Annotated in this window: 51 protein-coding genes (1 of these 51 only partly in view); 16 read left to right on the forward strand and 35 right to left on the reverse strand. The window is 49.8% G+C overall.

The window, feature by feature from the left end:
- Positions 1-46: 46 nt before the first annotated feature.
- The 4 genes from recQ to citZ all read right to left on the reverse strand — a co-directional run bounded on the left by recQ (position 47) and on the right by citZ (position 6,040).
- Positions 47-2,272 carry a DNA helicase RecQ gene (gene recQ / locus AC506A_RS11060; RefSeq protein WP_495461069.1) on the reverse strand — a complete coding sequence of 742 codons (2,226 nt, stop codon included), beginning with the start codon at positions 2,270-2,272 and terminating at the stop codon, positions 47-49.
- A 94-nt stretch (positions 2,273-2,366) separates the two neighbouring features.
- A complete protein-coding gene (mdh, locus tag AC506A_RS11065) occupies positions 2,367-3,308 on the reverse strand; it encodes a malate dehydrogenase (protein WP_495461070.1) in 942 nt (313 codons plus the stop codon).
- Positions 3,309-3,438: 130 nt separating this feature from the next.
- On the reverse strand, positions 3,439-4,731 hold the full coding sequence (gene icd, locus AC506A_RS11070; protein ID WP_495461071.1) for an NADP-dependent isocitrate dehydrogenase: 1,293 nt from the start codon (positions 4,729-4,731) through the stop codon (positions 3,439-3,441).
- 196 nt (positions 4,732-4,927) lie between these two features.
- On the reverse strand, positions 4,928-6,040 hold the full coding sequence (gene citZ, locus AC506A_RS11075) for a citrate synthase (RefSeq protein ID WP_495461072.1): 1,113 nt from the start codon (positions 6,038-6,040) through the stop codon (positions 4,928-4,930).
- A 300-nt stretch (positions 6,041-6,340) separates the two neighbouring features.
- Here citZ and AC506A_RS11080 point away from each other — a divergent pair, with 300 nt between their 5' ends.
- Positions 6,341-7,870, forward strand: a complete 1,530-nt coding sequence (locus AC506A_RS11080; protein ID WP_495461073.1) for a Ppx/GppA phosphatase family protein — start codon at positions 6,341-6,343, stop codon at positions 7,868-7,870.
- On the opposite strand, the gene ppk1 is transcribed toward AC506A_RS11080, so the two are convergent.
- Positions 7,861-9,924, reverse strand: coding sequence for a polyphosphate kinase 1 (ppk1, locus tag AC506A_RS11085; protein ID WP_495461074.1), 2,064 nt, complete (start codon positions 9,922-9,924; stop codon positions 7,861-7,863). The two genes, AC506A_RS11080 and ppk1, sit on opposite strands and share 10 nt — an antisense overlap.
- 203 nt (positions 9,925-10,127) lie before the next feature.
- Between ppk1 and ytvI the strand changes: the two genes are divergently transcribed.
- A complete protein-coding gene (ytvI, locus tag AC506A_RS11090; RefSeq protein ID WP_495461075.1) occupies positions 10,128-11,249 on the forward strand; it encodes a sporulation integral membrane protein YtvI in 1,122 nt (373 codons plus the stop codon).
- Positions 11,250-11,897: 648 nt separating this feature from the next.
- Here ytvI and AC506A_RS11095 read toward each other — a convergent pair.
- The 8 genes from AC506A_RS11095 to AC506A_RS11130 form a co-directional block, all read right to left on the reverse strand.
- Complete coding sequence (locus tag AC506A_RS11095; RefSeq protein WP_495461076.1) at positions 11,898-12,290, reverse strand: FxsA family protein; 393 nt, start codon at positions 12,288-12,290, stop codon at positions 11,898-11,900.
- A 1-nt stretch (position 12,291) separates the two neighbouring features.
- Positions 12,292-12,807: an acyl-CoA thioesterase gene (locus tag AC506A_RS11100; protein ID WP_495461077.1), complete on the reverse strand. Its 516-nt coding sequence runs from the start codon at positions 12,805-12,807 to the stop codon at positions 12,292-12,294.
- Between the two features lie 146 nt (positions 12,808-12,953).
- A complete protein-coding gene (gene pyk / locus AC506A_RS11105; protein ID WP_495461078.1) occupies positions 12,954-14,708 on the reverse strand; it encodes a pyruvate kinase in 1,755 nt (584 codons plus the stop codon).
- 50 nt (positions 14,709-14,758) lie between these two features.
- Positions 14,759-15,763, reverse strand: coding sequence for an acetyl-CoA carboxylase carboxyltransferase subunit alpha (locus AC506A_RS11110; RefSeq protein ID WP_495461079.1), 1,005 nt, complete (start codon positions 15,761-15,763; stop codon positions 14,759-14,761).
- Complete coding sequence (gene accD / locus AC506A_RS11115) at positions 15,753-16,625, reverse strand: acetyl-CoA carboxylase, carboxyltransferase subunit beta (RefSeq protein WP_495461080.1); 873 nt, start codon at positions 16,623-16,625, stop codon at positions 15,753-15,755. Before accD ends, AC506A_RS11110 begins: the two co-directional genes overlap by 11 nt.
- Before the next feature lie 260 nt (positions 16,626-16,885).
- Positions 16,886-17,080, reverse strand: a complete 195-nt coding sequence (locus AC506A_RS11120) for a glutamate decarboxylase (RefSeq protein ID WP_090981787.1) — start codon at positions 17,078-17,080, stop codon at positions 16,886-16,888.
- A gap of 179 nt (positions 17,081-17,259) precedes the next feature.
- Positions 17,260-17,754: a phosphatidylglycerophosphatase A family protein gene (locus AC506A_RS11125; RefSeq protein ID WP_495461081.1), complete on the reverse strand. Its 495-nt coding sequence runs from the start codon at positions 17,752-17,754 to the stop codon at positions 17,260-17,262.
- A 250-nt stretch (positions 17,755-18,004) separates the two neighbouring features.
- On the reverse strand, positions 18,005-21,799 hold the full coding sequence (locus AC506A_RS11130; protein WP_495461082.1) for a DNA polymerase III subunit alpha: 3,795 nt from the start codon (positions 21,797-21,799) through the stop codon (positions 18,005-18,007).
- Positions 21,800-21,932: 133 nt separating this feature from the next.
- On the opposite strand from AC506A_RS11130, the gene AC506A_RS11135 reads away from it, so the two are divergent.
- The 3 genes from AC506A_RS11135 (at position 21,933) to AC506A_RS11145 (ending at position 23,170) form a co-directional block, all read left to right on the forward strand.
- The gene (locus AC506A_RS11135) at positions 21,933-22,259 is read left to right on the forward strand and encodes a YtrH family sporulation protein (protein WP_090981793.1); all 327 of its coding nucleotides are present in this window, start codon (positions 21,933-21,935) and stop codon (positions 22,257-22,259) included.
- A gap of 3 nt (positions 22,260-22,262) precedes the next feature.
- Positions 22,263-22,772 carry a sporulation membrane protein YtrI gene (locus AC506A_RS11140; RefSeq protein WP_495461083.1) on the forward strand — a complete coding sequence of 170 codons (510 nt, stop codon included), beginning with the start codon at positions 22,263-22,265 and terminating at the stop codon, positions 22,770-22,772.
- A 101-nt stretch (positions 22,773-22,873) separates the two neighbouring features.
- A complete protein-coding gene (locus tag AC506A_RS11145; RefSeq protein WP_495461084.1) occupies positions 22,874-23,170 on the forward strand; it encodes a YtpI family protein in 297 nt (98 codons plus the stop codon).
- On the opposite strand, the gene AC506A_RS11150 is transcribed toward AC506A_RS11145, so the two are convergent.
- On the reverse strand, positions 23,171-24,514 hold the full coding sequence (locus AC506A_RS11150; RefSeq protein WP_495461878.1) for a DRTGG domain-containing protein: 1,344 nt from the start codon (positions 24,512-24,514) through the stop codon (positions 23,171-23,173).
- A 255-nt stretch (positions 24,515-24,769) separates the two neighbouring features.
- Between AC506A_RS11150 and AC506A_RS11155 the strand changes: the two genes are divergently transcribed.
- From AC506A_RS11155 to AC506A_RS11180, 6 genes are read left to right on the forward strand one after another with little or no spacing between them, the layout of a single operon-like run.
- Positions 24,770-26,137 (forward strand): YheC/YheD family endospore coat-associated protein, encoded by a 1,368-nt coding sequence (locus tag AC506A_RS11155; RefSeq protein WP_495461085.1) that lies wholly within the window; start codon positions 24,770-24,772, stop codon positions 26,135-26,137.
- A gap of 19 nt (positions 26,138-26,156) precedes the next feature.
- Complete coding sequence (locus tag AC506A_RS11160; RefSeq protein ID WP_495461086.1) at positions 26,157-27,347, forward strand: YheC/YheD family endospore coat-associated protein; 1,191 nt, start codon at positions 26,157-26,159, stop codon at positions 27,345-27,347.
- Positions 27,344-28,720 carry a YheC/YheD family endospore coat-associated protein gene (locus AC506A_RS11165; RefSeq protein WP_495461087.1) on the forward strand — a complete coding sequence of 459 codons (1,377 nt, stop codon included), beginning with the start codon at positions 27,344-27,346 and terminating at the stop codon, positions 28,718-28,720. Before AC506A_RS11160 ends, AC506A_RS11165 begins: the two co-directional genes overlap by 4 nt.
- Positions 28,720-29,868 carry a YheC/YheD family endospore coat-associated protein gene (locus tag AC506A_RS11170; RefSeq protein ID WP_495461088.1) on the forward strand — a complete coding sequence of 383 codons (1,149 nt, stop codon included), beginning with the start codon at positions 28,720-28,722 and terminating at the stop codon, positions 29,866-29,868. Before AC506A_RS11165 ends, AC506A_RS11170 begins: the two co-directional genes overlap by 1 nt.
- Positions 29,869-29,884: 16 nt before the next feature.
- Positions 29,885-30,334 carry a GNAT family N-acetyltransferase gene (locus AC506A_RS11175; RefSeq protein WP_495461089.1) on the forward strand — a complete coding sequence of 150 codons (450 nt, stop codon included), beginning with the start codon at positions 29,885-29,887 and terminating at the stop codon, positions 30,332-30,334.
- A gap of 54 nt (positions 30,335-30,388) precedes the next feature.
- A complete protein-coding gene (locus AC506A_RS11180) occupies positions 30,389-31,519 on the forward strand; it encodes a YheC/YheD family endospore coat-associated protein (protein ID WP_495461090.1) in 1,131 nt (376 codons plus the stop codon).
- A gap of 407 nt (positions 31,520-31,926) precedes the next feature.
- Here the strand turns inward: AC506A_RS11180 and AC506A_RS11185 are convergent, their stop codons facing one another.
- The 12 genes from AC506A_RS11185 to moaA form a co-directional block, all read right to left on the reverse strand.
- The gene (locus AC506A_RS11185; protein ID WP_495461091.1) at positions 31,927-32,607 is read right to left on the reverse strand and encodes an HAD family hydrolase; all 681 of its coding nucleotides are present in this window, start codon (positions 32,605-32,607) and stop codon (positions 31,927-31,929) included.
- A gap of 69 nt (positions 32,608-32,676) precedes the next feature.
- On the reverse strand, positions 32,677-33,750 hold the full coding sequence (locus AC506A_RS11190) for a phosphodiester glycosidase family protein (protein WP_495461092.1): 1,074 nt from the start codon (positions 33,748-33,750) through the stop codon (positions 32,677-32,679).
- 308 nt (positions 33,751-34,058) lie between these two features.
- The gene (locus AC506A_RS11195) at positions 34,059-34,628 is read right to left on the reverse strand and encodes a manganese catalase family protein (protein ID WP_091220806.1); all 570 of its coding nucleotides are present in this window, start codon (positions 34,626-34,628) and stop codon (positions 34,059-34,061) included.
- Positions 34,629-34,668: 40 nt separating this feature from the next.
- Positions 34,669-34,932, reverse strand: coding sequence for a spore coat protein CotJB (locus AC506A_RS11200; RefSeq protein ID WP_495461093.1), 264 nt, complete (start codon positions 34,930-34,932; stop codon positions 34,669-34,671).
- Positions 34,925-35,149, reverse strand: a complete 225-nt coding sequence (locus AC506A_RS11205; protein WP_495461879.1) for a spore coat associated protein CotJA — start codon at positions 35,147-35,149, stop codon at positions 34,925-34,927. Before AC506A_RS11205 ends, AC506A_RS11200 begins: the two co-directional genes overlap by 8 nt.
- A 214-nt stretch (positions 35,150-35,363) precedes the next feature.
- A complete protein-coding gene (locus tag AC506A_RS11210) occupies positions 35,364-36,719 on the reverse strand; it encodes a hemolysin family protein (RefSeq protein WP_495461094.1) in 1,356 nt (451 codons plus the stop codon).
- A gap of 46 nt (positions 36,720-36,765) precedes the next feature.
- Positions 36,766-37,902, reverse strand: coding sequence for a radical SAM/CxCxxxxC motif protein YfkAB (yfkAB, locus tag AC506A_RS11215; RefSeq protein WP_495461095.1), 1,137 nt, complete (start codon positions 37,900-37,902; stop codon positions 36,766-36,768).
- A gap of 171 nt (positions 37,903-38,073) precedes the next feature.
- Positions 38,074-39,183: an HD-GYP domain-containing protein gene (locus AC506A_RS11220; RefSeq protein WP_495461096.1), complete on the reverse strand. Its 1,110-nt coding sequence runs from the start codon at positions 39,181-39,183 to the stop codon at positions 38,074-38,076.
- A 235-nt stretch (positions 39,184-39,418) separates the two neighbouring features.
- The gene (locus tag AC506A_RS11225; protein WP_495461097.1) at positions 39,419-40,264 is read right to left on the reverse strand and encodes an undecaprenyl-diphosphate phosphatase; all 846 of its coding nucleotides are present in this window, start codon (positions 40,262-40,264) and stop codon (positions 39,419-39,421) included.
- 56 nt (positions 40,265-40,320) lie between these two features.
- Positions 40,321-41,778 carry a bifunctional metallophosphatase/5'-nucleotidase gene (locus tag AC506A_RS11230; RefSeq protein WP_495461098.1) on the reverse strand — a complete coding sequence of 486 codons (1,458 nt, stop codon included), beginning with the start codon at positions 41,776-41,778 and terminating at the stop codon, positions 40,321-40,323.
- 22 nt (positions 41,779-41,800) lie between these two features.
- Positions 41,801-42,283, reverse strand: a complete 483-nt coding sequence (locus AC506A_RS11235; RefSeq protein WP_495461099.1) for a hypothetical protein — start codon at positions 42,281-42,283, stop codon at positions 41,801-41,803.
- A 31-nt stretch (positions 42,284-42,314) separates the two neighbouring features.
- Positions 42,315-43,316, reverse strand: coding sequence for a GTP 3',8-cyclase MoaA (gene moaA / locus AC506A_RS11240; protein ID WP_495461100.1), 1,002 nt, complete (start codon positions 43,314-43,316; stop codon positions 42,315-42,317).
- Positions 43,317-43,427: 111 nt separating this feature from the next.
- Between moaA and AC506A_RS11245 the strand changes: the two genes are divergently transcribed.
- Complete coding sequence (locus AC506A_RS11245; protein ID WP_495461101.1) at positions 43,428-44,165, forward strand: molybdenum cofactor biosynthesis protein; 738 nt, start codon at positions 43,428-43,430, stop codon at positions 44,163-44,165.
- A 151-nt stretch (positions 44,166-44,316) separates the two neighbouring features.
- The gene (locus AC506A_RS11250) at positions 44,317-45,369 is read left to right on the forward strand and encodes an HD-GYP domain-containing protein (RefSeq protein ID WP_495461102.1); all 1,053 of its coding nucleotides are present in this window, start codon (positions 44,317-44,319) and stop codon (positions 45,367-45,369) included.
- Positions 45,370-45,439: 70 nt separating this feature from the next.
- Here AC506A_RS11250 and sufB read toward each other — a convergent pair whose 3' ends face one another.
- The 6 genes from sufB to AC506A_RS11280 form a co-directional block, all read right to left on the reverse strand.
- Positions 45,440-46,837, reverse strand: a complete 1,398-nt coding sequence (gene sufB / locus AC506A_RS11255; RefSeq protein WP_495461103.1) for a Fe-S cluster assembly protein SufB — start codon at positions 46,835-46,837, stop codon at positions 45,440-45,442.
- 35 nt (positions 46,838-46,872) lie between these two features.
- Positions 46,873-47,298 carry a Fe-S cluster assembly sulfur transfer protein SufU gene (gene sufU, locus AC506A_RS11260; RefSeq protein WP_495461104.1) on the reverse strand — a complete coding sequence of 142 codons (426 nt, stop codon included), beginning with the start codon at positions 47,296-47,298 and terminating at the stop codon, positions 46,873-46,875.
- Positions 47,285-48,511, reverse strand: a complete 1,227-nt coding sequence (locus tag AC506A_RS11265) for a cysteine desulfurase (protein WP_495461105.1) — start codon at positions 48,509-48,511, stop codon at positions 47,285-47,287. Before AC506A_RS11265 ends, sufU begins: the two co-directional genes overlap by 14 nt.
- Positions 48,508-49,815, reverse strand: a complete 1,308-nt coding sequence (gene sufD, locus AC506A_RS11270) for a Fe-S cluster assembly protein SufD (protein ID WP_495461106.1) — start codon at positions 49,813-49,815, stop codon at positions 48,508-48,510. Before sufD ends, AC506A_RS11265 begins: the two co-directional genes overlap by 4 nt.
- Before the next feature lie 20 nt (positions 49,816-49,835).
- A complete protein-coding gene (sufC, locus tag AC506A_RS11275; RefSeq protein WP_495461107.1) occupies positions 49,836-50,615 on the reverse strand; it encodes a Fe-S cluster assembly ATPase SufC in 780 nt (259 codons plus the stop codon).
- 196 nt (positions 50,616-50,811) lie between these two features.
- Positions 50,812-51,411, reverse strand: a complete 600-nt coding sequence (locus AC506A_RS11280; RefSeq protein WP_495461108.1) for a DUF1802 family protein — start codon at positions 51,409-51,411, stop codon at positions 50,812-50,814.
- 157 nt (positions 51,412-51,568) lie between these two features.
- Here AC506A_RS11280 and mtnK point away from each other — a divergent pair, with 157 nt between their 5' ends.
- Entirely contained in the window at positions 51,569-52,792 is a 1,224-nt protein-coding gene (gene mtnK / locus AC506A_RS11285; RefSeq protein ID WP_495461109.1) for an S-methyl-5-thioribose kinase, read from the forward strand.
- 21 nt (positions 52,793-52,813) lie between these two features.
- Complete coding sequence (gene mtnA, locus AC506A_RS11290; RefSeq protein WP_495461110.1) at positions 52,814-53,878, forward strand: S-methyl-5-thioribose-1-phosphate isomerase; 1,065 nt, start codon at positions 52,814-52,816, stop codon at positions 53,876-53,878.
- Between the two features lie 82 nt (positions 53,879-53,960).
- Here the strand turns inward: mtnA and AC506A_RS11295 are convergent, their stop codons facing one another.
- On the reverse strand, positions 53,961-54,266 hold the full coding sequence (locus AC506A_RS11295) for a YunC family protein (protein ID WP_495461111.1): 306 nt from the start codon (positions 54,264-54,266) through the stop codon (positions 53,961-53,963).
- 208 nt (positions 54,267-54,474) lie between these two features.
- On the opposite strand from AC506A_RS11295, the gene AC506A_RS11300 reads away from it, so the two are divergent.
- On the forward strand, positions 54,475-54,990 hold the full coding sequence (locus AC506A_RS11300; RefSeq protein ID WP_495461112.1) for a hypothetical protein: 516 nt from the start codon (positions 54,475-54,477) through the stop codon (positions 54,988-54,990).
- A 36-nt stretch (positions 54,991-55,026) separates the two neighbouring features.
- Here the strand turns inward: AC506A_RS11300 and AC506A_RS11305 are convergent, their stop codons facing one another.
- Together AC506A_RS11305 and AC506A_RS11310 are read right to left on the reverse strand one after the other, a co-directional pair.
- Positions 55,027-56,931 carry a putative bifunctional diguanylate cyclase/phosphodiesterase gene (locus tag AC506A_RS11305; protein WP_495461113.1) on the reverse strand — a complete coding sequence of 635 codons (1,905 nt, stop codon included), beginning with the start codon at positions 56,929-56,931 and terminating at the stop codon, positions 55,027-55,029.
- A gap of 413 nt (positions 56,932-57,344) precedes the next feature.
- On the reverse strand, positions 57,345-57,671 hold the 3' portion of the coding sequence (locus tag AC506A_RS11310; RefSeq protein WP_495461114.1) for a DUF423 domain-containing protein. The gene runs 54 nt beyond the window's last position; the window shows 327 of its 381 coding nt (coding positions 55-381); its start codon lies off the right edge, out of view — the gene reads right to left on this strand; its stop codon occupies positions 57,345-57,347.

A 57,671-nucleotide genomic window follows, 5' to 3' on the forward strand; every position in this document is an offset into this window, starting at 1 on the left:
CTTTACAAGTATACTAAAATCAGCGCGGCAATTCAAAGAAACCCATTTATTCAGCGGCAGGCGACAATCGATGCTTCACCATAACGGCTTTGATCGCAAAATATTCGACATCATCCGGAAGCGCTTCTTTGATGGGCTTGAGCTTATCTGCCCCAACTTGAGTGATCGCTTCCACAATCTGAGCTTCATACTGCTGCGGAATAAAAGCATCCCAGTCCAGCTCCTCGCCCTCCTGCGCACACCGCAGCAAATGATTCTCTATCGTCACTCGACCCATACCGCGTATCGATGCGATGTCAGCGATCGAATGACCCATGCCAAGCAGCGTCAACGACTGCATGTGGCTCGATAAACCCTCCAGCTCCGCTTGCAGAGCACCAGTTAGCGCTTCAGAGGGCTTCTCACGCTCTATACGAGGCGCTGACGAGTCCGACTTCTCTTGTGGCTGTTGGTAAGGAACACTGCCTGTCTCCGCCGCTACGTCGCCTTTAAACGCTCTTACGATTGCTATCACTTCGCTGCCGTATTTGTTCGCCTTGGCAGCCCCGATGCCTTTCACGCCAAGCAGCTGCTCGGTATTCACAGGCTGTCGATCCGCAATTTCACGAAGCGCCGCATCAAAAAACAGCATAAACGGCGGAACATGCTCTCTGGCCGCCGTAACCCGGCGCCATTCCCGAAGCGCTTCGAACAGCGGCGTGTTCGCGGATGTAACCGAAGTGCTCTCGGAGGCTCTTCTTTTGGCCGCTGCACTTTGTCTGCGCTGAACCGTCACTTTCCCTTCGAGTACAGGAAGAGCCTCGGCTGTGAGCGAAACCGTCGGATATTCCCCTTCGCTGATTCGCAAATACCCTTCTGCTACAAGCCAGTACAACAAATCTGTAATCTCTTTCTCAGCCCAGCTCCTCATGAGTCCATACGTGGACAAGCGGTCTAAACCAAACTCAAGGATCCGTTTCTCTCTTGAGCCTTTCAGTACTTTTGCCGCAAGTGAGATCCCGAATCTGCCCTTCAGCCTCCCCACACAAGACAACGCCTTGCGCGCATCCTCGGTTGTATCAATGAGTGCACTCTGATCCAAACAGTTGCTGCATTTTCCACATTCCGGTACATCCGACTCGCCAAAATATTTCACGATATACTGCAGCAAACATTTCTCCGACCTGCTGTAGTGCATCATCGTATAGAGCTTATTTAGCTGAACGGTCTTCCGCTCCGGATCTCCGGTGCTCCTGTCTATCAGAAACCGCTGTACCTGTACGTCCTGAGGTTCGAATAAGAGGACACAATCACTTTCTTCCCCGTCACGGCCTGCACGTCCCGCTTCCTGATAATACGATTCGACATCGCCTGGCATCTGATAGTGAACAACATACCGAACATTCGGCTTGTCGATCCCCATACCAAACGCATTCGTCGCAACCATAACCCGATAATCGTCAAATCTGAATTTCTCCTGTGCATCCGCACGTTCATCATCGACTAAACCGCCGTGGTACTTCCCTACCGCAATCCCGAGCCGGCTCAAATCCTCGCTCACTTCCTCGGCTTCCTTACGCGTTGCCGTGTAGACTATGCCCGATTGATCAGGCCGCTGAGAAACGAAGTCGCGAAGAAATTTCCGTTTATCCGTTCCCGTTACAACGGAGAGCGTTAAGTTGGTCCGTGCAAATCCGGTTATGAAAATATTCGGCTTGCGTAGTCCAAGCATCGCCGCGATGTCATCTGCAACTTCCGGTGTCGCCGTTGCTGTGAAAGCCGCAACCGGCGGCCGATTCTCCAGCCTCCCGATCCAGCCTGCAAGCTGACGGTAGCTCGGACGGAAATCATGTCCCCATTGGGACACACAGTGGGCCTCATCGATCGCGATAAGCGGGATATGCATCTGACTCGACAAGGAATCGAACATGTTGCTGTCCAGTCGTTCAGGTGCGACATAGAGCAGCTTGTACACGCCTTCTGCAGTCTGCCTCACAACGTCTCGATAAGCAGCTGCATCTAATGAGCTGTTTAAATAGGCTGCGGGTACCCCTAAGCGGTTTAAAGCGTCCACTTGGTCCTTCATTAACGAGATGAGGGGTGAGACCACAATCGTCGTCCCAGGCAGCAGCATGGCCGGAAGCTGGTAACAGATCGACTTCCCGCCGCCGGTCGGCAGAATGGCGAGCGTATCTTTACCCGCCAATACGCCTTCGATGATATCGCTTTGTCCTTTGCGGAAGCTGTCGTATCCATAAACTTGCTTCAGCATCTGCTGTGCTTCAGTATGCATGGGCAGCCACCTCCTTCTTAAAATTAAAAACAGCAAAACCCTGACGAAGAATCTGTCAGGGTCTCATGTGCTTCATGAGCTGTGTCTTGCTCTATTAGCCGTTCACAACCGAGATCACATTGCGAACGGAGTTAGCGGACTTCTCAAGAGCCGCTTTCTCATCTTCGGTAAGCTCCAGCTCGAATACTTTCTCGATGCCGTCACCGCCCAGAATAACCGGGACGCCCATGAATAGGTCGTTGTAGCCGTATTCCCCTTCAAGCAGTGCGATAACCGGCAGGATGCGTTTCTTGTCCTTCAGTATCGCTTCTGTCATCTGAACGAGCGATGCAGCGGGAGCATAGTATGCGGAGCCGTTACCCAGCAAATTTACGATTTCGCCGCCGCCAACACGTGCACGCTGCACAATGGCTTCAATGCGATCAGCCGGAATCAGCTTCTCAATTGGAATACCGCCTACGTTCGAGTAACGAACGAGCGGTACCATATCATCGCCATGGCCGCCAAGTACGAATCCGCGAACATCTTCCGTGGATACGTTCAGCTCTTGTGCAATGAACGTGCAGTACCGTGCTGTATCGAGTACGCCGGATTGGCCGATAACTCGGTTCTTAGGGAAGCCAAGCGTGTTGTATGCCGCGTAAGTCATCGCATCAACCGGATTCGAAAGAATAATCACATACGCATCCGGACTGGTCGTTTTAATGTTTTCGCAAACCGATTTCACGATGCCGGCATTGGTGTTTACCAAGTCGTCGCGGCTCATGCCCGGTTTACGAGCGATTCCAGCAGTAATGATGACTACAGATGAACCAGCTGTTTCTGCATAGTCGGAAGTACCTGTTATTTTGGAGTCGATGCCTAGAACCGGCGTCGATTCCAACATGTCCAGCGCCTTGCCTTTAGTCGGGTTCTCAAGCTGCGGGATATCGACCAACACAACATCGCCAAGCTCTTTCTGTGCAAGCATCAACGCTGTTGTAGCCCCAGTGAAACCAGCGCCTACAACTGTAATTTTATTACGTTTAATCGCCATTACAAACGGCCTCCCTTAAACAAATGTGATATACGCCTGTCTAAATCCGTCAATAGCCGGCTGGGATTCCAAAGGATAAGTTCTTGGGGCCCTCCTCATGATGAGAAGGACCCCAAGGGTATGCTGTGAATTACAGGTTTTTGATGATTTCGTCAGCGAATGCGGAACATTTAACTTCTGTTGCGCCTTCCATCAGACGTGCAAAGTCATACGTAACGGTTTTGTTGTTGATTGCTGTTTCCAGACCTTTGTAGATGGAATCAGCAGCCTCTTGCCAGCCAAGGTGCTCAAGAAGCATAACGCCGGAGAGGATTACCGAACCTGGGTTTACTACATCAAGGTCAGCGTACTTAGGAGCTGTACCGTGAGTTGCTTCGAAGATTGCATGTCCAGTCAGGTAGTTGATGTTAGCGCCCGGAGCGATACCGATACCGCCAACTTGTGCTGCCAGTGCATCAGACAGGTAGTCACCGTTCAGGTTAAGCGTAGCGATCACGTCGAAGTCTGTAGGACGTGTAAGAACTTGTTGCAATGCGATGTCTGCAATTGCGTCTTTCACGATCAGCTTGCCAGCTGCTTCTGCGTCTTTTTGTGCTTTGTTAGCAGCGTCAGTGCCTTCTGCTTCTTTAATGCGGTCGTATTGACCCCAAGTGAAAGTTTGTTCTGCGAACTCTTGCTCAGCCACTTCGTAGCCCCAGTTCTTGAACGCGCCCTCTGTAAATTTCATGATGTTGCCTTTATGAACAAGTGTCAGCGTTTTACGGCCATGTTTCAGCGCGTATTCGATCGCAGCACGTGCAAGACGTTTGGAACCTTCAGCGGAAACCGGTTTAATACCGATACCCGATGTTTCAGGGAAACGGATTTTGTTAACGCCCATTTCGTTTTGCAAGAAGGAAATCACTTTCTTCACTTCTGCGGAGCCTTCTTGGTACTCGATACCTGCATAGATATCCTCTGTGTTTTCACGGAAGATAACCATGTTTACAAGCTCAGGACGTTTAACCGGGGAAGGTACGCCGTCGAAGTAACGAACAGGACGCAAACATACATACAGGTCAAGCTCTTGACGAAGTGCTACGTTCAGGGAACGGATACCGCCGCCGATTGGCGTAGTCAGTGGTCCTTTGATCGCTACGATGTATTCGCGGATTGCAGTCAGCGTGTCAGCTGGAAGCCACTCGCCGTAAGCGTTGAATGCTTTCTCGCCGGCAAATACTTCGTACCATGCAATTTTCTTCTCGCCGCCGTATGCTTTCTCAACAGCTGCATCCAGAACACGCTTGGACGCTTTCCAGATATCACGGCCTGTGCCGTCGCCTTCGATGAAAGGAATGATTGGGTTGTTAGGAACGTTAAGTACACCGTTATCGATTGTAATTTTGTCGCCTTCAGTTGGTAGTGCGAACTTTTCGAGTTGCATGAATGAATTCCTCCTAAGATTATGCGTTGCTCCTCGAGTGCATGACTCGATGCGCACGCTTGATTAATGAATAACTCGGTAAACATAACATGACGGGAGCCGGCTCCACAACCTAATGGTCGTGCACCAGCACCCCGCCCGCATGCAAGGCGCCATCAGGCGTTGGCCTGCTGGCGCTCTTAACAGCTTCATATTCTTAACGTTGTGTGATTGGCGTTACCTTTTGGTCAACCGGTCCTGTGTACTCAGCACGAGGGCGGATCAGGCGGTTATTCTCGTATTGCTCAAGAATGTGCGCTGTCCATCCGGATGCACGACTGATGGCAAAGATCGGTGTGAAGAGGTCACGCGGAATTTCAAGCGTCGTGTAAACCGATGCGGAGTAGAAGTCAACGTTTGGCTTCAAGCCCTTTTGTCCGGTTACAAGCTCTTCGATCTTAACAGACATTTCGTACAGCTCCATGTTGCCTGTCAGTTTGCCAAGCTCACGGGACATCTTCTGAAGATGCTTCGCGCGTGGATCGCCGCCTTTGTAAACGCGGTGTCCAAAGCCCATGATTTTCTCTTTGTTCGCAAGCTTCGCGTTGATATAGGATTCTACATTCGCGAAAGAGCCGATCTCTTCAAGCATAACCATTACGGCTTCGTTAGCACCGCCATGAAGAGGACCTTTCAAAGCACCGATTGCTGATGTTACGCCGGAATAGATATCCGACAGCGTTGCAACCGTAACACGTGCAGCGAACGTCGATGCGTTAAGCTCGTGGTCTGCATGCAATACAAGCGCTTGATCCAGTGCTTTAACAGCTACTTGATCCGGCTCTTGTCCTGTTAGCATGTAGAGGAAGTTGTAAGCAATGGATACGCCGCTCTTCGGTGCTACTGGCTCTTGACCTTGACGGATGCGCCCAAATGCCGCAACCAGCGTAGGGATTTGAGCTTGGATCTTGATGGCTTTCTTGATATTCGCCTCTTGCGACATATCATTAGCCGATTCGTCAAACAGGGCAAGACTTGAAACCGCTGTACGAAGAGCCGCCATCGAATTTGTATTTTTAGGGTAGAGCTTCATTTGTTCCAGCACCCCTGCCGGTACAACCGCGTACTCGCTAAGTTGTCCAAGCAACTCGTCCAGTTCGGATTGGTTTGGCAGCTTGCCGTACCAGAGTAAGTAAGCCACTTCTTCAAAAGAAGCGTGCTCCGCAAGATCATCGATGTCGATTCCGCGATATGTCAGTACGCCATCGATGATCGAGCTGATCGAGGATGTCGTTGCGACGATGCCTTCTAGACCTTTGGTTGCTGTCATGTTTCTCTCTCCTTTGACCTCTTTTTATTTAAATAATGGAGTAGCAATTAACAATAATTGGATTCGAGTTCCGTATCGTCGTCTTAATCATATCGGATTTTGACCGCGAAGTGAACAAAATCGGACATAAAATTGATTTATCGGCACCATAAAGGTTTTTTCTTCACCTTTCCTGCAATGATTTTTCCCAAATTCCTATGCTTTTACCCTTACTAATGAGCACTTTATTGCGCTGCTCTTCAAATGGTAAGATGTGATAATAGAAATAGGACTTGCAGTGACGACGAAAGGGGCTTACTTATGACGGAACAGCGCATTGGCATCATCGACATTGGCTCCAACTCGATCCGACTTGTCATTTATGAACGGACTTCCGGCGGCGCTCATCGCGTAATCGATGGAAGTAAACGTGCAGCCCGTCTCAGCGAACAATTAGATGACGAGGGCGCATTGCCTTCCGGCACAATCGACGAGCTTGTAGATATGATTAATCACTTTCGACTCATTTGTGCGCATCATCGGACAGGACTAATTCGTGCCGTCGCAACAGCGGCCATTCGCAACGCGTCTAACCGAAGTGAAGTGCTGCACCAAATCGAGGCAAAAACAGGTCTTCCCATTGAACTGCTTTCAGGAGAAGAAGAAGCCGGATACGGTTTTCTCGGCATGATTAATTCCATGGATATCCAAGACGGCTTCCTCATCGACATCGGAGGCGGAAGCACTGAGGTATCGCTATTTAAGGACCGCACCCTTGTTCGAGCTGTCTCATTCCCGTTTGGCTGCGTCAGCATGACTCGTCGTTTTGCCAAGGGAGGCCTGTTATCAGACCAGCAGCTGCGCGAGTTGGAGCAACATGTGACCGATTGGGTTGAACGAGAAAACTGGCTAAAATTAACCCCTGGACTCCCTCTAATCGGAGTTGGAGGTACTGTGCGAGCTCTTGGAAAGGTACATCAGGCCCACACCAAGTACCCGTTCGAAAGCACTAACAACTACCCGCTAATGGCCCAGTCGACGGATGGATTATTTGAACTGCTGCGCAAAGAACCACTCGATAAGCGCAGTAAAATCCCAGGCCTATCAAAAGACCGGGTGGATATCATCGTCCCTGGCATCGCTGTTCTGCGTACGATTTATCGACTCATTGGCGCCTCGCACTACATCGTTTGCGGGGCAGGTCTGCGCGACGGTCTGTTCTACGCTACTCGCTTCCCCGAGCGGCCAAGGCTCGATGATGTCCTCACGTACAGCGTCAACAATTTGGCTGCCTTGCATCCCGAAGCGCCAATGCAGCATACCTCTCAAGTGAATCGCATCGTGCTCAGCCTGATGGATGCGCTGCAATCGCAGGTACGAAATCCGATCCAAGCCAAGCAGTTGATCGATGTTGCCTCGATTCTTCACCGAATCGGAGCCAGTATCGATTACTATGATTATCGCAAGCATACCTTTTACCTTATGATCAATTCACATATTAACGGTCTGTCGCACTTAGAGCTGCTTATATGTGCATCAATTGCTTCTTTCAAAGGAAAGAATCGTGTCAAGCAAATTGCTGCAGCCTATAAACCGATGCTCGGCGAAGAAGATATCAACCACATTTGCCAGCTGGGCACCTTGCTTCAGCTGGCCATTGCGCTCGATCGCAGTGAAACCCAAGCCATTGGCAAGCTCCATATCGAAATTGCCGGCGGGAAGCTTCATCTGCGCGCGATTCGTGCCGAAGGCATGCTTTCCGTTGAACGGAAAGAAGTCGACGCGCTTGCAGGCGACTTCAAGAAGGTATGGGGACTAAGTCCCGTACTCCATACGCCGGATTACCGATAAGTCTTCCATCTGCGGATATTTTTCGCTTGAAATTGACTCCGCAGAACCGGAAGATCATTCTGAACAGGCTCATAGTTTCCGCTTGACAGAAGCTCGCGTGCCTTCTTGTTATCATCCAAGTTAAGTCGAAGCACATTAAATAGATTTTTGCGTAACCTCGCATCAAAAACAGGACACATCAATTCAATTCGGCGGGTTAAGTTGCGCGTCATCCAGTCCGCACTGGACAAGTACAGCTCCTCTTCGCCTCCGTTATGGAAATAAATGATACGCGAATGCTCTAAGAATCGATCCACGATACTAATCACTCGGATATTGCTGCTTTGGCCTGGAACGCCAGGTCTTAAGCAGCATACACCGCGGATAATCAGCTCAATCTTCACACCTGCCTGCGACGCCTCATACAGCTTATCGATCATTTCTTGATGCGATAGGCTGTTCATTTTTGCAATGATATGAGCGGGTTTGCCTGCCGCAGCATGGGCGATCTCGCGTTCAATTAAGCCGAACAGCTTCTCCTTCAGGTCAGACGGAGCGACGCCGAACGCTTTCCACTCGTAAGGAGACGAATAACCCGTCACCTCGTTAAACAACGCCGATGCATCGGCTCCGATAATCGGATGTGACGTAAACAGTCCGATATCTGTGTACAGTTTGGCCGTACTGTCATTGTAGTTGCCTGTTCCGACGTGCACATATCGACGGAGCATGCCCTGCTCCCTGCGTACCACGAGCGTAATCTTGGCATGTGTCTTCAATCCGACAAGGCCGTATACGACATGACAGCCCGCTTTCTCAAGCTGCCTCGCCCAAGCGATATTTCGTTCTTCGTCAAACCGCGCCTTAAGCTCAACTACAACTGTAACCTGTTTGCCAGACTCTGCCGCCATAGCAAGTGCCTGCACAAGTGCGGATTGACCGCTGACACGGTATAACGTCATTTTGATGGCAAGGACATCCGGGTCCTCTGCAGCCTCAGTCACAAAATCACTAACCGCCTCAAACGACTCATAGGGATGATAAAGAAGCACATCTTCCTGCCGAATAATTGCGAACATATCATCCGATTGTTCGAATTCTTGCGGGTAAACCGGCTCAATACGTTCAAACAACAGCGATTCATAATTCGGCAATGAGTTGGCAAAACGCATCAGAAAGCTGAGATCGAGCGGACCGTCGATTTCAAACACATTTTCTCCCTGCTCAAGCTCTTCCTTCAGCATTTGAAGTGCATAAGGGTGTATACCCTTCCCATACTCCAATCGAACCGGAAGTCCCCATCTGCGGCGTCGAAGCTCCTTCTCAATCTCCTCGAGCAGATCTTCAGCACCTTCTTCGTTCAGCGTGAGATCCGCATTGCGCGTTAAACGAAACGGATCCACCGCAATCGTCGTATAACCGTTAAATAACGTGTTGATGTGTCGTTCGATCAGTTCTTCAAGCAGCACAAACTCGTTTTTCTTACTGTTAATCCTTCCCGGCACCGAAATAAAACGCTGCAGGATCGAAGGCACTTGGACGATCGCAAATAAAGGTTCTTCTTCCTCCGGCATACTCTCTCTTCCCAAAATAACGGACAAATAAAGCTCCTTCGTATGCAGCAGCGGGAACGGACGACTCTGGTCAACCGCCATCGGAGTCAGTACGGGAAACACAATTTCGTGAAAATATTCATCTACAGCCTTGAGCTGTTGTGCATTTAACTCTTCGATGGGCCGGAAGCAGATGCCTTCCTTGGCTAACCCGCGCATTACTTCTCTGAACGTTCGGTACTGATCCGCTACCATTTGATTGGTACGTTTCATCAATCGTTTCCATAAACCTGCAGGCGTGTAGCCTGTGAAATCCCGCTTCGTATAGCCTGCTTTCATTTGATCTTGAATGCCTGCGACGCGCACACTCATAAATTCATCCAAATTGCTTGAGACGATCGCTAGAAATTTGGCCCGCTCGAGCAGCGGATTATCGGGATCCTGCGCCTCCTCCAGCACTCTTCGATTAAATTCGACCCAGCTTAAGTCGCGGTTTACATATGGTGATATCGTTTTGTTCATTCCGAGATCCTCCTGCTTGTCGATTATCCCAATTATGTAGTTTGATTGTTTGTTCCTTATTAAACTATTGTTAATGGGATGTAAAGACGAGCCTTTACGTCTAATTTTTTTTTGATAAACATCGAAATATCGCCTATGCTACAATTATACAATAAGAAGGGGAACATTTTTCCTGTTTCGAATTTTGAAGGAGTGATCGCTGTATGGACCGTGTCATATGGAAGCGTATCTGGCGCACATTTCTGCTCATCGCCGGATTTGTAGCATTCGTGCTTACCATCGTATATGTAACTCCACTCGTTTATCCGTTTCTGCTGGGATGGCTGCTTGCTTATGCCATAAATCCCATTATTAATTTATTGCAAACCAAGCTCAAAATTCCTCGATGGCTCGGCGTATCGATCACACTCATCCTGTTCGTGATTGCGATGGTTACGATAGTATCTGCCCTAGTGACGCGGATCGTCGTGGAGATTATCCATCTGTCCAAATCGCTTAGCAGCTCCATTGATTGGTGGCGCGATCAATTCGAAATTGTTGTTGCCTCCCCTGAGATTCAAAACATTATCGAGAAACTGAACACCTTCTACCAAGATAATCCGAATTATCAAGAAACGATTAATTCAAAGATTAACGATACGGCTAATTTATTGGCGCAAACGAGTACCAATATTATAACCTATTTCTTAAACGGGATCGTTAGCATCATCACTTCGTTGCCGAATGTTGCAACGATAATGATTGTAGTTTTGCTTGCGGCTTTCTTTATCGGAAAAGATTGGTATCTGCATGTTAAACGATTGGCACAGTGGTTTCCTACAGAAATCCGCAAATCCACCTCTGTCGTGTGGGCTGATTTGCAAAAAGCGTTGTTTGGCTACCTGCGCGCTCAGTTTATTATGATTTCCATTACCGCTATCGTTGTCACCATCGGATTACTCATCCTTCGCGTTGATTATGCCGTTACGATCGGGATGCTGATTGGGCTCGTCGATTTGCTCCCTTATCTCGGCGTCGGTGCAGCGATGGTCCCTTGGATCGCCTACACGTTTATCTATGGCGATGTATCGCTCGGCATCGGCTTGTCGATTCTCTACGGGGTTATCCTCGTCGCAAGGCAGACTCTAGAGCCGAAAGTGCTTGCAAGCAGCGTTGGCCTTGATCCGCTGCCAACTCTTATCGCGATGTTTGTCGGCCTCAAACTGTTCGGCGTTCTCGGATTAATTATTGGACCGGTGTCACTTGTTATCTTGACGGCTATACATAGAGCAAATGTGTTTCGGGATTTGTATTGGTTTGTGGTGCGTGGGCCGAAGCCGAAGTAGGGGGAGCATCCTTTAAAGCCCCCCTAAATTCCCCTAGAAGGGGGACCCCGAGGGACCCGTCCCTCTGGACACCCGGAAGGTTGGCGGATGGAGCCGCTGAGCAGCACCTTAGTTGCTTCGTGCCCAGTACTCGCTTTCGTCCCTTTGGGACACGCTTTTTGTTTTGGCGCTCCAAAATGGCAAAGAAGCTTGGCCTTCGGCCAAGCTTCTCAGTGCGTCGAGAACCTATGTTTGATACTTTGTCGGTTTTAAGTTTCGCACGAGGGCAATCTTCTTAATGTTCTGTACTTCCACGATGGGCGCATGCTTGTCGCATTTCCAACTCTAGCGGTTGTGACAGTGGTTATTTGGCATAAATTGGCCCTTATTATTTTCTAACGGTTGCCATCGGGCTTATTTTAACGTTTACCACTAGGAAGAAACCAATTTGCTGCAAATAACGTCTGTCACAACCGCTAGAATTTCACAAAGGCTTATTTTCATGAAATAGCCACGCTGACAACCGTTAAAGTTTTGTTCATGATGTATAGACAAATAAGTGCTGATCGAGACTTTCTCGGGCAGCATGAGCAGCTTGGCCTTTGGCCAAGCTGCTTTTATTTTTTGCGCTGCGCTTCTTAATACTCGACGCGCTCACCTTACCTCACCTTATCTTCTTCGAATCGTTAACGATCCGTTGCGGAGCTTTTTCTCTAGCCAGCGCAGCATGAGCAATCGGTAGAAGGGGCGGGTGAATGGGAGCAGCAGGGTGACGCCGATGATGTCGGTGAAGAAACCGGGCATGAGTAACAATAGACCGCCTATGAGTACGCAGACGCCGTTAAGCATGGCGTGGCCCGGTGGTTTGCCGCTTTGGATTTGGGCTTGGACATCCATAAATGCTTTGCGCCCTTCGCTTCTAGCGAGCTGAGCGCCTGCGAAGCCGGTTATCAATATTAAACCAAAGGTAGACCAGCCACCTATGATATGGCCCATTTTGATAATGCCCCACATCTCGATTGCGGGAATAATAATAATTGCGGCGATTATCCATTTCAACATATTAGCTGCCTCCCTCTGCCTTTTTCGGTACCGTTCCCTCTGATACAGTCTGCATCATCCCATAAAGCTCAGGAAGCAGCTTGTCTAGCCTAGAAGGCCGCCAATCCCGGTTTACCCACACATGCCGGGTACCGCCCCGCACAAGCAGCTTTCCTGGCGGTTCAGCGCCTTTAAACCAACCTTGCTCTTGCCCCATGCCTTCGACGAGGCGGATTTCTGAACGAAACGATACTCGAATAGGCGAGAATTGTTCCAAACGCGTACAGATGATGACATTGTTATCATACCGAGCCGGCGAAACGTAAGAACAATCCAAGTCGACTACGGGGAGAAGCAATCCCTGCTTCTCAACCGTTTCATAAGTCATGCCCAGAGCCCGAACAAGCTCCGTACGGCCAATTTCAAACCACGTCACATAGTTCCCATGAAACACTACGCCCATCTGATCCGTTTCCTGATATCGAACGCGAAGGGGATGCAAATGCCAGAGAACGATCTCTTTATCTGCTTCTGTCATGCTTTGATCAATCCTTTACCCTAAAATCCGGCTAATTTCATCCTCTAGATGCTGCAGCCGATCGTTTCTACCTCAAAAATTCCGGCACTGTATAGCCAAAAAGCGACGGTGCTTGCGCACCATCGCTTCATTTTGCAAAACATGCCTTACATTACTTTAGCTTGACCGGAGTAGATGACGCCAACTTCAGCGTAAACTGTTACTTCCGAGCCGTCGTGCAGAAGCTCAAGTGCGTTCTGAACGCCAAGCACAACTGGAATTCCAAGGTTAAGCGCTACGATTGCAGCGTGGCTAGTGATGCCGCCTTGCTCTGTAATTACTGCAGCTGCCTTCTGAATCGCAGGCATATATTCTCTGTCCGTGGAAACTGTTACGAGAATGGAGCCTTCCGTTGTCTTCGCAATTGCTTCTTGCGGTGTGCGTGCAACAACGACTTTACCAGTAGCGCTTTGGCTGCCAATCCCTTGACCTTTAGCAATCATTTCACCGATTGTGTGGATCTTGATCAGGTTCGTCGAGCCGGAACGTCCAACCGGTACACCAGCTGTAATAATTACTGTATCGCCAAGCTTCACGATACCGGAATTGATTCCGCCCTGTACAGCGATATCGAACATTTCATCTGTCGTTTGAGCAGGTGTGCCCAGAACCGGGATAATGCCCCAGATGAGTGCCAGACGACGCATTACTTGCTCTTGCGGAGTAACCGCCACGATTGGCGATTTCGGACGGTATTTGGAAACCATACGCGCCGTATATCCGCTCTCTGTGGAAGTAATGATCGCTTTCGCGTCCAAATCAAGTGCTGAGTTCGCAACTGCTTGGCTGATCGCTTCCGTTACTGTCGTTTGTTGCGCTCTTGCTTGCTTCGTGAAGATCTCACGGTAATCAAGAGCCGACTCCGCACGCACTGCAATACGGGACATCGTTTGAACCGATTCTACCGGATATTTACCGGCAGCTGTCTCACCGGAAAGCATAATTGCGTCTGTACCGTCAAAAATCGCATTCGCTACGTCACTTGCTTCCGCACGAGTCGGACGCGGGTTGCGCTGCATGGAATCCAGCATTTGCGTAGCTGTGATTACCGGTTTACCTGCACGGTTACACTTCTGAATCATTTGCTTCTGAACGAGCGGTACTTCTTCAGCCGGAATTTCAACGCCAAGGTCACCGCGGGCAACCATTAGGCCGTCAGATACTTCAAGAATTTCATCGAGGTTGTCCACACCTTGCTGGTTCTCGATTTTCGAAATAATTTGGATGTGGCTTGCATTGTGCTTCTCCAGCAGTTCGCGAATTTCCAGAACATCTGTCGCTTTACGAACGAAGGAAGCGGCAATGAAATCAACGCCTTGCTCGATGCCGAATACGATATCGTTAGCGTCCTTCTCCGTAATACCAGGCAGGGAAATATGTACGCCTGGAACGTTAACGCCTTTCTTGCTCTTGATTGGACCGCTGTTTACGATACGGCAAAGAATCTCAGTTCCTTGCACTTCTTCAACCGTAAGACCGATCAAACCGTCATCGATAAGAATTGTGGAACCCACTTCAACATCTGCAGGCAGGTTCGTATACGTTACCGGGATGCGGTTCTTGTCACCAAGAATTTCTTCTGTCGTCAGCGTGATCGTTTCGCCTTGATTAAGTTCGATCGGCTCTTCTTTCAGCTTGCCGAGACGAATTTCTGGACCTTTCGTATCCAACAGGATCGCAACTGTCTTGCCAAGCTCGGAACAAGCTTGACGGATGTTCTTGATTCGGTTGCCGTGCTCTTCAAAGTCGCCGTGCGAGAAGTTAAGACGAGCGACATTCATGCCAGCATTGATTAGTTTCTTTGTATTTTCCAGCGATTCGCTGGATGGGCCGATCGTACATACGATTTTCGTTTTACGCATAAGTAAATTCCATCCTCCGTCTGATACGTTCACATTTAAGGTACTATTCTCTATACTTGCGCTGATTCGATTTCGTCCAAAATCAGCTCGGCTTCCGGCTCTGGAGCATGGAATTGGCCGATTTTACGGAATTTATTGTAACGATCTTCGATAAGCTCCTCTGCACTGAGCTTGGACAGCTCGCCCAAATGGCGCCAGATCGCTTCTTTAATCGTCTCAGACTGCGCAGCCAAGTCGCGGTGCGCCCCGCCTTGAGGTTCCTCGATAACCTCTTCCACGATACCGAACTCAAGCAGATCGCCTGCTGTTATTCTCATTACTGCAGCCGCTTCATCCGCACGGGAAGCATCTTTCCAAAGAATGGATGCTGCGCCGTTTGGCGAAATAACCGAGTAAATCGCATTCTCCAGCATGAGCACACGGTTGCCGACACCAAGTGCCAATGCTCCGCCGCTTCCGCCTTCCCCGATGACCACGCAAATAATCGGCACGCCGAACATGGCCATTTCGCGAAGATTACGAGCGATTGCTTCGGATTGACCGCGCTCCTCCGCCGTATTCCCGGGATATGCGCCTTTCGTATCGATCAACGTTACAATAGGACGTCCGAATTTATTCGCCTGCTGCATGAGTCTCAATGCTTTGCGGAATCCTTCCGGATGCGGACTGCCGAAGAAACGGGCAATGTTGTCCTTCGTATCTTTACCGCGCTGATGGCCGATTACCGTAACCGGTACACCGTTCAGCTTAGCAAGTCCTCCTACAATAGCAAGATCATCTGCAAATAGACGATCACCATGAAGCTCGATGAAATCGGTGAAAATCATCCCTATGTAATCAAGAGAGGTAGGGCGGCCATGATGACGAGCCAAGTGCATCTTCTGCGCTGGCGTCAATTCATTGTACAGCTCTTCCTGCAACTGTTTACAACGGTCCTCCAGTCGGCTGATTTCATCGCTGAAATCAATGCCCGACTCTTGGCCGAATTTCTTAAGCTCTTCGATCTTCTTCTGCAGCTCGTTAAGCGGCTTCTCAAACGGCAGCTCACCCGCCATTGATAATTTCCCCCTTTACCGAATGCATATCAAGCAATTTAGCTAGCGTTGCTTTCATTTCTTTACGATGAACAACTTTATCCAGCTGTCCATGCTGCAAATTGAATTCTGCGGTTTGGAAATTGTCCGGCAGCTTCTGACGAATCGTCTGTTCGATAACCACTCGTCCGGCAAAACCGACGAGGGCACCGGGCTCGGCCAAATTAAAGTCGCCAAGCATGGCAAAGCTTGCGGAGACGCCGCCTGTTGTAGGATCAGTCATAACGGAAATGTACAGTCCGCCGTCGCCTTGGAACTTTGCTAGTGCCGCGCTTGTTTTGGCCATTTGCATCAAGCTTAGAATACTTTCTTGCATCCGCGCGCCGCTCGATGTGGAGAAGATGAGCATCGGCAGCTTCTTGGCATGGGCTTGTTCAATTGCACGCGTGATTTTCTCACCGACGACAGAACCCATGCTTCCTGCAAAGAAATCAAAGCTCATGAAAGCGGCGACGACCGGCAATCCGCCGATCGTCCCCTCTCCTGTAACAACTGCATCTTTAAGTCCGGAGCTCTTCTTCTGAGCTTCCAGCTTGGTAGCATACCCTGGGAAAGGGAGCGGATCAACCGACTCCAGCTCCGCATCGAATTCAACCAAACGCCCTTCATCGAGCGTAATGGCGATTCGTTCCCAAGCATTCAGCCGGAAATGATGGCCGCAGCCCGGGCATACTTTTAAGTTTTTCTCGACTTCTTTGCTGAATTGAATATTGCCGCACTTCGGACATTTGGACATTAAGCCTTCCGGAATATCCGGCTTCGTTCTCGGCTGGCCCGAAGGAATTGTGGCATATTTCTTTTTATGAAATAAGTCCTTGAACACAAAAGACACCTCTTTGGGGGCGCAATAGTTTTAGATGTACTACGTTGCGCTGTTGGCACGCAATAGTTTTAGATGTACTACGTTGCGCTGTTGGCACGCAATAGTTTTAGATGTACTACGTTGCGCTGTTGGCACGCAATAGTTTTAGATGTACCGGCTAGCGCATCTTGGAACGCAACAGTTTAGAATTTTACAACGTTGCGCCTTGGGTACGCAATAGTTTTTTGCTACACCCGCGCCTCGGCACACTCTAAACGGCATTAACGCTGCGAGTTGAGAATGTTATTTAACACTTCCTGCACTTCTTCCAGTTCGCCAGATGGGACCAATATTTCGTACTGTTGCTTGGAAACATTAATCGGTCTGATCTTTACGAGAAACCCTTCTTGGGTCAGCCGGTTTTTAATGCTCTCCGCAATTTTTGCCGTCGGCGCGATGTAGATAACCGTCCACATGAAGGAACCTCCTGAGTATTGATAAAAGATCATCTGCGCGTACATGTAAACGCATTGGCCGCGATATAAACTCACGTTATCTGGGCATATGATGTCATAATGATACCATATGTTTAGTTTTCACCGCAACGCCACAAGGCTGGAAGCCATTTTGAACCCCCAAGTGCTGCTCGTTCCGATTACGACCTATCCTCAATTTCGTACCGGTTGGCCTTCGGATCCTGATGTGCAATGCGTGCAGATGCCGCAGCAGCGAGCCCGGCTACCAGATCATCCAGAAAGACATGCACATGTTGACCTTTCTCATTCAATTTGCGAATGATGCCCGGCTTGACTTTGTCCAAGTACCCAAAGCTTGTGAGGCCGATCATACCATATACGTTGGTAATGCCAAGAGCCAGCGTTTCGTCCACCCCGTAAAGGGATTCATCTGCTTCCATGATCGCTTGAAGCGGCTCAGGCAGCAGTTTGCGCTCTGCTAACTCATCGAGGGCAATGCCTGTAAACAGTACATATTGCACCTCTCGTTTATTAAGAACCGTATGCACACTCTCTTCACATTCTTGGTAAGTGAGATCCGGATTATAAGGACGCTGCAGCGAAAATACGATATCCGCAACATCACCGACTGATACACCACGTCTGTTAAGCCATTTTTCCATGTCGGTCGACACTGTACATTCCCCCCGCATCTGCTTGTACGAATCGGGCGGAGCGCCAGCGGCCAACAACCATCGTCAGCTGACAAACGTCAGTCCGCACAAGCGGCGAAATGCAGAGCCAATTAATAGCGCTCTGTGTCTCCTAAATGTATGCGGGCATGTTACAACTTGTGCCTGGCTTTACAAAACGATTATTCGTGCTGGTTAGAGCGAGTTCAGCAACAATCGACCTTCTGTCAAACACTCGCTAAGGTTGTCCCTATTATTTCACGACCGCAGAACCTTTACCAAAAATCGACTCGATCTGCTGCAGCAGCTGCGGCGATGGCTTAATACGAAACGCATCGCTTAAGGCGACAGTTCGGCCTTCTCGTTCGTAGAACAGCACCGTCTCATAAGTACCTGCGCTGCCTCCGAGCAGTGCTTTCAGCTTCTCAAGCGCAGCGGAATCTTCGCGTCCTGCAGCGATTTTGATATAGAGCCGCTGCGGGCGTTTGGCTTGCGCTGGCGCTGATGTCTTAGCTGGCACGGTTTGAGCTGCGGCGGTAGAAACCTTCGCCGGAGTCGATTCCGCCGCGTAGTTCTTCGCAGGATTCGCCGTTTTCTCGCCTCCCTGCGAAGCAGCACCTGTCGATGCCGCTGCAGGCTTCGCTTGTCCTTGAGGCGAGGCTGCACCAGAGCCCGGCGCTGCTGATGCCTTCGCCGGCTGCGCCGATGACGGAGATCCAGCTGGTCCACCACCAACGCCCCCAGCGCTGCCTTTGCGATCCGCGCTCGAAGCGCCGCCGGCAGTCCGCCCGGCCTTGCTGCGCGCTTGCCGCTGCAAGCGCTGCACCTGCGAGGCCGCATCCTGGCCCGGTCCGCCGCCTCCGAGCAATGCAACATCCTCAATCAGCAGCTTATAATCCTCGTCCTGATGCTGCACATTCGCGAGGACGAGAACCAAGCTGCCGGGATCGAGCAGCCCCGAATGACGCTGCCAAATCGTCGGGAAAGCAACGGCTTCCACTCGCATGATGCGATCCTCGATTTCCAGAAACGCCATCGACTGTCCTTTGCGCGTCGTAAACGGCTTCACCGTCACGACCATCGCGGCAATGACAGCGAAGGAGCCCTCAGGCGCTTCGGATAGATCAACAAGTCGTTCAAGCGGTAACTCTTCAAGCAATGCCTTATGATCATCTAGCGGATGCCCTGACAGATACATGCCGAGCAGCTCCCGTTCCAAAGCAAGCAGCTGTCCCGTTGTAAACGGACGAACCTCCGGCATCTCAATATCCCAGTTCTGCACTTCATCGAAGCCGAACAGTTCGATTTGCAATTCTTCGCGTTCCTTGCGCCATTTCAGTGCGGCATCTACCGTTTCATCCAGCACCGCAATCAGTTGTGCGCGATGACCTGCCAGCGAATCACAAGCCCCTGCTTGAATTAACGACTCCAGTACGCGTTTGTTCACAACACGCAGGTCTACTCTTCGGCATAAATCGAGCAAGCTGTCAAAAGGACGTTCAGCCCGCTCTTTCAGCAGCGAATCGATCGCTTGTGTACCGACGTTCTTAATCGACGCCAAACCGAAGCGTACCGCTCCGTTCACAGGCGTGAACGTCACGCTGCTCTCGTTCACATCAGGTGCCAGCACATCGATACCCATTCGTCGGCATTCATCCACATATTCAGCCGTCTTGCGCTGACTTCCCGTCACGGATGCCAGCATGGAAGCCATGAACGGAGTGGGATGATTCGCCTTCAGCCATGCCGTCTGGAAGGCCAATACGCCATAGGCAGCGGCATGAGCACGGGGAAATCCATAGTCTGCGAAACGGACAATCATATCGTAGACCGCATTGGCGTCTGACTTCTCGTATCCTTGAGCTAAGCTGCCCTCCACGAAATGGGCGCGCTGTTCATCCAGCACTTCACGCTTCTTCTTGGATACGGCACGGCGGAGCAAATCCGCTTCTCCCAGCGAGAAACCCGCCATGGATGAGGCAATCTGCATGATTTGTTCTTGATAAACGATAATGCCATACGTATCAGCCAGAATCGGCTCGAGCGAAGGATGTGGATATTCAACCTCCACTTGTCCATGCTTGCCTTGAATGAATTTGGGAATAAACTCCATCGGGCCCGGCCGGTACAGCGCGAGGACAGAAACAATATCTTCGAATTGTGTCGGCTTCAGCTCTTTGAGCACGCGGCGAACACCGGCTGACTCCAATTGGAAAATGCCAGTCGTTTCACCGCGTGTCAACATCGCATAAGTCGCAGGATCCTGATCGGAAATAAAACGAAAATCAACCGTAATCCCCTGCTGTTCCTTCACCCAGTTCAGCGTCCGCTCAAGAATGGACAGCGTACGAAGTCCGAGAAAATCCATCTTAAGCAGACCAACGGATTCCAGATGTTCCATGGAATATTGAGTCAGCGCCGTACGCTCGCTGCCTGCCTGCAGCGGCACATAATGCGTAAGCGGCTCTCCGGAAATGACAACCCCGGCAGCATGCGTCGAAGCATGGCGCGGCATGCCCTCCACCTTCAAAGCCATCCGCAGCAGGTCCCCTGTCTTCGGCTGGCGTTCAGTCGCTTCTCGGAGCTCCGCACTCATACGCAGCGCTTCTTCCAGCGAAATGCCAAGCTGATTCGGGATGAGCTTCGCAGCCCGATCTACTTCAGCAAAAGGAACAGCCATGGCGCGGCCGACATCACGTACGGCAGCTTTAGCCGCCATTGTTCCGAACGTAATGATTTGCGCCACATGCTCTTCGCCATATTTGGCAGAGACATAGCTGATTACCTCATCACGGCGCTCGTCATTAAAGTCGATATCGATATCGGGCATTGATATCCGTTCCGGGTTAAGAAAGCGCTCGAACAAAAGCTTATATCTGATCGGGTCTACATCCGTAATATTCAGTGTGTAAGCAACCAAGCTGCCGGCAGAGGAACCCCGTCCCGGACCTGTTCGAATGCCCTGTTCGTGAGCAAAACGGATGAAATCCCAGACGATGAGGAAATAGTCGCTGAAACCCATTTTCTCAATGACACCAAGTTCGTATTCCAGTCTGGTCACCGCATGTACTTTCGAATGGGAATCTGAGGCCCAATCCGAGTTTCCGGCATATCGTGATTCCAATCCTTCGTGACACAGTGCGGCCAAATATGCCGAAGACGTCATTCCGGTCGGAATCGGACTGAATGATGGGAGCAGCGCTCGGCCAAAGGTAAGCTCCAAGTCGCATTTCTCCGCAATTTCAACCGTGCGTGCAACCGCATCCGGCGCCTGACGGAACAGCATTGTCATCTCGTCCGCATTCTTCAGATACATCTGATCTGTCAGCATTTGCAGCCTATCGTCATCCTCAATCGTTTTGCCTGTACCAATACAAATCAAGACATCCTGCACAGCCGCATCCGTCGGCTTCAAGTAATGGACGTCGTTAGTCGCAACGGTCTTGATGCCCGTTTCCTTCGCAAGTGCAAGTGTCGCCTGCAGCACTTTCTTCTGCTCCAGCATGCCATGATCTTGCAGCTCCAAGTAGAAGTCGTCTCCGAAAATATCACGGTACCTGTTCGCCGATCGAAGCGCATGCTCCGTTCGGTCATGCAGCAAATGCTGGGCGATCTCGCTTCCCAAGCAAGAACTAAGACAAATAAGACCCTCCGCATACTGCGAGAGCGATTCGAAGTCGATACGCGGCTTGTAATGGAAGCCCTCCAAATGTCCGATCGAGCTCAGTTTCATCAAGTTACGATAGCCGGTCTCATTCTTGGCCAGCAAGATGAGATGATAAATCGGATTATCTTTGCGGGTACCTTTCTCGAAACGCGAGCCCGTCGTCAAATAAACCTCGCAGCCGATAATAGGTTTGATTCCTTGTGCCTTGCAGGCTTTATAAAACGGAACCGCGCCATACATGACGCCGTGATCCGTAAGGGCCAGCGCCTTCATGCCAAGCGCGGAAGCTTGATCCACAAGATCTCGGATTCTTGCAGCCCCATCGAGCAGGCTGAATTCGCTATGAACGTGTAAATGTACAAAGTCTTGTCCGCCGCTCATCGCTATTCCTTCTTTCTTTCTATCGAAGCATCATTTTATACTAGTTTATCATATTGAAGCCCTCCTCGCCCATAGAATGGACTAGGGGACGAGCATGACGTCCTCTCATTCCACAGGAAGGGTGAACGTATAAATGGACTCCTTCTTATCCAAAGCAACGATCGATTTCTTCATTGCCTTTGGCGTTGTATTCGGCGGCTCCATGCTGGCAGGCATTGGATCTGTCTTCGTCTTGGCAGCACCTGCAGCCATTATGCTGGAAACCGCGTCAAGGCTGAAAATATGGGCGCTCGTAGCGGCCGTTGGCGGAACGATTGACCCGATGCGCGTCATTGAAAGCAACATGATCGAAGGGCATCTCTCACCGGTTGTGCTGCAAATCGCGTATATCCTGTGTGCTTTTCTCGGTGCGCATATGGGAACTGAACTTGTCCGGTGGTTATGCAGAGGGGCGGTCTGACCGATGAGGGTACCGCCTTTTGAACGATTTACGAGGCTGATGCAAGCGGCTGCTTATGTCGTGTTGGGGTCCATAATAGGCGCGATGATCTATCACGCCATCTTTTTCATGAATTTCAATGCGCTCCGCGACAGCAATACTGCGCTTGAGGATAAGCTGATTGACTATGAGGATCGAATCAAGAAGCTGAATAAATTTAAAGACCAGCATACCGTTATTCAGAGCGTTCAGCCGATACTGCTGGATAATAAAGGGGCTGATGGGGCTCCCATCTCAAATGAACAAGTTAAATTAGCGCTCAAATCAAAGCTCAAGACTGACTTGTCTGTCTTTGTGGGCACCAGTATTTACAAAATCAATTCCAATGCCGAGCTTTCCTGGGACCTGCTGGACCGCAAAATTTACGCGGTGGAAGGCAAGGAGTTTATTGTGCAAATTCGAACGATGCTCGTCGTCGATAACGTGCTTCAAGTGTGGTTCAAAGCCTCTCTCAATCAACGTCAAATTAATTGATCCAACGAAGCCCCAGTCCATTTCGCTTGCAGCTTCGATTCATGGTACAATAAGGCACATATTGCAAGCTGCACAGCTTAAAAGGAGATGCTTTCTTCACTATGGTCAATGCATTACATTGGGCGATCGTTATTATTATTTGCGGCACATCGCTGCTCTCGGTTTATTTTAGCTTCCAGGCGCGCCGCTCTACCGACGCGCGCGTTCGTGGTATAAACGCAGCACGGATGAACATAAGTATGGGCATCATGTTAATCTTCATCGCTTTGTTTATGATGCTTGCCTACAGCGGCTCCACGATAAAAGTTATCATCGGCGCTCTATTCATCGTTCTGGGTCTGTTTAACCTGTTCGCAGGACTTCGCAACGGCAGCGTTTACCGCTCGATGAAAGGTTAATTAATACGGATCTATCAGCTGCGCAGTCAGCAGCGCTTTGGCAGCAAGGCCGCCGGGGTCTTTCAACTCGATTTCGAGCTTGGCGCTCTTGCGGCTCATCTCCAACAAATTCGGCATGATGACCACTTCGCTTTCCAATTGGACAGGTCTAACGAAGTACGTCGTCATGCTCTCAATGACATAATCCCGCTTCCCTAATTCTCGAATTAGCCCCCGTGCCGCCTGATTCATCAGTGTAACCAATACCCCTTCAGAAATAGTTCCGAAAGTCCCGGACATTTGCGGCGTAATTCGCCCCTCGTACAGCCAATCCCCTCCATGCTCGCTTTCTTTCTTCTCGAAGCCCGCTCCGATCAGTTCATCGAAGGTTTCACCCGATTCTTTCTGTTTCCCGGCATATCGCATCGCTTCCAGTACTTCACTTCGGCTTAGCGCCGCCAGCAGCTTGCGATTCTTATCGACAATCGGCAGCAGGTCGATTCCTTCGGCTGCCATCGTATGTGCCGCAGAAGCAATCGGAATGTTCGGCGCAGCCGTAATTGGGCTGCGCGTCATCAGCCGTTCCACCAATTGGGAATCCTGTGCTCCTTCTGCATCCTTAGCTGTCATGATGCCCACGACCCTGCCCCGATCGTCCAGCACGGGAAAACGCGACCCGCCGACACGGCTGGCAAGTGACACATAATCGGCCTTCGTCTCACCTAGTCTCATCGTTTCAACAGGACGGCTGTAGGTAACGATGTCTTCGACAAGCATGATTTTCTGACGAATCAAACGGTCAAACATGGCGCGGTTAATCATCGAAGCGACGGTAAACGTATCATATTTGGATGAGATAATAGGCAAGCCTTTCTCATCGGCAAGCTGTTTCATATCCTCACTGGTGCCAAATCCCCCTGTAATTAACACGCCTGCCCCCTGCTCAAGCGCGCAGCCGTGCGCTCCTTGCCTATTACCGACAATCAGAAGACTGCCTGCATCAATATAACGGACCATCGCATCGAGTTCCATCGCACCAATGACGAATTTATGCAGTGTTTTCACAAGTCCTGCCGCTCCGCCTATCAGCTCGCCTTGCACGATATCAAGCACTTCTCCGAACGTTAGCCGATCCAGCGATTCTCGGTTCTTCCGCTGAATACGGACCGTGCCGATCCGCTCTTTCGTGCTGACAAGCCCTGTCGACTCCGCTTCTTTGATCGCTTTATATGCAGTGCCTTCACTGACTTCCAGTTCTTCGGCCATCGTGCGCACAGAAAGTTTCGTACCAATTTCGAGCTGCTGGATATACTGCATGAGTCGCTCGTGTTTCGTCTGCGCTTCAAGACCTTTTTCTCCTGTTATCACAGTGGCCCCCCTTACTTGTTTCAACCGTTTGCCCGGCTTGTTCTAGTTCTATATTAGCAGATGCTCTTCCTGCTGGCACGACCTGCGGATGGGGCAAGTATCTCTGAAAAAGGGCCTTTCCCCCATGTTTTTCATGATGTCCGCTAATCACCAAGGGGTAGATGTCCTCATATGATGAAAGTAATTCGTGTGAAAATCCCATAGACCGCAAGCTGCACGTCGTCATCCTCCAGCTTGGAAGGAGATCCGTCGATGCTGAAATCGAAAGTCGCCGTTCAGGTGATCAGCCCAGGCATCTTGCCGGATGATGCCATTATGCTCGGTGATGCTTACTTGAGACAGTGGAAAATACCGCAAGGTCAGCCGATTATGCTGAAATTCGGTGCATTTCGCCATTATGTAAAAGTCGTCCCGGTCGAGCGGTTTGACGGTATGCGTATTGGGCAAAGCTTAGCCCGCAAAATGGGGCTGATCTCGAGCACCACACTGCGAATCCGTTACCGACAAGAGAACGCCACACTCTCGGTAGGCCCGCTAATCGGCGTGCTTATTAGCCGTGATGATCCTGAAGCCAGGGATCGGCCGTTTGGAACCATCACTATGTTCTGTAAGGAACTCGTAGACGCCTGCGAAGCGCAAGGCGCTCATGTTTATTTCTTCACACCGGACCATATTACAGGCAATTTCAGCACACTCGAAGGCTGGGTCTATTCCGATGGCTGGCGGAAAGTCCCTGTACCTGCACCAGATGTCGTCAACAATCGCCTGACCTCTCGCAAGCTTGAAAACCGCCCTAATGTACAGCTCTTCATCAAAGAAACCAAACAGCGTCATAACAGTATTGTGTTCAATGAGAAGTTTCTCGATAAAGCCGAAGTGTTCGACGCCCTGGTAAAGGATCACTCGCTCGTTCGCTATCTGCCGGAATCACATGTGCTTCGCAGCTTTCAGGTGTTGAAGTCGATGTGCTTGAAGCATAATACCGTCTTCTTGAAGCCGGTACGCGGCAGCTTGGGCAAAGGCATCATCCGCATCTCCAGATTAGATGCTGATTCCTATTCCGCCCAGTATGCCACAACGGCCGGAACACGCAGGCAGCATTTTGCAGGGATCGATAAGCTCTATGCTTCCCTTTCAGGGAAAATGAAAACGGTGCGTTATCAAATCCAGCAAGGGCTGCATCTCATCGACATTATGGGAAGACCCGTCGATTTCCGAGCGCTCGTGCAGAAGAACGAAACCGGTAAATGGGCGCTTACTTCCATTGTGGCTCGAACGGCCGGCAACCATCATTTCGTGTCGAACTTGGCACGCGGCGGCACGCTCAGCACGGTGAGAGAAGCGGTCAACAAGTCCAATTTGTCCAGTGCAAACGGTCAGGATGCACCAGGTAAGCTGCAGCGGGCGGCGCTTGAAATTGCCAAAGGGATCGACACACACATTCCCGCTCATTTCGGCGAGCTGGGTATCGACTTGGCGCTTGATGCCAGTGGCCGGGTGTGGCTGCTCGAAGTGAATTCCAAACCATCCAAGAACGACAATACACCGCTTCAGGATAATAAAATCCGTCCTTCCGTTCGAAATATGGTGCGTTATGCAAGACATCTGGCCGAATTCTAACGAAAAGGAGGAAGCGGTGATGGCTGATACTCCATTCAGCAGCGTCCTCGGTATTATGATTAGCGAACCGACTCATGTACCCTCCGCAAGCTTCGACGGGGAGTATCTCCCTCCGGCGATGCCTGAGGATCTATTTTGCCGTCGTCTATCCCTGTTTGGGCAGTCGCTTGGCCTGTTCGTCTATTTATTCTGCGCTTCTCAAGTTACAGAAGGCCAGGTTCGGTTGATCAAGGGCTTCGTGCTGAAGCAAGGCCGGTGGCAGCAAGGAAGTTTTCCGCTTCCTGACGTTCTCTATGACCGTTCGCTCCCGAGGACGAATGCCCAATATAAGCTTGCAACCTGCGCACTTGCGGAACTGAAACGCTTAAAGCCGTATATACTGCTGAATGGCTCTCTTCCCGGCAAACTCGACGTATATCGGGAGCTCGAACGGGATTCACAGCTGTCGCCGTGGCTGCCTTCGACTTTCAAGTACGAAGGAGCTTCCGAACTTACGCAGCTGATGAAGCAATATCCCGACGGATTGTTTCTCAAACCTTCTGCAGGCAGCCATGGAAAAGGTGCCATTCGACTGCTTCGGAGGGAAGACGGCTGGCATATTGACGGCCGTGATCGAAAGAACCGCCCCCTAGCGATCACACGCGACAATTGGCAGGACGTATGCCGCTGGATCCATCGTTTCGTCTCTTCCATGACGTATCTCGTTCAGCCTTACTTGCCCCTAATCGGCAAAGATGGCCGCTCGTACGACGTCCGGGTATTAATCCAGAAGGACGAATCAGGTAAATGGTCGTTTACAGGTGCCTCTGTCCGGACCGGGCAGCAAGGAAGCGTAACCGCCAACTTACATGGCGGCGGATCAGCCCAAAGCGCACTGGAAGCATTGACGGAACAGTTCGATAGCGAGACCGCCGGGCGATTGCTCGGGCGAATTCGCTGGATCAGCGAGCGGGCTGCAGCTGCGCTGGAGAATCATTTTGGCAGGCTCGCCGAGCTTGGTATCGATTATGGCATTGAGCAGGGCGGCCGGATCTGGCTGCTTGAAGCGAATGCCAAACCGGGACGGAAAGCGCTGGAAGGCGACGAGAACGCTGCGAGGCTGGCCATTGAACGACCGATTCGTTACGCCATGAAGCTCGCCGCTCGCAGGCAGCCGGTTTATCAGTTTGGACGAAATCAAAGGAGATACATCCAGGAGGTTCATCCATGAGTTTGACATCTTGTCATGTACACTTCTCACCATCAAGCGATCGAATCGTTTACCTGTCGGGCTCACTCCTTAAATCGCTGAAGCTCGCCGGCAAAAAAACCATTCAATTAAAGCTTGGTCATGAAAGCATAACCGCTGCCGTAAAGCCGATCGATCGGCAAGGCCATCATCTCTACCTCTCTGCAGGCGTTCGCCAATACATCCGGGTTCCGAAGGCTGGCAGCATCTCCTATATCCAAGGCGAAGATAATGAGGTTCAAATCGGACCGCTCATCGGCGTGCTTACAGATGGAAGCCGATCCGCCGATTCGCCGTTTGGCGCACGTTCGGGTTATATCCGGCAGCTTCTTCGCACAGGAGAACGCAAAGCGTATTTCTTCGCTTTTACTCCGCGCGATGTGAACTGGAATCAAGGGACGATCAATGGGTATTTCCTGAACAGTACGGGAAGCTGGTATCGGAAAGTCGTTCCGCTCCCAGACGTCGTGTACAATCGCCTCCCAAGCCGCGTTGCCGAGACGACATCTACGATTATGTCGCTGCGGGAGAAGTTTATCCGTAAAGGGGTTCCATTCTTCAATTGGAGCTTCTTCAATAAATCCGATGTCTATAAGCTGCTCGATCAGGATGTTGAAGCGCTGGAGCATCTGCCGGAATCCGTGAATAACCCCCGAGCCGATAAAATCAAAGAGATGCTCGAGAAACATCAATTTATTTATTACAAACCTTCTGCCGGAAGCCTTGGGATCGGGATTTACCGGCTGACCTATCACCCCAAACGCGGATACTTTGCCAGATACCGCAGAGGGGATACGAATGTGCTGCTTCGTTTCACTAGTTTCACAAGCCTGATGCGCATGCTGGAGACTAGACACGGCAGCGGACTCGGCCGTTATGTCAGCCAGCAAGGCGTACGCTTAATCGAAATTGACGGATGTCCGATCGACTTCCGATTCCATATGCACAAGAATGGCAGCAACAAATGGGTGCCGGTCGGTATCGGCGCGAAGAAAGCCGGACGCGGAAGCGTCACCACGCATATCAAGAACGGCGGCCAGCTGCTTACGCCGGAACAGGCGCTCAGCCGGGCTTTCGGGGATCGTTCGGATGAAATCTTGACGAAAGCCAAAGATGTCTCGATCAAGCTTTCCGAAGCGATTGAACGCAACTTCCCGCATACGCTGGGTGAACTCGGACTTGATATCGGCATCGACAAGGACGGCGATGTTTGGATGTTTGAAGCGAACGCTAAGCCGGGCCGGTCGATCTTCAGCCACCCTGCACTGCGCGCGCAAGGACGTGACTCCGTTAGTCATATTCTGGATCATTGCATGTATTTAAGCAGGTTCACGAGGCAAGGAGGCGAAGCTTAATGGCTCTCGTTATTCACGAGGATACGGCGGATGATGAAGCCGCCTCCATTCAGCGTAAGCAGCCCGTACTCGCTATCTTAACGATTGAGGACGATATCCAGCTATTTCGAGGCAATCGTGGAAACTTCGCAGACATTATTGCTATGGGCACCGAGTTCGGTTTTCTGGTTTATGTGCTAACCGTCAAGCAGCTGAAGTTTCAGCGCAAGCTGCTTGACGGCTTTACCTTCAATATGGCTACAGATAGCTGGGAGATGCAGAAATTCCCGCTGCCTGACCTTATCTATAACCGCATTCCGCTCCGTGAGGATGAGCTGCAGCCGGAAGTGAGGCGTAAAATTGCGGTATGCGTCAAACATCCCCGCATTCAGATTTTTAATCCTGCTTTCTTCAACAAGTGGAGCCTGTTCAAATGGTTGAAGCAGTCGCGCACAACCCAGCCGTTCATCCCGGCTACACGCCGCCTGCTCACGGTTAGCGGACTCGGAAAAATGATGTTGAAGCATAAATATTTGTATCTCAAACCGGTCAGCGGCAAAGCCGGCAAAGGCATCATGACCATCCAGCTGCAGCAGGAGAAGTCGCTACCCTATCGCCTGAAGATTCAAGGCGAACGCGGAAGCACGACCTACAATTGCGGCACGCTCGGGAAGCTGTGGACCCGCATTATCAAAGAAAGCAGCGGCGATCGTTACATTGCCCAGCAGGGCATTCAGCTCGCTGCCTACAATGAACGCTCCTTCGATCTTCGCGCGCTAGTGCAGAAGAACCGGCGCGGACAGTGGGACATCTCCGGCATTGGCGCACGTGTAGCCGGGACTTACAGCATCACGACACATGTACCGCGCGGCGGAAGCATCGAAGACCCTGAGAAGCTGCTTGTCAGCGTATTTGGTCAAGATGAGGCACGTAAACTGCTAGTAAAGGCCCGTAACGCTGCGTTAATTATCGCTCGTCAAATCGAGCGCGGCTCCGGCCGACGGTTGGCGGAAATGTCGATGGATCTTGGCGTGGACCAGTTTGGAAGCATCTGGTTCTTCGAAGCCAACGCGAAGCCGATGAAATTCGACGAACCGGATATTCGCAAACGTTCGCTTGAGCGTATTTTTCATTACAGCCAATATTTGCTCAAGCTGAAGGGGCTATAGCGAGGAGTGATTTGCCGTGCAGGTAAAACTGCTAACACCGTCCCAATGGGCATCTGCGAAGGAGAAAGTTACCCGCTTCTTATACCGGTATGGCGACGATCGCATCACGAATGCAGCCTTGGTTGAGCTGCGGGAGCTTCCCGCGGCGCAGCTGGCCTGCAGCCGCGCCGGAGAGGCTTCTGCTGCGATTGCGCTGGCGATCTCAAGCAGCGGCAAGCTGGCTGCGTGCGCATTTGCTGCCGAGGGCGGCGAACGCGCATGCTTCGTCGTCGTTTCCCCGGAGTTCCGCGGGCAAGGCGCAGGAAGTGCGCTGCTGAAGGCGCTCAGTCAACGCATGGGCTCGCTTACTTGCACCGTCGCCTCCGATAATCCATCCAGCATGGCTATGTGCTTCCGCGCCGGTATGAAGGCCGTGAGCCTGCATACCGGTCCAACCGGCAAGCCGACCCTGCGATTTGAGAGTTAACTACCACCGATTCCCATCGGTTCTTCACCGCAAACCCTTTTAGGAGGAGTCCCTATGGTTCAGCCGGTTCTCGGCATCCTGACGCTCTATTTGAACGATAACGGATGGCTCGAGGAGAAACCGATCTACCAACGCATGACGCTGGCCGGCAAGAAGCTTGGTCTTGAAGTATTTGTGTTTACACCGGCAGACGTCAATTATTCAGATAACCGGATTCATGCTCATATTTATGACACAGTCTCTCAAAGCTGGACGCGCAAATGGCGCTCTTTTCCCCATATGATCTATGATCGCTGCCGCATTCAGCGCAGCCATCGCTTTGTTCAGCTCAGTCATTTCCGCAAGAAATACGGCCACTTGACCTTCCTAAACAGGGTGCTTCGCAACAAGTGGACGGTGTACCGCACGATGCGCAAGGAAGATGACTTCGTCCCCCATCTCCCAATGACAAGGCTATATGAGAATCCTAGCGATCTAACGGAAATGATCCGCAAGTATCCTCTCATTTATCTAAAGCCGATCAACGGAACCGGGGGCCGCGGTATACTTCGCATTGAGAAGCAGCAAGGCGGCGAATATTTAATCCAAGGCAGAGATCAAGAGCGGCGAATCGTCCGTCCACAGCGAGCTTCACTCTCTAACATTCAAGGCCGGCTGGCTTCGTGGGATTTGAAAGGAAACCGTTATCTCGTGCAGCAAGGGATCCAGCTCAAGCTGCCGAACGGCCGCGTACATGATTACCGGATGCTTGTGCAGAAGAATGGAAGCGGCGAATGGGAAGTAACCGGCTGCGCCGGACGAATCGGGGCTTCTGGCAGCATTACCTCCAACCTGCACGGCGGCGGTCAAGCCATCAAGATGCAGTCGCTGCTCAGCGACTGGATTAAGAATGAGGAAACCGCTACTGACATTCGCCTGAAGGCCGAAGATTTAGGCGTGAAGATCGCGGCTTTTCTGGAGGAGTCCTATGGGCGACTATGTGAGCTGGCGCTTGATCTTGCCATCGATCGAAGAGGACAGATATGGCTGCTTGAGGTGAATCCGAAGCCGGCTCGCGAAGTATTCATGCAAGCAGGAGAACGCGAAACGTATAAGCAAGCCATCATAAGGCCGCTGGAGTATGCCGTTTGGCTTTACGAACAGAAGAAACGGCGCAAAGAGAAGCAGGTGCCTTCGCTGGATTAAGCCTTTCTCACCCAGCAAGAAGCTAACAAGGAGCAACGATGGTTGCTCTGCGAGCAGGTCCCATCCAGCTTTCGCTATAACCACTTTTCGTAAACCCATCTTAGAGAGGTAAAGTTACCTCTCTAAGGACTACATACAACGCTTCCCCCAATTAGAGTTACCAGATTCCTCTTATTGCAAGCCACTCTCGCTATCCTGCTAGAGTGTGCAGTAACAATGTGTGAACGAAGTTTCCCATCAATGTGCGGTATCCACTACCTCTCTTCGCTCTCCATCCCTCGCTTTCCCACCACTGTCCGGCAACTCCTCCGCAGCCGTTCCCTAGCCCCGTTCATCTAACCTGTTTACCATACAAAAAAGGCCGCCTCAAAAGTCGCCTTGCACACTTTTGAGACAGCCCATTCTTTCTACACCTGCGTTAACGTGAGCAACTCACGGAAGTCAGATATCAGCGCATCCGCTCCCTGAAGCTCTTCCTTACGGCCATACACGGCATAGGCGCAGCCAACGACGCCAAGCCCATTGCCTTTGCCTGCTTCCACATCGGAGGAACGATCACCGACCATCCAAGCGGACTTCACACTATGATCTTCCATGAGCCGAGCAACGAGATGGATCTTCGATGCAGTTCCATACTCTCCGGCACTGTACAAACCATCAAACAAAGGAGCGATCCCTTTGTAGCGGGCAACCTCTTTCACATAACGTTCCAATCCGTTGCTGGCTACGAACAGTTTGAAGCCTTGCTCCTTGAGTGAGTGCAGCGTCTCCGCGACATGCGGATAGAGCTCGCCTTCTCCAGCTTCCAAGCCTTCCAGTTCATATTGGAGCAGCAGCTCATCAGCCCGTCGCTGAGCAGCCTCAGTACCGTCCGGCATCACTTTGCGCCAGATATCCTCCAGCAGCATGCCAAGGCAGCTCAGCAGCTTCTCTACAGGCGGAGTGGGCTGCATATACAAACCCTCTGTCCGCAGCGTTTCGAAGATACGCTCATGCACATGTATGAGCAGCGTATCTGTTTCAAACAATGTACCATCCATATCAAATATAATGGCCTCTGGCCGCGCCAATGTAACGTTGCTCTGCAAGAAGAAATCCCCTTTTCGCATTATTGCCCTTTATCATACTGGAAAAGAAGACCGGCGCGCAACCTGCATTTACCATTTGCCGGGATCTATGTCTTTCGGGCCAAGTCCATCCCATACATTCGCAATGTTCGCTTGCTCTGGATGCTCGAACACCAGAAAGGCCGTTGGCAAATATCTGCCCTCGCTGCTCTTAGTCGACGGTTTGTTGACGACATGACCATCGTTAACGAGCACAGTGGACGAACCTCCGTCTAAATTGGCTGCAATGACAGCTCCACGCTCCAGCATAATTTGCTGCACATCATAGAGATTTGCTCCAATACTATGTCCAGGCTGTCTTCCGTCAATGACCACGAAAAGGATGGCTCCATCTTCTCTCTGTCCCATGGCCGTCCTAGGTGCGATTCCCCAGCCGTCTGCCGCATTCTTGATGAGTCCCTTGCCATTCACAATAATGCGGGGCTGGAACGTCACGGCTTCCTGCACGCCCATTTGCTCCAGCTCAGAGAGTGAATAGCGTCCTGCTACCATTTTGCCATCGCGAGCCAGCCCCACGACTTGCGTCGTTTTCGATTTGCCCAAATCATCATAGAACAGTTTCCCGCCAGACATGACGATGCCAATCGGCTGAAAGCCATTCCCCTGCCAATTCGGATCGGCAAAGCCCCCGCCATTAACGCCTGCTATCGCTCCGGTTCGCTCCACCATGCTCCGTACACGCTCACCACGGCCTTGTTTCGATGGAACGCCGATTCGGATTTTCGTCGGATCATTCACGGTCATTACATACCCACTATAGCCTGTACCCGATATCTCCTCGATTTCAACCAGCGGCTTTACTTCCGGCTGCGCGATGGCAGGTAAGGCTGTTTCGACCGGCTGCGGCTGCAGCTGCGGATGTATTTCGTGTGTATCTCGTTCTTCTCCCATTGCATTAAAGCGCTGCTGATATTGCTGTACACGCACATCCAGCTCATGCTGTCCGATAATGTACTTCGCCCAATGCCTGTGCTGCGTAGTAATCAGCGTATCTGCCATCAGATAGCGAAAGTTGCTGCCGGACGGTGTCAGAAGCAGCCACCCAATTCCGGTAATGCCAAGCATCAGAAGGATGATCCCGCCTATGGTCATCACGCGGACCATTCTTTTCCATCGCCTTCTAAAACCATGGTTGGTCGTCGCTTGGTGCTGTAGTGGAGTTTCAGAACGTTTCTTAGATGCCTCTCTCGTTGTCGGTACATTCGATTGTATGTCCATCCTCCGCCTCGCTTTTCCCAGACTTCAAACACATTGTAACTTGTAAACGCGAGGCGGAATATAAAAGTTTCAGTCGAAAGAAGATTTTGACAAAACTAGTTAAATTTCGTCAAAAATCGCTTATGAAAAATGAAAAAAGCCAGCTCCGCGTGAGGGCCAGCTTCGTACTCGTACTCAGTTTGAACGCGATCGTATTAGAACACTTTCTTCGTGCTCTGATCGGCTTTGATCATCTCGACCGCTTCTTTGAAGCGCATTGCATGCACAATTTCACGCTCACGCAGAAATTTGAGACCATCTTGTAAATCCACGTCATCGGTCATATCGATAATCCATTGGTACGTCGCGCGAGCCTTCTCTTCAGCTGCGATATCCTCATACAAATCAGCAAGCGGATCTCCCTTCGTCGCTATGTAGGCTGCCGTCCACGGCACACCCGAGGCGTTGCTATAGAAAAGGCCGTTATCGTGATTTACATAACTTGGAGCAAGTCCCGCTTCTTCAAGCTGCTTCGGTGTCGCATCTTTCGTAAGTTTATAGATCATGGTAGCAATCATTTCCAAATGAGCGAATTCCTCCGTACCAATATCCGTAAGCAGGCCGATCACTTTGTTAGGAATAGAGTACCGCTGATTTAAATACCGCAGCGCCGCTGACAGCTCACCATCGGCTCCGCCGTACTGCTCGATCAGATAGCCGGCCACCTTGGGATCACATTTGCTGACCCGAACGGGGTACTGGAGCTTCTTCTCATAAATCCACATGGAATCTCCTCCTCTCCACTCTACACCTGCAAGTCGGCTCTTACACTTGCCATGGCCACGGGCATTCAACCCACTGCCATGGATATTTGGAGTAGCTGTGTCCGAATTGCATAAGCGGTCCATACTGCATTTCGAATTGCAAGGCGCATTGCTGACGCTGCTGTGCCAACTGATTGAACTGCTGAAGCGCCTGCAGATCATTAGGATGCGTATCGAGATATAGTGTCAGCTCTACTAAGGCAAAATCAAGCTGCTGCAGCTCAAGCAGCTTCTGATAATAATTTTCGTCCAGCTGCTTATTCATCCTGCTGCCCCCTCATACTGCTTCTCGCCTCATAAGGACCATATAATGCCGGCCAAAGCGTCCCCAATTTTAGTGCATCTGCCAGCGAGAATTGCGGTAAATTCATGGGCTGGTAGGGAATAAATTCATTCGGCGGTACGTAGTAGGATTTCACATATTTAGGCGGGCAAGGATCGAACGGACCTACGAAGGGGTACCAATCTCGTGTTGGCTTCATCGCATTCACCTGCATTCCTCCTAGTAATCGAATATAATCGGAACGGAGCAGTAACAAAATTCCATTTCTAATCATATGACATTCGCCCAGTAAATGTTCCTGTAGAATTGATGAATATCACATTTTTGATTTCCCGGGGAATAGTACGGGCAGACAAAGAAAAAGGCTGACGCCTCAATCATCCATGATGATCGAAGCGCCAGCCTCTACTTACTTATTCCGTTTCATCCTGCTGCTCTTGCCCCTGTGTTTGTTCGGTTTGCTTCTTCACTCGGTAGATGAATACACGCAGCACTCGCAATCGTTCACTTTCCGCCACTTCAAAAGCGTAATCATCCACGATAATCTTCTTGCCTTTATCCGGATTACCCTCCAACTGCGTGAAGAGCCAGCCGCCGATCGAATCGACGTCCTCATCCTCAATATCTAAGTTAAACATATCGTTGATTTCTTCAATCAGCGTCCGACCGTCTACGGAGGTGATATCCCCTTTAACGACAATGTTAGGCTGTTGATTATCAAATTCATCATGAATTTCGCCGACAATTTCCTCCAGAATACTCTCTGTCGTCAACATACCGGCAGTTCCTCCATACTCATCCACAACGATAGCCAGCTGTGAATGCTTGCGCTGCATCAGCTTCAATACATGGCTGATTTCCATCGATTCCGGCACATTGAGTATAGGGCGGAGATATTTTTGGATGGATTGCTCCTCATCCGGGTCGGATGTGAGTAAATCCGTAATATGCACAAATCCGATGAGTTGATCCTTATCCTCCACACAAACCGGATAACGAGTATGTTTGGTGGCGTAGACGATCTTCATGTTCTCTTCGTAGGAGTGATCCGCATATAGACAGTCCATATCTGTCCTTGGCAGCATGACCTCGCGAGCAAGCCTGTCACTGAATTCGAAAATATTATCAAACAGACGAAGTTCATCCTTGTCGATAATACCGCTCTTGGCGCTCTGATTCATCAGAATGCGAATTTCTTCCTCCGTATGTGCCGAATCATGTTCGCTGGCAGGCTGAACGCCAAACAATCGCAGTAACCGATTTGCTGATCCGTTGAGCAGCCAAATGACAGGCAAGAACATCTTGTAGAAGATCAGCAGCGGCATCGAAAGCCATAATGAAGTTTCTTCTGATTTCTGAATAGCCAACGATTTAGGCGCAAGTTCTCCAAGTACGATGTGCAGAAAGGTAATGACGAGAAATCCAATAATAATCGAAACCGTATGTACGAGCGTCTCATCGGTCAAGCCGAATTTGAAAAACAACGGTTCAACGATAAGATCAGAAATTGCCGGCTCTCCTACCCAACCAAGGCCAAGAGAAGCTAATGTAATACCGAATTGCGTTGCTGACAAGTATGCATCGAGCTTTTTGTTTACTGTCAGCGCGTATTTAGCCCTCTTATGCCCTTCGTTTGACAGCTGAGTCAATCTCGATGAACGGACCTTAACCAGGGAGAACTCCGCCGCTACGAAAAAACCGTTCAACAATACAAGAATAAGGACTACACTTAAATTCAACAGAATTCGGCCTGCTTCAAATTCATGCAAAGGCTTCGTCCGCTCCTCTCATCGGCATATCGCCGCTCTATCTATATTATAGGATGGCTTGTCGAGCTCCAAAGTCGACATCCCGGTAATACATATCTTTCACGAGCAGGTTTGGTCCGCAGCATGAGGCTGCTGGGCAGTGACAATCTACGCTGCGCGCAAGCGGATGCGCAAGCCATTGGCCGAACAGATCATCCAATCGATCCGTTCCTATATTGCCAAACGCCGGAACATCAGAGAAATCGGTTACGAACACATCGCCTGTAAATAAATTCACATTCAAACGATTGCGGCCGTCAGGATCGTTGCGTACCGTTACGAGCGGCGCTGCCGCCAATCTCGCTAGCAGGTCGCGATCTTCCTTTTGTTCATTACAGTGGTAGAACGGCAGCGTGCCGAAGAGCATCCATACAGACGGGTCCCGGCTGTCCAGCAAGGAAGTAATGGCATCTCGCATCTGCTGCTGCGAAATGACAGGCAGATCCGCTGCAAATGCGCTAGGATACATAGGATGAACCTCATGACGCTTGCAGCCCATTTCAAGGATCATCTTGTGGATCTCAGGCATTTTATTATAAGTCCGGAAATTGATCATCGACTCTGCCGATACGAATAGTCCGCCGTCACTTAGTCGTCTTGCATTATCAATCATGCGATCATACATACGTGCAGCCGTTTCCTTCAAAACAGGATGCCCGCTTTTGGCGAAGCCTATTTGGTGAAAATCATCGCTGCTCGTGTAGTTAAATGAGATGTGCATCACATCCAGATAAGGCGCGATCGCTTCGTACCTGCCATAGTCCAATGTGACATTGGAGTTAATTTGCGAGGATACACCGCGACTGCGTGCATATTTCAGCAGCGGAATCATATAGTCTTTCACTGCTTTCGCGGAGAATGTCGGTTCACCGCCTGTAATGCTGATCGTCTTCAGATGCTCGACTTCATCCAATCTGCGCAGCAGCGTATCGAGCGGCAGTTTCTCAGGCTCAGCCATCACTAATGTGTCGCCAACAGCACAATGCTCGCAACGCATGTTGCATAAGTTCGATAGTGTCATCTCAACGCTCGTCAGCACATGCTGACCATGCTCGCGCAGGGAAAGAATCGGATCCCACGGATCTTTCGCGGGAGTGAATAATAACTTTGAATCCGGTTGTACAAAAGGTATAGCATTCTGCATTTGTGTCAGCACCTTACTTTGTCATGATATTCGCACGCTCTTAAATAGCTTTCTTTTATTGTAATGTCCGAAGTCGCTCGTTGCAAACACAATGGGTGAAAAAACGAAAAGGAGCCTGCTCGGCTCCCCGGACTACCATATTGAATTGGGTTGCTGGAGCAAGTACGCGCCTCAGTAAGCCTCTGCAAAAGGTTGATCTTCATTCACGCCTACAATCATCGTCGTTAACTGCTTCGATAAGTCAACCTCGTAAGGCACCTTAAGCTCCTCGCCGAGTTCGTTGTTCAGGATACGAACAACAGGCCGATGCGGGCAGGAAGCATTGATATCTACGACGACACCGCTCTCTCCGGAATGAAACTTCACGGTAATGCCGAGTGGGTAAATCGCCACTTTATCACGGAACAACTGAAGCATCCGCTGCTCGTATAACGTTCCGGTACCGGCGTAAAGTGATTCTACTGCTTCATGCGGCAGCAGCGGATTACGATAAATCCGAGTTGTCGTCATTGCATCATAAGAATCGACAAGTCCAATCCACTTCGCATAGTCGTGAATCTCGTTTCCTTTAATGCCGCGCGGATAACCGCTCCCATCCAGCCGCTCATGATGTTGGTAGGCACAATGGGCAGCAAGCAGCGGGATATTCGGCTCATCCTTTAATAGATAATAACCGCGTTCCGCATGCCGCTTCATTTCTTCGTACTCATCTCTGGACAGAGAGCCTTGCTTCTTGAGAATGTTCGTGCTGATTTGCGTCTTGCCTATGTCATGCAGCATGGCGCCAAGTCCAAGCGTCATCAGCTCGTCCCTGGAATAACCATGCGCGATGCCAAGCAAAGTTGTATAGACCGATACATTCAGCGAATGCTGGAACAAATAATCATCCACGATGCCCATGTTCATGAGCATGATCATAGCATCCTTCTGATCCGTCAAATCATCGATAACCATCGTCATTATTTGTTTGAATGATTTCGCTATATATGGATAAGTTACGCCGCTCTTCCGGTTAGGACGATCCATTAAATCCCGGAAATTCGTCCTAATTTCGCTTAGCGCCCTATGTCTCGTTTCTTCACTAATTATATCGGGAATGACCAGATCAACTGTCCGCGGATCCTGAATATAGACAAAATGCACGCCGCATTCATAGAGGCGGGTTATCAATTTTGCCGATAATTCGACATTCTCCCCAAGTAGGACTAGTCCATCCTCGGAATATATCTTTTTAGCTAGTCTCATGCCCGGCCGGCACATCTGTGTGGGCAATAATCGCATCGTATCGACTCCTGCCTTGCATCTATTTTCCTAAATTGTAGGCTAGGTAAGAAGAAATGCTATGCCGTACAGTGTCGGCTTGGTATGTTTCTTCCCTGAAAAATACTAGTGAAAGTTCGATTAAAATCCGAAACTTACTAGAATTTCACAAAACCTCGTAATGTTACTGTAAGGGATTTGAGAAAAAAGAGCAATAACCGATTCGCCAAATATCGACATATTCATGTTATTTTTCTTAGCTCATCACAAACAGCCAGAACAAAGCCGCCAATACAAAACGGTAAATAGCGAAGTGAGTCAATCTTACCTTCTGAATGAAGCGCAGGAACAACACGATGACAAGCCATGCAACGACGAAGGAAACGAGGAAACCTACAATAAAGAACATTAAATTGTCGCCCTCAATAAACTTGTAGTTGTCGAGCATTTCATAGCCGGTAGCTGCGACCATAATCGGAATTGCCATGAGAAACGAGAAGTCTGCTGCTGCTTTATAGCTTGTTCCTGTCAGCATTCCGCCGGCGATCGTAGAACCCGAACGGGAGAAACCCGGCCATAGCGACAAACATTGCAACAACCCTATACCGAAAGCTTGCTTATAAGAAATGTCGTCCATCGTTTCCGAAACGACTTTGATTGTGCGCGTCTTCTGCAGTCTCTCAGCAGCGATCATGTAGATCCCGCCGACGACGAGTGAAATCAAGACCGGCGTCTGATTGAAGCCTTCTCCTTTAATGACATCTTTGAGCAGTAATGCAAGCAGCATGGCAGGCACGATACCAAGCGCAACGTGGATCAAGTTCAATTTGCGAGGCTTGAGTCTTCCTGAGGAAAGTGAGCCTATCGATTGCGATTTGCGCGATAGGCCAAACAAATCGAGAATGCGATCCCTATAAACAATGGCCATTGCTAATATAGCACCTAACTGAATGACAATTTCAAACGTAACGATCGCCTGATCATCCGATGCAATCCCAAGCAGCTTATTAGTCAAAATCATATGGCCCGACGACGATACGGGCAGAAACTCGGTTAACCCTTCAACAATTCCTAAAATAATCGCGTGAATAATATCTCCCATTAGATCCTCCTAAGCATTTTGCAGAAACGATTCTTTCTAAGCCTAAACTAGTCGTTTCATTCGTAATTGAATTCATCTACGATCCAGCGCTGCCGAAAACTCTCCGTAATCGCCGCTTTATCGAGCAGCTCATGTTCCAGCACATCGCGTAGAAATTCGGGCAAGTAATAGGTAACGTCTGTGCCGTATTTGATTTTCTCATAACCGGCACCAAAGGTAAACATATCGATCGTCCCAACAATGTAGACCCCATCATCCCGTAAAGGATGACCATTCACTACAATGGACGAGATTTTGTTGTAATTCGTCCGCTCCGGCGAATAATGGATCTCGAGTCCATCTACGGCAAGCGTACCGAGGACAAGCCCGCGGAAACCGAACCCACGGATCGGTTTATCCACATATTCGCGTTGGAGCGCCTCCTCAAGCGACAAGCGGATTTCAGTGCCGGTCAACTTCATCCGGCATGGATTTATCGGTGATGGGCAGAGGGCATGCAAATCGCCAGCCGTCACTTCTCCTGCGGCGAGGCCGCTGAGCAGCTGCCCCGTATTGACGATGCCAATCTCCGCATCGGCTTTACGCCGCAGGCCGGCGGCGAGCAAATTGCCGAGCGGCGTTTCATGCTCGCTACTAGCAGGCATAGGTTCGTCCAGTATAGTTATGACTCGGCTGAGACGTTGTCTGCTATCCGCTTTAAAGCCGTCGATTAGTTCGGTCGCCTCAGGCTGTTGGTCCCGCTTCTCCATCGGTACACAGATCGCACGAATGATCGGTCGATTCGTTGCGGCCTCCATCCTAATCTCCACATGCCCCACATATTCACCGAATTTTCCAGCCGCACAGAGAGACGTCTCCCCAATCACTTCCGGCACCTCAAATAAATGATGGGTATGGCCGCCTAGAATAAGGTCGATGCCTGAAATTTGAGCAGCCATTTGGCGATCCAGCATAATGCCGACATGCGACATCACTACTAACACATCCACCTGAGACCGAAGTACTTCGACTTGCTCCGCCACGGCCTCCAGTGGATCAGTGGCATTCCATCCAAGAAGCTTATAAAATTCAGCGAAAGCAGCCGTCACGCCAATGAGGCCGATGCGCAGCTTCCCTTTATGAATAATCGTGTTTGGAAGCAGCCATGACGGACGTTTACCATCCTCGAGCTGATAGAAATTGGCGCAGATCGTCTTAAAGGATGCTCGTGTTCCGTAAGCTTCCGATAACTGCTCCGGTGTAAAAGTCAGCCCTTCATTGTTGCCAATCGTTACAACTTCATAGCCTGCAGCATTCAGCAAATCAATGTTAGCTAAGCCGTCGCTTGCTTCCGTTTCCACACGCATCCGGTCCATATGATCGCCGATATCAAGGGTAAGTACATGCTCAGCCCCGTATATACGCCGTGTTTCCTCGATATATGCAGCCATCTTGGCCGCTTGCTCCAAACGACTGTGAATGTCATTACTATGTAGCAAAACGACATCAGGTGCATCCGTTGCCTTTTCTATCATGCTTGCCTCCCGGTTGCAAGGACTACCGCTTTAATCGCATCTCTTCTGCCGAGAAGGTTTGCTTAAAGCCGTAGGATACTTCCCCGCGTTTCTCTTCGTCATGGATGAACTTGCATACGAAAACGCTTTTTACATTTAAGCATTCGCTTGAACCATGGGGCACATACAGTCGAATCGGTCCGCCTTTAGGCAGCGGCGCTTCATCGATGGCGTACTGCACTGCAGCATCCTTTAGTTGCTCCCAAGGAATAAGGGCTTCAAACGTATCGACGGCTTCAACTTTCAGATGAGTTGGAAGCGGCGCATCAGCGGCAATCCCTTGCCTGATGCACCAAGCTTCGAACCATGCTCCGAAATCGAACGCTTCCCCGGCACCGCCGGCGATTCGACTTGATAACGGAAAGCTTGCGCCTGCCAATTGAGCCATTTCATCAGCTGTCATGTTAACAGGCTCTTGTCCTGTGTATGTGATGATAATCGAAGTATTCCCCGATTGAACGGTCATGCCAATCCCTCTCTTTTCCCCGAAAATAATATTATCCGCCGATCTGCGACATCCGTCTTCCGGTAGGTTCATGGCTTTGTGCTTCATTCGAAAGCTTCGCAGCCATTTCATGATTAAGCGGTTTAATCGCCATCGCCTTGCTAAACAGCTCAAGCATCTTCTCCGCATCGCCAAGGGCAGGCTTAACATTCAATTCATCTACCCAGTATAAGCAAGGATGAATATGACCGTCAGCGGTCAACCTTAGACGATTGCATCTTGAGCAGAATTGGTCACTCACAGGATGGATAAGTCCGAAGGAGCCTTTGCCGCCTTCAATCCGGTAGTCATCGGATGGCCCATTTCCCTGCACATCGTGAATCTGCGAAATATTCAAGCCATTCTCCTCAGCGATTTCCAGGACGCGTGTAAGGGGTAAATAATGATTTCTCCAATTGTCATCGGCATGTCCAATCGGCATATATTCAATAAATCGCACATGAAGCGGTTGGTCGTAAGCCATGCGCAGAAATGCCGCAATCTCATCTTCATTAATGCCTTTAAGCAGCACGCAATTGAGCTTGATTGGAGCAAAACCGACTTGAGCCGCGACTTCTATGCCTTTCAAAACACGCTTCAAATCACCGCGCCTTGCAATAAATTGAAAACGAGCGGGATCGAGCGTATCCAAACTGATATTTACACGATTAACGCCAGCTTCGCGAAGTGCCTCTGCTTGATCAGCGAGTAGAACGCCGTTTGTCGTCATTGAAATGTCTTTAATGCCCGGAATGGCTGCAAGCTGTCGCACCAAACCTGCTAGGCCAGGGCGGACGAGTGGCTCTCCACCGGTTATTCGCAGCTTCGAAATGCCTAAGCTTGCACCAGCACGCACGACCTCGGTGATTTGATCATAACTAAGTAAATTCTCCGCAGGTTCAAACTGTACACCTTCCTCAGGCATGCAGTATAGGCAGCGTAAATTGCAACGATCCGTAACGGAAATGCGCAAATAATCATGCACGCGTCCAAATCGATCTGTTAATGCGGTCATTTTCCGCTCACCTCCTCGGTTCCCCAGTCTATGCCTCTAGCATAACATTTTTGGACACATTATGGTATGCTATGGAGACCATTAACATTACGATTGCGAGAGGTTAAACCTATGTCTGTAAAATGGAATATCCACCTGTTTGCTGGTTTGTCCGAGCGTTTTGGCGGAGCTGTTATCACGCTTGAGCTGGATCAATCCGAGCTCACCGTGCAGCAATTAAAGCAGGAGCTGATCACTCGTTACCCAACCGATGCTTCGTTGATTACGATTTCTTTCATGGCGTGCAATCAGGCTTACGCCTCAGATGAGCAGCTTCTTCAGGCTCGTGATGAACTTGCGCTGCTCCCTCCTGTATCAGGCGGGGAAGCGGAACAAGGTGCAGTCGAGACCGAAGCAGCGCTTGCTGATCGCTATGTAGTAACAGACCAACCGCTGTCGGTAGAAGCGATTACAGCGCTTGTCATCGTGCCTAATAACGGTGCTGCGCTTACATTCACCGGTACGACTCGGGAATGGACGCACGGCGCGCGTACCATTCGCCTCGAATATGAAGCGTACATCCCTATGGCCGTTAAGACTTTGCAGCAAATCGGCGAGGAAATCGAATCTCGCTGGCCTGGCGCCATGGTTGCTATCGCACACCGGATCGGTGTTGTTGAAATAGCCGAGATCAGCGTCGTCATTGCCGTCTCTGCCCCACATCGCGGCGACTGTTATGATGCAAGCCGATACGCAATCGAACGATTGAAACAAATTGTCCCGATCTGGAAACGAGAAATTTGGGAAGACGGTTCCGAATGGAAAGGACATCAGCTAGGTCCGTGGAACCCCGTCACACCATTAGAGTAGGTTTTTAATTACTTTTTTAGTAAGTTTTTAGGAGATAATTACAGGGTATAAAGTACTGTTTTTTTTGTACTCTCATTGCCAATTCTGCATTTTATTGCTACCATGGTCTTATCATTGCTTAGCCTAATTGATAAGTCATTCGAGGTGAATTATGCGGATTCATGTGACAGAGCTTAGAGACGGAGATAAATTAAGTAACGATACATTTAATAGCTACGGATTACATGTACTCTCTGAAGGAACTGAGCTATACGCCAGAGAAATTTCAAAACTATTTCAGCATCAAATTGAATATGTCGATATTTTCTCTAGGAAACAAGAGGAATCGGCTAGAACGATAGAATCAGGGATTAATCCCAAGTGGATTCCTACTGTACAACCTATTTACCAAGATGCTGTGAATGGTTATGAACAGTTGTTTCTTGATGCGATGGAGAACGGCAAAATTATCGAGGATGACGTCGTACATACGTTTCAACCGCTGGTAGACAATTTCAGAATGGAACGCGACGTCGTCTCTATGCTGCTTCTGCTTAATACGAAGGATGATTACACGTATCAGCATTCCGTTCAAGTCGGAATGCTTTCTTACTACTTGTCCTCTTGGCTAGGTTATTCCGAGAAAGAAGCGGTCAAGATCGGACAAGCCGGTTTCCTCCATGATATCGGCAAATGCCAAATCACAGACGGAATACTTAATAAACCCGGCAAACTCTCTGATGACGAGTTTGAATTGATTAAGAAACATACGATTTACGGGCATCAAATTATTAGAGATTCGTTCGGCGAGTCGCTCGCCGCAACTGTAGCCCTGCAGCATCACGAACGAATTGACGGTACAGGATATCCGAACCGCTTACATGGCGATGACCTCCATCCCGTCTCCAAAATCGTTGCAGTTTCCGATGTGTACAGTGCAATGATTTCCTCACGGGTCTACCAGAAGAAGCGTGACCTGCTCTTCGTTCTGAAAGAACTCTACCGAATGAGCTACACGGAGTTGGATGCCTTTACGACACATACCTTTATCAAACACATGATTCCTAATTTTATCGGTAAGCAAGTCGAACTTGTATCCGGTGAAACGGGAACGATCATTATGACTCATCCATCCGAATTTTTCCGGCCCTTGGTTCGCATTGAAAATCGTTTCGTTGATCTTACCGTCATACGAAATCTTGAAGTCAAACAAGTATTCATGTAATTCATCAATCAACAAAAAACTCCGAACCTCTTCAAAGAGGATTCGGAGTTTTTATTATGCTTGAATTGTATTAACCGATAGAGCCTTCCATCTCAAACTTGATAAGACGGTTCATCTCAACCGCGTATTCCATCGGCAGCTCTTTCGTGAACGGTTCGATGAAGCCCATTACGATCATTTGTGTAGCTTCTGCTTCAGTAAGTCCGCGGCTCATCAGGTAGAACAACTGATCCTCGGAAACTTTGGAAACTGTCGCTTCATGCTCAAGCGTAATGTTGTCGTTCATGATTTCGTTGTACGGAATAGTATCCGACGTCGATTCATTATCGAGGATAAGCGTATCGCATTTGATATTCGCTTTGGAGCCTTCGGAGTTACGACCAAAGGATGCCAAACCGCGGTACGTTACTTTACCGCCGTGTTTACTGATCGACTTGGAAACGATCGTCGAAGTCGTATCCGGTGCCAGGTGAGTCATTTTCGCGCCTGCATCTTGATGCTGGCCTTTACCCGCTACTGCGATCGAAAGCACCATGCCTTTAGCGCCACGGCCTTTCAGAACGACTGCAGGGTATTTCATCGTCAGCTTGGAACCGATATTTCCGTCAACCCATTCCATTGTCGCGTTTTCTTCGGCAACGGCACGTTTCGTAACAAGGTTGTAAATATTCGGAGCCCAGTTCTGAATCGTCGTATAACGGCAGCGAGCGTTCTTGAGAACAAGAATCTCTACTACTGCGCTATGAAGCGAGTTCGTGCTGTAGATCGGTGCTGTACAGCCTTCAACGTAATGTACGAAGCTGTCTTCGTCCGCTACGATCAGTGTACGCTCGAATTGGCCCATGTTCTCGGAGTTGATACGGAAGTACGCTTGAAGCGGAATTTCGCATTTCACGCCTTTTGGAACATAGATGAAGCTGCCGCCGGACCATACCGCACTGTTCAGTGCTGCAAATTTGTTATCTGCCGGAGGAATGATCGTGCCGAAATATTGTCTGAAGATCTCTGGATATTCGCGAAGAGCCGTGTCTGTATCTGTGAAGATAACACCTTGCTTCTCCAGATCTTCTTGCATGCTGTGGTAAACAACCTCGGATTCGTACTGAGCGGATACCCCTGCAAGGAACTTCTGCTCTGCTTCAGGAATACCGAGCTTATCGAAGGTTTCTTTAATTTCCGTAGGAACCTCTTCCCACGTTTTGCCTTGCTTCTCGGAAGGACGAACATAGTACTGGATATCGTCGAAATCCAGATCATCCATGTTGCCGCCCCACTTAGGCATAGGCATTTTGTAAAACTGCTCCAGCGCCTTCAAACGGAACTCAAGCATCCATTCCGGCTCGTTCTTGATCTCCGAAATCGTACGAACGATCTCAGGAGTCAGACCTTTACCGGATGAGAAAATCGCTTTATGTTCATCGCGAAAACCATATTTATAATCTTCTAAATCAGGCATTTCTTTAGCCATCGTAATAGCCTCCTACCAAACGCGGTAACCGCGCTTTATTGTTTCTGATGTTCGATTCCTTTACGCAGCGCATTCCAAGAGAGCGTAGCGCATTTAATTCGAGCCGGGAATTTGCTTACGCCTGACAGAGCTTCGATATCTTCCAGCTCTTCAAACTCAGCCTCCCCGCCTTTGATAAAGGTGGAGAATCGCTCTGCAAGTGCAAGTGCTTCATCCGTTGTTCTGCCCGTCACAGCTTCGGTCATCATCGATGCCGAGGACATGCTGATCGAACAGCCTTCGCCGGTAAACTTCGCTTGTTTCACAATGCCATCTTCCACTTGCAGCTGCAGTGTAATGCGGTCGCCGCACGTTGGATTGTTCAAGTTAATGGTAAGTGCATCTTCGTCCAAGGTGCCGCGGTTACGCGGGTTTTTGTAATGATCCATAATGACACGGCGGTATAAATCATCCAATTCCATAACCGAAGAACTCCTTTGTTTGCTGGAGGCCGTCAACAAGCCTGTCAACGTCCTCTTCGGTATTGTATAGATAAAAGCTTGCTCTGGCTGTAGAAGAAACATTCAAATATCGCATGAGCGGCTGGCAGCAGTGGTGGCCTGCACGAACCGCAATCCCCTTCGTATCAAGCACAGTTGCTACGTCATGAGGATGGACATCATTCAAATTAAATGTGACTAGACCCGCACGATTATCGACAGGTCCGAATATCGATATGCCATCGATGGTGCTAAGACGCTCGTACGCGTAAGCAGCAAGCTTATGCTCGTGCTTCTCAATTTCATCCAAACCGATTTCAGTTAGGAAATCAATCGCTGCGCCAAGTCCGACCGCACCGGCAATAATCGGTGTGCCGCCTTCAAACTTCCAAGGCAGCTCCTTCCACGTGGAATCATGCAGATCCACATGATCGATCATTTCGCCGCCGAATTCGATCGGCTCCATCTCTTCAAGCAGCGCCTTCTTGCCATAGAGTGCACCAATACCTGTCGGCGCACACATCTTATGACCGGACAATGCGTAGAAGTCGCAATCCAGATCTCGTACATCCACCTTCATGTGAGGTGTGCTTTGCGCGCCGTCTACGACCATCTTAGCGCCATGACGATGTGCAATAGCTGTGATCTCTTTGATTGGATTTATGACGCCGAGTACGTTTGACACATACATGATCGAGACGATCTTCGTCCGATCCGTGATGGTCGCTTCCGCATTTGCCAGCGTTATGGATCCGTCTTTCTCAAGCGGAATATATTTGAGTGTCGCGCCGGTTGCTTTCGCGACTTGCTGCCAAGGAATCAAATTCGAGTGATGCTCCATTTGCGTGATGACAATTTCATCGCCTTCGCCGCAAACTGCTCTGGCATAGCTCGATGCTACTAAATTCAAAGCCGTGGTCGTTCCGCGGGTGAAAATAATTTCCTGAGTACTCGCCGCATTCAGAAACGCTGCAACTTTCTCGCGTGCGCCTTCGTATGCGTCCGTAGCGCGGGAGCCGAGTGTATGAACGCCGCGGTGCACGTTGGCGTTGTCCATCTCATAATACCGGCTAACAGCATCAATGACAGAACGCGGCTTCTGTGAAGTCGCCGCGCTGTCCAAATAAACGAGCGGATGGCCATTAATTTGTTGATCAAGGATCGGAAATTGCTCTCTGATCGCTTTTACATTCATCCTTCCAGCTTCCTTTCCAGCAGACGCTGGAGCTGTTCTCTGACCGCATCAATCGGAATTTCCGAAACGACAGGGGCCAAGAAACCGTGAATGATCAAACGCTCCGCATCTTTCTTCGAAATACCGCGGGACATCAAGTAGTACACCTGCTCCGGATTTACTTGTCCGACACTCGCCGCATGTCCGGCTTTAACATCGTCTTCGTCAATCAGCAGAATCGGGTTCGCATCGCCGCGTGCTTTCGGGCTTAGCATCAGCACTTTCTCCTGCTGCACCCCGTTAGACTTTGTTGCACCCTTCTCGATCTTCGTAATGCCGTTGATGATGGCAGTAGCTTGATCCTTCATCACTGCACGGGTAACCATGTTGCTTTCCGTGTTGCGTCCAAAATGAACGGCGCCGGTTGTTAGGCTCATCTGTTGTGAGTTCGTTCCGATGCTGATCACTTTGGCATCGGAGTTTGAACCGTTGCCTTTAAGAAGTGATTGCGTGTCCGAAAGCGTGTGACCGTCATGCAAGTCACCGATGACCCATTCGATATTGCCGTCATTCTCCACAACAGCGCGGCGAACAGTCAAGTCGATAACATTCGAAGACATATGATGAACCGTAGCGTAACGTACGTGCGCGCCGGGTTTAACGATCACTTCAATAATGGATTGCTTTGCAAGGGATGCAGCATTTTCGCCATATGCACTAACTACGTTATCTACATAGGTTACTCGGCTGTGGCTGTCTGCTACGACAAGGACGCGCGGAGCAAAAGTGGCACCTGCATCGTCGCTGAAGAACAGCGCCTGCAAAGGTAATTCGACTTCAACGTTCTTTGGTACATAGAGGAAAACCCCGCCGCTCCAAATCGCCGATTGAAGAGCTGTAAGCTTGTTCTCGTCTTGAGGTACAACGGTGTACAAATACTGTTGAACTAAGTCGCTATGTTCACGAACTGCTGTTTCCAGATCGGTGAAAATAACGCCTTTTGCTGAAAGCTCTGCCGCAAGATGGTGCAGCACGCTTGTGCTGTTGCGCTGAACGACCAAACCGGCCGGTGCACCAGCAACCAACTCTCCGATTGAGCCCGGAAGTTCGCTTACCGAAGTGATAGCGGGTTGCGATGTATGGTTACCGATCGCCGCTAGGTTCCAACGGCTGATGCGGACTTTTTCTGGATTGGGCCATTCCAGCGTTTCCGCCAGTTCAGCACCTTTAATTCTTGATTCTTCAAGCCACGCCGGCTCGCCTTTGCTCTGGGATAATGCAGAAACTGTCTGGCGGTTAACCGGAGCTCCTAATTGTGTACTCATTTCACTTGCTCCTCCTCCGATTAAACCTGTCCGACGGTTTCGTCTACGATGCCAAGTTCTTCTTTAACCCAGTCATAGCCTTCGTTTTCCAGACGCTCAGCAAGCTCAGGACCGCCGGATTTAACGATACGACCTTGCATCATAACGTGAACGAAGTCAGGTGTAATGTAGTTGAGAAGACGTTGGTAGTGAGTGATGATCAAGAAACCGCGCTCTTCGGAACGCATTGCGTTCACGCCGCTCGCCACGATTTTGAGTGCATCGATATCTAGACCGGAATCGATTTCGTCAAGAACGACGATCTTCGGATCCAGCATCATCATTTGAAGAATTTCGTTCCGTTTCTTCTCGCCGCCGGAGAAGCCTTCGTTCAGGTAACGGTGCATGAATTCCGGATTCATTTCAAGCTCTTTCATCTTGCCTTCCATTAGGCGGATGAATTTGATCAAGGAGATTTCCTTGCCTTCTTCACGGCGTGCGTTTATCGCGCTGCGCAGGAAGTCGGAATTCGTTACACCACTGATTTCGCTTGGGTATTGCATCGCCAGGAACAGACCAGCGCGTGCGCGCTCATCAACGCCCATTTCCAGCAGGTTCTCGCCGTTCAATTCGACTTCGCCTTCTGTCACTTCATATTTAGGATGACCCATGAGCGCCGAAGCCAGCGTACTTTTACCTGTACCGTTCGGTCCCATGATGGCATGAACTTCTCCACCTTTTATTTCAAGGTTGATGCCTTTTAAAATTTCTTTACCTTCGATGGCTGCTTTAAGACCATCGATCTTGAATTGTGTTGCCATGGTAAACTGCTCCCTCCAGATGGTTCGGACGTTTCTGCGCAAAACGAGTTTGCCTGCTAAAACACGGCGAAGCCGTTTTGCACTTATTGAAACAATTCCTCTTTTAGAATTATTCTAAATTGATTCTCAGTGATTCTCAATTATATTTTAGTATAGTTTTCATCTTAAATCAATGTTACTGCGCCTATAACCTAGCCTAGCTTGTACCCGATAGTCCCAGTGCTTCATGAATTTGACTTATTCTCTGATTAAATTCAGCATCCGACAGTACCGGCTGTGCGCCGATGACCGACAGATCGTCCGGAAGATTCACCCAAGATTTACAACCCGTGTAATGATCCTGCATAGGCAGTGTAAGCGGATTCTCAAGCTTACTTACACGAAGCAGCAATAGATGAAGCGGCTTGCTTCGTTTCCACTTCAACCTATCTTCGGCAAATGTTTCGGTCCAAATATGGAAATCCTCTAATTTGTTCAACGTTTCCTGATCGAAGATCTCAATATCTTCGACTGCTTCAGCCACCGCATTGATCTCGATCGTGGTCGCGCCGGGTTTCCATTCATCCATAATTTGGCGAACGTCGCCTTGGTAAGGCTCTTTCAAGAGCTCAGGTCTTTGATGCTCAAATGCAGGCATGAAGTAAAAACGAGGCGCCTTCAGCTGAAAATCTCTCGTTTCCTCCGCAATTCCGCCTTTGCGCAGCACCAAAATTTGTTTGCCTTCGGTCAATGCTTTTACCGCAACCGCCCATTCTTTGAGCGCGATCGGCTGCAATTGATCGGCCTTCATCAACATGTTAATCACCCTCGTTCCTTTACAATTACATGTATTATAGCAAAGCAAGGTATTCCAACGCGAAAAAAATTTCGCTATACTATATTTATTTGGGGTCAAACGTACGAACGAAGCGGCCCATAGGAAACATCAACTACATTCCGGAGGTGGGCAATTGATGTCTACATATCATCCATTGAGTGAAGCAGAAGCCATTGAAATAGCGCGAACAGTTGCAGGTGTTTTTGAACCAGGCGCGGAGCTGGTCAGCCGTGAAATCGGCGATGGCAATTTGAACTTAGTCTTTCATATCTCGGATCCGGCTACAGGCCGCAGCATTATTATGAAACAAGCACTCCCGTACGCTAAAGTTGTAGGTGAATCATGGCCGCTTACGCTTGACCGTGCACGTATCGAGAGCGAAGCGCTCATTCTCGAAGGTGAGCTTGCTCCCGGGCTGGTACCGAATGTCTATTTGTATGACAAAGACCTGGCTCTTACGATCATGGAGGATCTAAGTGATCATGTCATTATGCGTCAAGGGCTCATGAACAGCGGCCGCTATCCGTTGTTCGCTGAGCATATCTCCACATTCCTTGCACAGACGTTATTCTTCACTTCGGATCTTGGGCACAATCAACAAGAGAAGAAACTGCGCACCGCCAGCTTTATTAATCCGGAGCTGTGCAAAATTACGGAAGATCTTATTTTCGATCATCCTTATACGGATGCAGATACGAATAATTTCGCCCCTGCAATCCGGGATGAAGCTGAGGCACTGTGGAATGATGGCACGCTGCATCTAGAAGTCGCACTGCTTCGCGAGAAATTCCTAACGCATTCGCAAGCCTTACTGCATGGAGACTTGCACACGGGCAGTATTTTCATTACACCTGAGTCGACGAAAGTAATAGATCCGGAATTCGCTTATTATGGACCAATGGGCTTCGATATCGGCGCTGTCATTGCGAACTTGCTCCTGAACTTCGCTTCCCGTGAAGGCTGGGATAAGTCAACTGCAGAGCGCGAGGAATACCAAGCCTACTTACTGCAAACCGTCACGGATGTTTTAGAGAAATTCAAAGCGAAGTTCCTCACCCTGTGGAACGAACAAGGTGTTGACCGTCTGGCAGCTTCTGCTCCCGGCTACAAGGAAAACTACATGCAGCGCTTGCTTCAAGATACAGTCGGATTCGCAGGCTGCAAAATGGTCCGTCGGATCGTGGGTCTTGCCCACGTGGCGGATATCGATAAAATCCAAGATGACGCTGTTCGTGAACGTGCCCAGCGCCTAGCGCTTCGCATTGGAAAATCGCTAATTACATCGAATCGCAGCATCACTTCAATTAATCAGCTTATAGATGCCGTTCAAACTGCAGCGAATACCGCTGTTAAGGCATAAAGAAAGGAATCGATCATTATTATGGAATCTACAACCAATCAAGCTTTGCAATCCGTCATTTGGGTCGGAACTCAGCTTGACCTGCTCGATCAACGGCTGTTGCCCGAAGAAATCGTCTATCTGCCGCTAGTGACAACGGAGGATGTCTGGGAAGCCATTCGTCATCTAAAGGTTCGCGGAGCTCCGGCCATCGGCATCGCAGCCGCATATGGCGTTGTTCTCGGCAGTCGCGATATCACGGATGGAATCACAGAATGGCTGCAAGTTGTGAAATCATCGGCTGCTCATCTCGCGACCTCGCGTCCGACAGCAGTAAACTTGTTCTGGGCGCTCGATCGGATGACAGCACGCGCAGAAGCGCTTGCTGCAAGCGGCGCAGACCTGTCCTCCTGCAAGGAATCGCTGCTTCAAGAAGCGATCACCATTCAAAGCGAGGATGAAGAAACGAACCGCCTAATCGGCGAGCATGCGCTTACGCTATTCCAAGACGGCATGGGCGTTCTAACCCATTGTAATGCCGGCGGATTAGCTACAGCCAAATACGGCACAGCACTTGCACCATTCTACCTGGCCCTGGAGCAAGGCATTAAGCTTCGTGTATTTGCGGATGAAACACGTCCTGTTCTGCAAGGAGCCCGCCTTACCGCATTCGAGCTTCAGCAAGCAGGCGTTGACGTTACGCTTATCTGCGATAACATGGCCGGCATGGTGATGAGCAAAGGCTGGATCGATGCCGTCATCGTCGGGACTGACCGCGTTGCAGCAAACGGCGACGTCGCGAACAAAATTGGCACATACAGCGTTGCTGTCCTTGCGAAGGCACATGGCATTCCGTTCTATGTGGCTTGTCCGCTGTCCACAATTGATTTGAACACGCCATCCGGCGCTGAAATTCCAATCGAAGAGCGCCATGAGAATGAAATTACCGAAGGTTTCGGCAAACGCACAGCTCCAGTCGGCGTGAAAGTCTATAATCCTGCTTTCGACATTACACCGAATGATTATGTGACGGCCATTATTACGGAGAAAGGCATTATTAAGCCACCGTATGATGTCAATCTTAAGAAACTGTTCCAAGCCGACTAGTCCACTTTAACGAAAAAAGGGTTGCCTCTGCGTCAGCGTAATCACGCTGCCAGAGGCAACCTTTTCTTATGTCTTGAATCATCTATACCATCAAGAGAAGCGCATCTGCGCCTTTCATGCCAACCGTAATACCGAGCGCTTCCGCACCTTCCGTGATGGACTCCAGCGGTGCAACCATTAGTTCTTCCAATGTCTTCACACCTACCGCACGGCCTGCAATGATGCCTCTATCTTTTAGCCGTTCGTTCAGAAGTGCAACATCAAGTGCACCGCACATGATGTATCCCTTATCTGTCGTCACAGCAAGCAGTGTTGTTTTAGGCAGAAGCACCTCAACGCCGAGCACGGTTACGCCCCCTTCAAGCGTGATGGGAACCATTCGCATCATCCGAACCACCTCCTTCCACCTTAGCAGATCGCAGACAACCTCAAGCAGAATTACTTCTTCACTATATGCTTTCTGGTGGCGTGAAGTGTTATCAGAATGCCTAGTGGGCAATCTCCTTTTTCCGGTCAAAAACGATCTGGTTAAGACTACATTTATTGATGCTTTAATGATATAGTTATAGTACTTTATGACGACATGGAGTGGCATAATGAACCTATCAGATAAACTTACAGCAAAACAGTCCTCCCACCTGTTTAATGTCGACATCCTTGTAGAAGGTGAAACCAACGCAATTGCAATGGAGAGACTGCTTCATGCGCTCAATCAATCCGGTTTCGCTGACTTCAGAATTAAATCCGGCATTGAATTGGGACGTCTCATTGAAGCTTTAGAAACAACCTCAGCAAGCAAGCAGAAGGACAAAGAAACGAAAGCGCCAAGAAACATTGCCAAACCAGATCCGATTGCTGCCCAATTGTCGCAACCTGCTGCACCAAAACAAGCCGCTGAGCTCGATTTAACTTTCGTAACAGACCGCATTAAAGCATGCATTGCAGAGAATCGCCTGATTCGATTAATGGTGAACAAGGGTTTTGGCGTAAAGCTGAACATCCCTTGCCGAATTATTAACCTTGATGAATCGTCCCAAATGATGACGGTTTATCATGTGGATGAGAAGCAGGTTTACTCGTTTAAACTCTACGAAATTGACGAGTTTATATAAGAAAAAGGAGCCTCCTGCGGAGAGCTCCTTTTTACATTAGATGGCTTGTTTCAAAATTTCCATGATCGCAGAGCCGCGTACCGGCGGACTCCATAAGAAACCCTGCATTTCATCACAGCTATGCTCCTGCAGAAACCGCTTCTGTTCCTCGGTCTCGACCCCTTCGGCTATGACTTGCAAGTTCAGGTTATGGGCCATCGCGATAATAGCCGCCACGATAGCGGCATCACTCGGATCTTGCTGGATATCCCTAACGAATGAGCGATCAATCTTTAGTCTTCCGATCGGCAAGTTTTTGAGATAATGGAAGGAACTGTACCCCGTCCCGAAATCATCGATGCTAATCGTCACGCCAAGCTTCGTGAGCTCCAGCAGGCAGCGAGAGGCATGAGTGACATCCATCGTCATCGTTTCTGTAATTTCCAGATCCAGATAACTGGCATCAAGACCTGTCTCACGCAAAATGTCCGCCACCTTCTGATGCAGATTTTGCTGCATGAATTGACGAATGGATAAATTGACAGATACCGGAATTTGGCGTAGCCCGGCAGCCTGCCACGCTTTATTTTGCCGACACGCCTCTCTCAGCACCCAGTCTCCGATCTGTACGATCAAGCCGTTCTCTTCGGCCAGCGCAATGAATTGTCCCGGCGGTACAAGTCCGCGCTCCGGATGTTCCCAACGAACGAGCGCTTCTACACCGACCATTTCACCGGTTCCCAGATGATACTGGGGTTGATAATGGAGAACAAACTGCTCCTTCTGGAGCGCGATCTTTAAATCATGCTCAAGCGCCAAGCGCTCTCGTGAACTATCATCCCATTCCTCGGAATAAAACAGATAGTCGTTCTTGCCGCTATCCTTCACCTTGGCAAGCGCGAGATCGGCCTTCTTCACAAGGAGACTGGCATCATCGCCTATGGTATGGTTGACGGCAATACCGATACTCGCCGTAATATGCAGCGGAAAACCTTGCAGTTCGAACGGCTCATCCAGCAGCAGCTTGAGCTCCTTTGCTTTCCGATCCAGCTCCTGCTCATCCCCGGCATAGGCGTATAGAATGGCGAATTCATCGCCTTCCATCCGCGCTGCTGCATCCATTTCGGTTAATCCGCGGGTAAGCCGCTCGGCCACTTGAAGCAGCAACATATCGCCAAACTCTCGGCCAAAGGAAGCATTGATCAGCTTAAAGCGATCAACATCCAGCTGGAAAATCGCCAGCTGCCCAACCTCACCTCGAACCCTTGCATCCGTCAGGCGGTCATCCAAAAGCCGCATAAAGGAATGGCGGTTCGGCAAACCTGTCATGTCATCATAGTTCGCCATATAACGGATTCGTTCCTGGACGCGATTGCGGTCGCTTACATCCTGGCTAATAATTAACATGCCAATACAGGCTCCGTCGCTAATAACAGGTGCAGTAATAATATTCAGTTTGAACGAATAGCCGGAAGAATGCTTAATATCGATGGTCATATCCTTGAGATCGCCTTCGAGCAATTGTCCAAACGCAGCTAAAACGGCTTCTTCGTTAGTCGAGTCAATCAATGGAAAGAACGATTTGCCAAGCAACTCATGCTCTTCATAGCCAAGAAGCCTGCTTGATGCAGCATTCATCTCCAAAAAATGCCCTTGCAGGTCAATGACAGCAAAAGCAATCGGACTATACGCAAGCAAAGATTCGACAATTGGCGTATGGATCGATTGAGCTTGGACAGCGCCTTTGCGCGTAAAGCTCACTTGCATAAAGCGGATTGCAATCATGAACATGCCTGCCACTGCTACAATTATAAGCCAAATCGCCCAATCATCCCGCCACACTCCGCCAATCAGCATGCCAACGATCGTACATAGGCATGCCATCCATATCGGGTTGCGAGCGCTTTCAAGTTGCCTTGAAGGCTTGGGCCGAATCGGAGATGTCTCCGCCTTTACGAGCACACTTCATCTTCCTTCCATTCGGCATGATCCGTCACATTTGTCTATTATAAACGATTTTGGTCAAAGCTGGATACTGCTTTTTCCCATATTAACGGGCTTTTTGCTGGAAAATAGTGGGTAGAGAGGTAATGCATATGTCGAAATTTGAGGGGGGATGAGTAATGTGTAGCTCTCAGAGCAACATATTTGCCGAAAACTGGTTCGGATATCGCGAATGAAGCACTACTAGAGAGCTATACGAGATCCAAATGTCGAATTTCTTGAATGTAGCCCACCTAGAGGTCCACATTGGAGCCGAAACAGCGAATTCACTGCATTCAGCTCACCAATGACAAGAGGCGACATCGCAAGTCGAATGCCATTACGGCATTCTTTCGCGAAGTCGCCTCGATTTTAAACCTATTGAATCAAATCTAGCTGCTCTTAGCTTTCCAGATGGAATATGCAGCCACACCCCAAGCCACGATAAGGGCAAGTCCGCCAAAAGGCGTTATAATGCCTAGCGGCTTGATGTCCGATAGACTAAGCGCATATAAACTTCCGGAAAACAGGAAAATACCGATATGCATCAAGCGGGCCGCCCAGCGGATGCCCCGTCCCTGTCCGATTCGTTCCGCAGCCAGTGCGATCAGGAATAGCCCGATGGCATGATACATATGATAGCGAACGCCGGTCTCAAACACATTGAGCATTTCATCGGTAAGACGGTCTTTCAAGGCGTGAGCGCCGAATGCGCCAAA

It is taken from the genome of Paenibacillus sp. N22P23, assembly GCF_059383735.1.

Coding starts and splice junctions, on each gene's coding strand:
- recQ (WP_495461069.1), bottom strand. CDS start 2,272: ATGCATACTGAAGCACAGCAGATGCTGAAGCAAGTTTATGGATACGAC.
- mdh (WP_495461070.1), bottom strand. CDS start 3,308: ATGGCGATTAAACGTAATAAAATTACAGTTGTAGGCGCTGGTTTCACT.
- icd (WP_495461071.1), bottom strand. CDS start 4,731: ATGCAACTCGAAAAGTTCGCACTACCAACTGAAGGCGACAAAATTACA.
- citZ (WP_495461072.1), bottom strand. CDS start 6,040: ATGACAGCAACCAAAGGTCTAGAAGGCATCGTCGCAACGACATCCTCG.
- AC506A_RS11080 (WP_495461073.1), top strand. CDS start 6,341: ATGACGGAACAGCGCATTGGCATCATCGACATTGGCTCCAACTCGATC.
- ppk1 (WP_495461074.1), bottom strand. CDS start 9,924: ATGAACAAAACGATATCACCATATGTAAACCGCGACTTAAGCTGGGTC.
- ytvI (WP_495461075.1), top strand. CDS start 10,128: ATGGACCGTGTCATATGGAAGCGTATCTGGCGCACATTTCTGCTCATC.
- AC506A_RS11095 (WP_495461076.1), bottom strand. CDS start 12,290: ATGTTGAAATGGATAATCGCCGCAATTATTATTATTCCCGCAATCGAG.
- AC506A_RS11100 (WP_495461077.1), bottom strand. CDS start 12,807: ATGACAGAAGCAGATAAAGAGATCGTTCTCTGGCATTTGCATCCCCTT.
- pyk (WP_495461078.1), bottom strand. CDS start 14,708: ATGCGTAAAACGAAAATCGTATGTACGATCGGCCCATCCAGCGAATCG.
- AC506A_RS11110 (WP_495461079.1), bottom strand. CDS start 15,763: ATGGCGGGTGAGCTGCCGTTTGAGAAGCCGCTTAACGAGCTGCAGAAG.
- AC506A_RS11120 (WP_090981787.1), bottom strand. CDS start 17,080: ATGTGGACGGTTATCTACATCGCGCCGACGGCAAAAATTGCGGAGAGC.
- AC506A_RS11130 (WP_495461082.1), bottom strand. CDS start 21,799: ATGAGCGGCGGACAAGACTTTGTACATTTACACGTTCATAGCGAATTC.
- AC506A_RS11135 (WP_090981793.1), top strand. CDS start 21,933: ATGGACTCCTTCTTATCCAAAGCAACGATCGATTTCTTCATTGCCTTT.
- AC506A_RS11140 (WP_495461083.1), top strand. CDS start 22,263: ATGAGGGTACCGCCTTTTGAACGATTTACGAGGCTGATGCAAGCGGCT.
- AC506A_RS11145 (WP_495461084.1), top strand. CDS start 22,874: ATGGTCAATGCATTACATTGGGCGATCGTTATTATTATTTGCGGCACA.
- AC506A_RS11155 (WP_495461085.1), top strand. CDS start 24,770: ATGCTGAAATCGAAAGTCGCCGTTCAGGTGATCAGCCCAGGCATCTTG.
- AC506A_RS11160 (WP_495461086.1), top strand. CDS start 26,157: ATGGCTGATACTCCATTCAGCAGCGTCCTCGGTATTATGATTAGCGAA.
- AC506A_RS11165 (WP_495461087.1), top strand. CDS start 27,344: ATGAGTTTGACATCTTGTCATGTACACTTCTCACCATCAAGCGATCGA.
- AC506A_RS11170 (WP_495461088.1), top strand. CDS start 28,720: ATGGCTCTCGTTATTCACGAGGATACGGCGGATGATGAAGCCGCCTCC.
- AC506A_RS11180 (WP_495461090.1), top strand. CDS start 30,389: ATGGTTCAGCCGGTTCTCGGCATCCTGACGCTCTATTTGAACGATAAC.
- AC506A_RS11190 (WP_495461092.1), bottom strand. CDS start 33,750: ATGGTCCGCGTGATGACCATAGGCGGGATCATCCTTCTGATGCTTGGC.
- AC506A_RS11195 (WP_091220806.1), bottom strand. CDS start 34,628: ATGTGGATTTATGAGAAGAAGCTCCAGTACCCCGTTCGGGTCAGCAAA.
- AC506A_RS11200 (WP_495461093.1), bottom strand. CDS start 34,932: ATGAATAAGCAGCTGGACGAAAATTATTATCAGAAGCTGCTTGAGCTG.
- AC506A_RS11205 (WP_495461879.1), bottom strand. CDS start 35,149: ATGAAGCCAACACGAGATTGGTACCCCTTCGTAGGTCCGTTCGATCCT.
- yfkAB (WP_495461095.1), bottom strand. CDS start 37,902: ATGCAGAATGCTATACCTTTTGTACAACCGGATTCAAAGTTATTATTC.
- AC506A_RS11220 (WP_495461096.1), bottom strand. CDS start 39,183: ATGCGATTATTGCCCACACAGATGTGCCGGCCGGGCATGAGACTAGCT.
- AC506A_RS11225 (WP_495461097.1), bottom strand. CDS start 40,264: ATGGGAGATATTATTCACGCGATTATTTTAGGAATTGTTGAAGGGTTA.
- AC506A_RS11230 (WP_495461098.1), bottom strand. CDS start 41,778: ATGATAGAAAAGGCAACGGATGCACCTGATGTCGTTTTGCTACATAGT.
- AC506A_RS11235 (WP_495461099.1), bottom strand. CDS start 42,283: ATGACCGTTCAATCGGGGAATACTTCGATTATCATCACATACACAGGA.
- moaA (WP_495461100.1), bottom strand. CDS start 43,316: ATGACCGCATTAACAGATCGATTTGGACGCGTGCATGATTATTTGCGC.
- AC506A_RS11245 (WP_495461101.1), top strand. CDS start 43,428: ATGTCTGTAAAATGGAATATCCACCTGTTTGCTGGTTTGTCCGAGCGT.
- AC506A_RS11250 (WP_495461102.1), top strand. CDS start 44,317: ATGCGGATTCATGTGACAGAGCTTAGAGACGGAGATAAATTAAGTAAC.
- sufB (WP_495461103.1), bottom strand. CDS start 46,837: ATGGCTAAAGAAATGCCTGATTTAGAAGATTATAAATATGGTTTTCGC.
- sufU (WP_495461104.1), bottom strand. CDS start 47,298: ATGGAATTGGATGATTTATACCGCCGTGTCATTATGGATCATTACAAA.
- AC506A_RS11265 (WP_495461105.1), bottom strand. CDS start 48,511: ATGAATGTAAAAGCGATCAGAGAGCAATTTCCGATCCTTGATCAACAA.
- sufD (WP_495461106.1), bottom strand. CDS start 49,815: ATGAGTACACAATTAGGAGCTCCGGTTAACCGCCAGACAGTTTCTGCA.
- sufC (WP_495461107.1), bottom strand. CDS start 50,615: ATGGCAACACAATTCAAGATCGATGGTCTTAAAGCAGCCATCGAAGGT.
- AC506A_RS11280 (WP_495461108.1), bottom strand. CDS start 51,411: ATGTTGATGAAGGCCGATCAATTGCAGCCGATCGCGCTCAAAGAATGG.
- mtnK (WP_495461109.1), top strand. CDS start 51,569: ATGTCTACATATCATCCATTGAGTGAAGCAGAAGCCATTGAAATAGCG.
- mtnA (WP_495461110.1), top strand. CDS start 52,814: ATGGAATCTACAACCAATCAAGCTTTGCAATCCGTCATTTGGGTCGGA.
- AC506A_RS11295 (WP_495461111.1), bottom strand. CDS start 54,266: ATGATGCGAATGGTTCCCATCACGCTTGAAGGGGGCGTAACCGTGCTC.
- AC506A_RS11300 (WP_495461112.1), top strand. CDS start 54,475: ATGAACCTATCAGATAAACTTACAGCAAAACAGTCCTCCCACCTGTTT.